Annotated in this window: 39 protein-coding genes, 1 rRNA gene and 3 pseudogenes; 25 read left to right on the top strand and 18 right to left on the bottom strand. The window is 71.6% G+C overall.

The annotated features are described in order from the left end of the window. Positions 1–98: pseudogene (locus tag ACWC2T_RS37375) on the bottom strand (PHP domain-containing protein); the annotation flags it as partial. Between ACWC2T_RS37375 and ACWC2T_RS37370 the strand changes: the two are divergent. The 7 genes and pseudogenes from ACWC2T_RS37370 to ACWC2T_RS37340 all read left to right on the top strand — a co-directional run. Next, positions 93–617, top strand: a pseudogene (locus ACWC2T_RS37370) (hypothetical protein); the annotation flags it as partial. The pseudogenes ACWC2T_RS37375 and ACWC2T_RS37370 sit on opposite strands and share 6 nt — an antisense overlap. Positions 618–782: 165 nt before the next feature. After that, positions 783–2,168 carry an ABC transporter substrate-binding protein gene (locus ACWC2T_RS37365; protein ID WP_450674781.1) on the top strand — a complete coding sequence of 462 codons (1,386 nt, stop codon included), beginning with the start codon at positions 783–785 and terminating at the stop codon, positions 2,166–2,168. A 73-nt stretch (positions 2,169–2,241) separates the two neighbouring features. Then, positions 2,242–3,522 (top strand): carbohydrate ABC transporter permease, encoded by a 1,281-nt coding sequence (locus ACWC2T_RS37360; protein ID WP_450674780.1) that lies wholly within the window; start codon positions 2,242–2,244, stop codon positions 3,520–3,522. Continuing rightward, entirely contained in the window at positions 3,519–4,358 is an 840-nt protein-coding gene (locus tag ACWC2T_RS37355; RefSeq protein WP_450674779.1) for a carbohydrate ABC transporter permease, read from the top strand. Before ACWC2T_RS37360 ends, ACWC2T_RS37355 begins: the two co-directional genes overlap by 4 nt. Positions 4,359–4,518: 160 nt before the next feature. Then, positions 4,519–6,762 (top strand): bifunctional glycosyltransferase/CDP-glycerol:glycerophosphate glycerophosphotransferase, encoded by a 2,244-nt coding sequence (locus ACWC2T_RS37350; RefSeq protein ID WP_450674778.1) that lies wholly within the window; start codon positions 4,519–4,521, stop codon positions 6,760–6,762. A gap of 182 nt (positions 6,763–6,944) precedes the next feature. After that, positions 6,945–9,167, top strand: coding sequence for a bifunctional glycosyltransferase/CDP-glycerol:glycerophosphate glycerophosphotransferase (locus ACWC2T_RS37345; RefSeq protein WP_450674777.1), 2,223 nt, complete (start codon positions 6,945–6,947; stop codon positions 9,165–9,167). A 6-nt stretch (positions 9,168–9,173) separates the two neighbouring features. After that, positions 9,174–11,408: a bifunctional glycosyltransferase/CDP-glycerol:glycerophosphate glycerophosphotransferase gene (locus ACWC2T_RS37340; RefSeq protein WP_450674776.1), complete on the top strand. Its 2,235-nt coding sequence runs from the start codon at positions 9,174–9,176 to the stop codon at positions 11,406–11,408. Positions 11,409–11,507: 99 nt separating this feature from the next. Here the strand turns inward: ACWC2T_RS37340 and ACWC2T_RS37335 are convergent, their stop codons facing one another. After that, on the bottom strand, positions 11,508–11,921 hold the full coding sequence (locus ACWC2T_RS37335) for an organic hydroperoxide resistance protein (protein WP_351207029.1): 414 nt from the start codon (positions 11,919–11,921) through the stop codon (positions 11,508–11,510). Positions 11,922–11,995: 74 nt separating this feature from the next. On the opposite strand from ACWC2T_RS37335, the gene ACWC2T_RS37330 reads away from it, so the two are divergent. Then, on the top strand, positions 11,996–12,487 hold the full coding sequence (locus ACWC2T_RS37330) for a MarR family winged helix-turn-helix transcriptional regulator (protein ID WP_450674775.1): 492 nt from the start codon (positions 11,996–11,998) through the stop codon (positions 12,485–12,487). A gap of 15 nt (positions 12,488–12,502) precedes the next feature. Here ACWC2T_RS37330 and ACWC2T_RS37325 read toward each other — a convergent pair whose 3' ends face one another. After that, positions 12,503–14,062 carry a glycosyltransferase family 39 protein gene (locus ACWC2T_RS37325; RefSeq protein ID WP_450674784.1) on the bottom strand — a complete coding sequence of 520 codons (1,560 nt, stop codon included), beginning with the start codon at positions 14,060–14,062 and terminating at the stop codon, positions 12,503–12,505. A 267-nt stretch (positions 14,063–14,329) separates the two neighbouring features. Here ACWC2T_RS37325 and ACWC2T_RS37320 point away from each other — a divergent pair, with 267 nt between their 5' ends. From ACWC2T_RS37320 to ACWC2T_RS37305, 4 genes and pseudogenes are all read left to right on the top strand, one after another. Continuing rightward, positions 14,330–15,610 (top strand): glycosyltransferase 87 family protein, encoded by a 1,281-nt coding sequence (locus ACWC2T_RS37320; protein ID WP_450674774.1) that lies wholly within the window; start codon positions 14,330–14,332, stop codon positions 15,608–15,610. Positions 15,611–15,654: 44 nt separating this feature from the next. After that, positions 15,655–17,379, top strand: a complete 1,725-nt coding sequence (locus tag ACWC2T_RS37315) for a glycosyltransferase family 2 protein (protein ID WP_450674773.1) — start codon at positions 15,655–15,657, stop codon at positions 17,377–17,379. A gap of 142 nt (positions 17,380–17,521) precedes the next feature. Continuing rightward, positions 17,522–18,502 (top strand): UDP-glucose 4-epimerase GalE, encoded by a 981-nt coding sequence (gene galE / locus ACWC2T_RS37310; RefSeq protein WP_450674772.1) that lies wholly within the window; start codon positions 17,522–17,524, stop codon positions 18,500–18,502. Between the two features lie 15 nt (positions 18,503–18,517). Further along, a pseudogene (locus tag ACWC2T_RS37305) lies at positions 18,518–18,751 on the top strand (ADP-ribosylglycohydrolase family protein); the annotation flags it as partial. Positions 18,752–18,761: 10 nt separating this feature from the next. Here ACWC2T_RS37305 and ACWC2T_RS37300 read toward each other — a convergent pair. Further along, the gene (locus tag ACWC2T_RS37300) at positions 18,762–19,388 is read right to left on the bottom strand and encodes a TetR/AcrR family transcriptional regulator (protein WP_351207015.1); all 627 of its coding nucleotides are present in this window, start codon (positions 19,386–19,388) and stop codon (positions 18,762–18,764) included. 200 nt (positions 19,389–19,588) lie between these two features. Between ACWC2T_RS37300 and ACWC2T_RS37295 the strand changes: the two genes are divergently transcribed. The 4 genes from ACWC2T_RS37295 (at position 19,589) to ACWC2T_RS37280 (ending at position 25,436) form a co-directional block, all read left to right on the top strand. Continuing rightward, a complete protein-coding gene (locus tag ACWC2T_RS37295; protein WP_450674771.1) occupies positions 19,589–20,503 on the top strand; it encodes an ABC transporter permease in 915 nt (304 codons plus the stop codon). 64 nt (positions 20,504–20,567) lie between these two features. Then, positions 20,568–21,404, top strand: a complete 837-nt coding sequence (locus ACWC2T_RS37290; RefSeq protein WP_450674783.1) for an ABC transporter ATP-binding protein — start codon at positions 20,568–20,570, stop codon at positions 21,402–21,404. 148 nt (positions 21,405–21,552) lie between these two features. Continuing rightward, entirely contained in the window at positions 21,553–23,760 is a 2,208-nt protein-coding gene (locus ACWC2T_RS37285; RefSeq protein WP_450674770.1) for a CDP-glycerol glycerophosphotransferase family protein, read from the top strand. Next, a complete protein-coding gene (locus tag ACWC2T_RS37280) occupies positions 23,757–25,436 on the top strand; it encodes a glycosyltransferase family 2 protein (protein WP_450674769.1) in 1,680 nt (559 codons plus the stop codon). Before ACWC2T_RS37285 ends, ACWC2T_RS37280 begins: the two co-directional genes overlap by 4 nt. A 278-nt stretch (positions 25,437–25,714) precedes the next feature. Here ACWC2T_RS37280 and ACWC2T_RS37275 read toward each other — a convergent pair whose 3' ends face one another. The 3 genes from ACWC2T_RS37275 to ACWC2T_RS37265 all read right to left on the bottom strand — a co-directional run bounded on the left by ACWC2T_RS37275 (position 25,715) and on the right by ACWC2T_RS37265 (position 32,776). Next, positions 25,715–27,235 (bottom strand): hypothetical protein, encoded by a 1,521-nt coding sequence (locus ACWC2T_RS37275; RefSeq protein WP_450674768.1) that lies wholly within the window; start codon positions 27,233–27,235, stop codon positions 25,715–25,717. After that, positions 27,216–27,617, bottom strand: coding sequence for a GtrA family protein (locus ACWC2T_RS37270; protein WP_450674767.1), 402 nt, complete (start codon positions 27,615–27,617; stop codon positions 27,216–27,218). Before ACWC2T_RS37270 ends, ACWC2T_RS37275 begins: the two co-directional genes overlap by 20 nt. A gap of 221 nt (positions 27,618–27,838) precedes the next feature. After that, positions 27,839–32,776 carry an NAD-glutamate dehydrogenase gene (locus ACWC2T_RS37265; protein ID WP_450674766.1) on the bottom strand — a complete coding sequence of 1,646 codons (4,938 nt, stop codon included), beginning with the start codon at positions 32,774–32,776 and terminating at the stop codon, positions 27,839–27,841. Between the two features lie 689 nt (positions 32,777–33,465). On the opposite strand from ACWC2T_RS37265, the gene ACWC2T_RS37260 reads away from it, so the two are divergent. After that, positions 33,466–34,032, top strand: a complete 567-nt coding sequence (locus tag ACWC2T_RS37260; RefSeq protein WP_450674765.1) for a DJ-1/PfpI family protein — start codon at positions 33,466–33,468, stop codon at positions 34,030–34,032. Positions 34,033–34,190: 158 nt separating this feature from the next. On the opposite strand, the gene ACWC2T_RS37255 is transcribed toward ACWC2T_RS37260, so the two are convergent. After that, positions 34,191–34,859, bottom strand: a complete 669-nt coding sequence (locus ACWC2T_RS37255) for an HAD family hydrolase (protein ID WP_450674764.1) — start codon at positions 34,857–34,859, stop codon at positions 34,191–34,193. Between the two features lie 67 nt (positions 34,860–34,926). Next, positions 34,927–35,439 (bottom strand): DUF6912 family protein, encoded by a 513-nt coding sequence (locus ACWC2T_RS37250; RefSeq protein ID WP_450674763.1) that lies wholly within the window; start codon positions 35,437–35,439, stop codon positions 34,927–34,929. Positions 35,440–35,770: 331 nt separating this feature from the next. Between ACWC2T_RS37250 and ACWC2T_RS37245 the strand changes: the two genes are divergently transcribed. Next, a complete protein-coding gene (locus ACWC2T_RS37245) occupies positions 35,771–36,295 on the top strand; it encodes an Rv3235 family protein (protein ID WP_450674762.1) in 525 nt (174 codons plus the stop codon). A 99-nt stretch (positions 36,296–36,394) separates the two neighbouring features. Here the strand turns inward: ACWC2T_RS37245 and secA are convergent, their stop codons facing one another. After that, positions 36,395–39,205, bottom strand: a complete 2,811-nt coding sequence (secA, locus tag ACWC2T_RS37240; RefSeq protein WP_450674761.1) for a preprotein translocase subunit SecA — start codon at positions 39,203–39,205, stop codon at positions 36,395–36,397. A gap of 263 nt (positions 39,206–39,468) precedes the next feature. Between secA and ACWC2T_RS37235 the strand changes: the two genes are divergently transcribed. Together ACWC2T_RS37235 and ACWC2T_RS37230 are read left to right on the top strand one after the other, a co-directional pair. After that, a complete protein-coding gene (locus ACWC2T_RS37235; protein ID WP_450674760.1) occupies positions 39,469–40,041 on the top strand; it encodes a GNAT family N-acetyltransferase in 573 nt (190 codons plus the stop codon). A 49-nt stretch (positions 40,042–40,090) separates the two neighbouring features. Further along, a complete protein-coding gene (locus ACWC2T_RS37230) occupies positions 40,091–41,266 on the top strand; it encodes a winged helix-turn-helix domain-containing protein (RefSeq protein WP_450674759.1) in 1,176 nt (391 codons plus the stop codon). Between the two features lie 3 nt (positions 41,267–41,269). Here the strand turns inward: ACWC2T_RS37230 and ACWC2T_RS37225 are convergent, their stop codons facing one another. From ACWC2T_RS37225 to mtnA, 7 genes are all read right to left on the bottom strand, one after another. Further along, positions 41,270–42,022, bottom strand: a complete 753-nt coding sequence (locus ACWC2T_RS37225; RefSeq protein ID WP_351206988.1) for a response regulator transcription factor — start codon at positions 42,020–42,022, stop codon at positions 41,270–41,272. Between the two features lie 204 nt (positions 42,023–42,226). Next, positions 42,227–42,919: a ribosome hibernation-promoting factor, HPF/YfiA family gene (hpf, locus tag ACWC2T_RS37220; RefSeq protein WP_388759058.1), complete on the bottom strand. Its 693-nt coding sequence runs from the start codon at positions 42,917–42,919 to the stop codon at positions 42,227–42,229. Positions 42,920–43,231: 312 nt separating this feature from the next. After that, entirely contained in the window at positions 43,232–44,092 is an 861-nt protein-coding gene (locus ACWC2T_RS37215; RefSeq protein WP_450674758.1) for a ComF family protein, read from the bottom strand. A 143-nt stretch (positions 44,093–44,235) separates the two neighbouring features. Continuing rightward, on the bottom strand, positions 44,236–46,074 hold the full coding sequence (locus ACWC2T_RS37210) for an LpqB family beta-propeller domain-containing protein (protein ID WP_450674757.1): 1,839 nt from the start codon (positions 46,072–46,074) through the stop codon (positions 44,236–44,238). Then, positions 46,064–48,178 (bottom strand): MtrAB system histidine kinase MtrB, encoded by a 2,115-nt coding sequence (gene mtrB, locus ACWC2T_RS37205; RefSeq protein WP_450674756.1) that lies wholly within the window; start codon positions 48,176–48,178, stop codon positions 46,064–46,066. The genes ACWC2T_RS37210 and mtrB overlap by 11 nt, the downstream gene beginning before the upstream one ends. A 1-nt stretch (position 48,179) precedes the next feature. After that, positions 48,180–48,869, bottom strand: a complete 690-nt coding sequence (gene mtrA, locus ACWC2T_RS37200; protein ID WP_351206979.1) for a two-component system response regulator MtrA — start codon at positions 48,867–48,869, stop codon at positions 48,180–48,182. Positions 48,870–49,052: 183 nt separating this feature from the next. Further along, entirely contained in the window at positions 49,053–50,183 is a 1,131-nt protein-coding gene (gene mtnA, locus ACWC2T_RS37195; RefSeq protein WP_450674755.1) for an S-methyl-5-thioribose-1-phosphate isomerase, read from the bottom strand. 140 nt (positions 50,184–50,323) lie between these two features. Here mtnA and ACWC2T_RS37190 point away from each other — a divergent pair, with 140 nt between their 5' ends. The 5 genes from ACWC2T_RS37190 to ACWC2T_RS37170 are packed head-to-tail and all read left to right on the top strand — an operon-like array spanning position 50,324 to position 55,961. Further along, on the top strand, positions 50,324–51,685 hold the full coding sequence (locus ACWC2T_RS37190) for a glycerophosphoryl diester phosphodiesterase membrane domain-containing protein (RefSeq protein WP_450674754.1): 1,362 nt from the start codon (positions 50,324–50,326) through the stop codon (positions 51,683–51,685). A 1-nt stretch (position 51,686) separates the two neighbouring features. Beyond that, positions 51,687–52,469, top strand: a complete 783-nt coding sequence (locus ACWC2T_RS37185; RefSeq protein ID WP_450674753.1) for a DUF4129 domain-containing protein — start codon at positions 51,687–51,689, stop codon at positions 52,467–52,469. After that, complete coding sequence (locus tag ACWC2T_RS37180; RefSeq protein WP_450674752.1) at positions 52,466–53,662, top strand: DUF4350 domain-containing protein; 1,197 nt, start codon at positions 52,466–52,468, stop codon at positions 53,660–53,662. The genes ACWC2T_RS37185 and ACWC2T_RS37180 overlap by 4 nt, the downstream gene beginning before the upstream one ends. Continuing rightward, positions 53,662–54,651: an AAA family ATPase gene (locus ACWC2T_RS37175; RefSeq protein WP_450674782.1), complete on the top strand. Its 990-nt coding sequence runs from the start codon at positions 53,662–53,664 to the stop codon at positions 54,649–54,651. The genes ACWC2T_RS37180 and ACWC2T_RS37175 overlap by 1 nt, the downstream gene beginning before the upstream one ends. Then, positions 54,651–55,961, top strand: coding sequence for a DUF58 domain-containing protein (locus tag ACWC2T_RS37170; protein ID WP_450674751.1), 1,311 nt, complete (start codon positions 54,651–54,653; stop codon positions 55,959–55,961). The genes ACWC2T_RS37175 and ACWC2T_RS37170 overlap by 1 nt, the downstream gene beginning before the upstream one ends. Before the next feature lie 102 nt (positions 55,962–56,063). Here ACWC2T_RS37170 and rrf read toward each other — a convergent pair. Then, positions 56,064–56,154: ribosomal RNA gene (gene rrf / locus ACWC2T_RS37165) — 5S ribosomal RNA — on the bottom strand; the annotation flags it as partial.

Raw genomic sequence — 56,154 nt, 5'->3', positions numbered from 1 at the left:
AGGGCGGGCTCCTCGGGGTCGAAGAGGTAGGCCAGCATGTGCATCGAGATGCCGTCGATCCGGCAGGACAGCTCGGCCCCGGTGACCAGGGCGAGGCCGCGCCGCCGCTGCCGCGGCTCGTGGTCGTCGTGGACGACCTGGACGCGCTGGTCTCGCCCCCGCTCGGCTCGCCGGGCCGGCCGGCCGCCGGTTCGGTGATGCGGGCGTTGGAGGCGGTGGCCCGGGAGGGCGAGCGGCTCGGGGTGCATCTGGTGGCGGCGGCCGGGACCGGCGGTCGTACGGCGGAGACGGAGCCCGCGCGGCGGGCGGCGCTGCGGGTCGTGCTGGACGCTCCTCAGCAGGGGCCGGACGAGCCGGCGCCGGGGCGTGGCCGGCTGGCGTACGCGGACGGGCGGGTCGTCGGCTTCCAGGGCGGCCGGGTGACGGGCCGTATCCCGCGTACCGCGACCCAGCGGCCCACGGTGGTCCCGCTGGACTGGCAGCGCATGGGCGACCCCCCGGCCCGCCGACCCGTGCGGGAGCTGGGCAACGGCCCCACCGACCTGGCCCTGCTGGCGAGCGCGGTGCAGCGTGCGGCGCGGGAGGTGTCCGCGGCTCAGGTGCCCTCGCTGCTCTGACCGGAGCCGGTCGGCACCCCGTGCGCATACGTCCCTGATCACGAGCCGGTCACGATGAGCGGCCGGACGGCGCAGGCGCTCTTGCCGCGCTTGTGCGGCGCGGCGTAGACCGGAGCGCACGGACAGAGTTCTGACGTTCAACGAAGAACGACGAACGGGGAAGTGATGCGCAGCAAGAGCAGCACCATCCGGACCCACAGGACCGTCACCACATTCGCCGCACTGCTCACGGGCGCCCTCGCCCTCAGCGCCTGCTCCGGCGGCAAGGACAACGGGGACAAGAGCAGCGGCGAGCCCACCGGCGGGGCCACCACCGGCTCCACCGTCAGCCTGCCGAAGCTGAACGGCGCGAACCTGGAGATCGCCGCCGTCTGGACCGGTCAGGAGCAGACGAACTTCAAGCAGGTCCTGGCCGAGTTCGAGAAGCGCACCGGCGCGAAGGTCACCTTCGTGCCCGCCCAGGACCCGATCATCAACTTCGTCGGTTCGAAGATCGCGGGTGGCCAGCCGCCGGACGTGGTCATGCTGCCGCAGCCCGGCGCCATCAAGCAGGCCGTGCAGCGGGGCTGGGCCAAGCCGCTCGGGCCGGACGCCCTGAAGGAGCTGCAGAAGAACTACTCCCAGGGCTGGCAGGACATCGGCAAGGTGGGCGGCAAGCAGTACGGCGTCTACTACAAGGCCGCCAACAAGTCGCTGATCTGGTACAACGCCAAGGTCTTCGAGAACGCGGGCGCCAAGGAGCCGAAGACCTGGCAGGACCTGCTGACCACCACCCGGGCGGTGTACGACTCCGGGGTCACGCCGTTCTCGGTGGGCGGGGCGGACGGCTGGACGCTGACGGACTGGTTCGAGAACGTCTATCTGTCCCAGGCGGGCCCGCAGAAGTACGACCAGCTCGCCCAGCACACGATCAAGTGGACGGATCCGTCGGTCAAGCAGGCGCTGACGACCCTCGCGCAGATCTGGGGCAAGAAGGACTACCTCGCGGGCGGCCAGGACGGCGCGCTGCAGACGGAGTTCCCGGCCTCGGTCACGCAGACCTTCACCGGCGGCGACCAGCCGAAGGCCGCGATGGTCTACGAGGGTGACTTCGTGCAGGTCAACATCGGTGAGACCAAGGCGAAGGTGGGCACGGACGCGAAGGTGTTCCCGTTCCCGGCGGTCGGCTCGACCGCGCCGGTGGTCTCCGGCGGTGACGCGGCGGTGATCCTGAAGGACTCCAGGGCGGCCCAGGCCCTGGCCACCTTCCTCGCCTCCCCGGACGCGGCGACGATCCAGGCGAAGCTCGGCGGCTTCCTCTCGCCGAACCGGAACGTGCCGGTCTCGGCGTACCCGAACGCGGTGCAGCAGAAGATCGCCCAGGCGCTGATCGCGTCCGGCGACCACTTCCGCTTCGACATGTCCGACCAGGCCCCGCCGGCCTTCGGCGGCACCCCCGGCAAGGGTGAGTGGAAGGACCTGCAGGACTTCCTGAAGAACCCGACGGACGTGGCGGGCACCCAGGCGAAGCTGGAGAAGGACGCGGCGGCCGCGTACGGAAGCGGGAGCTGATCCGGCGATGGCGTCGGCGGCAACGGCGGCGGGGGCCTCACCCGGCCCCGCCGCTCCCCGCGGTCGTAGGAGCGTGACCGGCACCCGCAAGGCCGTGGCAGCCCTGTTCCTGCTGCCCGCCCTGGTGCTGCTGGGCGCGCTCGTGGTCTACCCGATCGGGTACTCGGTCATCCGCAGCTTCTACAACGCCTCCGGCGACGGTTTCTCCGGCGTCGACAACTACAAGACCCTCTTCACTGACGACAGCGTCCGCACCGCCCTGAAGAACAACGTCATCTGGGTGGTGTTCGCGCCGACGGTGTCCACCGCCCTCGGTCTGGTGTTCGCGGTGCTGACCGAACGGGTGCGCTGGGGAACGGCGTTCAAGCTGGTCGTCTTCATGCCGATGGCGATCTCGATGCTGGCCGCCGGGATCATCTTCCGGCTGGTGTACGACCAGGATCCGCACAAGGGGGTCGCGAACGCGGTGTGGGTGGGTGTGCACGACACCTTCGCGCAGTCGTCGGCGTTCCCGAAGGCCCACCCGGGCCGCGACTCGCCGCTCGTGCCCCAGGGCGGCGGCTTCATCACCAAGGCCACCGTCCACACCGGGGGCACGGTCACCCTCCCCCTCGTCGGCGTGGCCCCGGACCAGATGCCGGACAGCGCGAAGCAGGCCGTGGCCGCGCGGCCGGAGCCGGGGAAGATCACCGGCACCACCTGGCAGGACTTCACGCGCGGCAAGGGTGTGGGACGGCTCGGCGTGCCCGACCCGTCCGAGCTGGGCTACGCCGGGATGCGGATCGAGGCGGTGAAGGACGGCAAGGTGGTCGCCGCCACCCGGGCCGCCGGCGACGGCACGTTCACGCTGCCCGCCGCCGCCGACGGAGCCCGGCTGCGGCTGCCGGCGAGCAACTTCAGGGAGCCGTACAACGGCGTGGAGTGGCTCGGTCCGGCGCTGGTCACCCCGGCGATCATCGGGGCGTACGTGTGGATGTGGGCGGGCTTCGCGATGGTGCTGATCGCGGCCGGGCTCGCGGGCGTACCCCGGGAACTGCTGGAGGCCGCGCGGGTGGACGGCGCGAGCGAGTGGCAGGTGTTCCGCAAGGTCACCGTGCCGCTGCTGGCGCCGGTCCTCGCGGTCGTCACCGTCACGCTGATGATCAACGTGCTGAAGGTGTTCGACCTCGTCTACATCATCGCCCCGGGCTCCTCCCAGGCCGACGCGAACGTGCTCGCCCTGGAGCTGTACCGCAAGGGCTTCGCGGAGAACCAGCCGGGCGTCGCGAGTGCGATCGCGGTGCTGCTGCTGGTGCTGGTGATTCCCGTGATGCTCTTCAATGTGCGTCGGCTGCGGCGGGAGGTGCGGCGATGACCTGGCTGCTGGAGAAGATCAACGGTGGTCTGGTCCGCGTCTTCCTGATCGTCGTGGGCCTGTTCTGGCTGGTGCCGACGATCGGGCTGCTCGCCTCCTCGCTGCGCTCGCCGGAGGACATGAGTGCGAGCGGCTGGTGGAAGGTGTTCACCAAGCCGTCCCAGCTGACCTTCGACAGCTACCGGAAGCTGCTGGAGAACGGCGACATCACCCACTCCCTCTGGAACACCGTGCTGATCACGGTCCCGGCGACGCTCCTGGTCGTCGTGGTCGGCTCCCTCGCGGGTTACGCGTTCGCCTGGATGGAGTTCCCGGGCCGGGACTGGTGGTTCCTGGGCGTGGTGAGCCTGCTGGTGGTGCCGGTGCAGGTGGCGCTGATCCCGATCGCCGAACTGTTCGGGAAGATAGGCCTGTTCGGGACCATCCTCGGCGTGATCCTGTTCCACACCGGCTTCGGCCTGCCGTTCGCGGTGTTCCTGCTGCGGAACTTCTTCGCGGAGATCCCGCGTGAGCTGCTGGAGGCGGCCCGCCTCGACGGCGCCGGTGAACTGCGGCTGTTCACACGGGTGGTGCTGCCGCTCGGCGGGCCCGCGATCGCGAGCCTCGGCATCTTCCAGTTCCTGTGGGTGTGGAACGACATGCTGGTCGCGCTGGTGTTCACCAAGTCGGGCACCCAGCCGATCACGGTCGCGCTGCAGACGCAGGTACGGCAGTTCGGCAACAACATCGACGTGCTGGCACCCGGCGCGTTCATCTCCATGGTGATCCCGCTGGCCGTGTTCTTCGCGTTCCAGCGGCAGTTCGTGTCCGGGGTGATGGCGGGCGCGGTCAAGTAGCGACAGATGCCGAGGGGCGGGCCGTACGGGGGCCCGCCCCTCGGCGTTCACCCGCCGTCCCCCCGCAGTCCCCCACATGCCGTACGAACCGTAACCAATTCACTCCATCGGCCGTTTCCGGTCAGAAACCCCGCGCCGAGCGACGACCCTTGGATGTCCCTTGCCCAGGTTCAGTGTCATTGTCCCCGCGTACAAGGTCCAGGCGTATCTCTCCGAGTGCCTGGACTCGGTGCTCTCGCAGTCGTACCCCGATCTGGAACTGATCGCCGTGGACGACTGCTCGCCGGATGCCTGCGGGGCGATCACCGACGAGTACGCGGCCCGGGACGCGCGGGTACGGCCCGTGCACCTGGCCGAGAACCGGGGGCTCGGGCGGGCCAGGAACGCGGGGATGGCCGAGGCGAGCGGTGACTACCTGGTCTTCCTGGACGGCGACGACACGCTCACCCCGGGCGCGCTCAGGGCGATCGCCGACCGGATCAAGGAGTCCGGGGAGCCGGACGTCCTGGTGTACGACTACGCGCGCACCTACTGGGACGGCCGGGCGGAGCGCAACCAGCTCACCGCCCCGCTCACCGAGCAGGGCCCGGCGCCGTTCCGCCTCCAGGACCGGCCGGGGCTGCTCAGGGTACTGATGGTGGCCTGGAACAAGGCGTACCGGCGGGAGTTCGTCGAGCAGCGCGGCTTCGCCTTCCCGCCGGGCTACTACGAGGACACCCCCTGGACGTTCCCGGTGCTGATGACGGCGGAGTCGATCGCCACCCTGGACCGGGTGTGCGTGCACTACCGGCAGCGCCGGCAGGGCAGCATCCTCGGCACCGCCAGCACCCGGCACTTCGATCTGTTCGAGCAGTACGACCGGGTGTTCGCGTACGTCGAGGACCATCCCGAACTGGCCCGGTGGCGGCCGGAGTTGTTCCGCCGGATGATCGACCACTACGCCACGGTGTTCACCAGGCGGGACCGGCTGCCGCGCGGCAGCCACGGCGAGTTCCTGCGCCGGGCCCGCGCCCACTACCGCCGCTACCGCACCCCCGGCGCCCGGCTGCGGCGCCGGGGCGTCCTGGTCCGCTTCGGTCTGCACCGCACCTTCCGCGCGTTGCAGGTGGTCTCGGCCGTGCGCCGGCGCACGTTCAAGGCGGCGGTGAAGCTGGCCCGCGCCGTGCGGACCGGGGTGCTGCGGCTGCACTACCGGATCCAGTTGCGGCTGCCCGTCCGCGCCGACCGGGCGGTGTTCACCTCCGGGGCGGGCCGGGGCCACGGCGGCGACCCGGGCGCCCTGGAGGAGGCGTTCCGCGCCCATGCCCCGCACATCCGGACCGCCTGGATCGCCCGCCCCGAGCACCAGCACACGGTCCCGCCCGGCCCGTGCCGGCTGCGGCCCGGCACCGCCGCCTACTGGACGGCGCTGGCCCGCGCCAAGTACCTGGTCACCGACGACGTCCTGGACCCGGACCTGCGCAAGCGGCCCGGGCAGGTGCTGGTCCAGACCCGGCAGGGCACGCCGCTCAAGCACATGGGCCTGGACCTGAAGGAACGCCCGGCGGCGGCCCGCGACACCGACTTCGGCCGGCTGCTGCGCGGCGTCGACCAGTGGGACATCGTGCTGTCCGGCAACCGGCACTCGACCCTGACCTGGGAGCGGGTCTTCCCGGGCCGGTACCGCACGCTGGAGTTCGGCGCGCCGCGCAACGACGTCTTCCAGCGGGCGACCTCGGCGGACGTGGCCCGGCTGCGCGGGTTGCTGGGCATCCCGGAAGGCGCGGTCGCGATCCTGTACGCGCCGACCTTCCGCGACCATCAGCGCACCCAGCACCCGCTGCTGGACCTGGAGCGGATCGCGCGCCGCCTCGGCCCGCGCTTCGTGATCCTGGCCCGCCCCCACCCGGTGCACGGCGGCCCCCTCGGCACGGGCGCCCGGGTCATCGACGTCGGCAACCACCCCAGCGTGCAGTCGCTGTGTCTGGCCTCGGACGCCCTCCTCACCGACTACTCGTCGCTCATGTTCGACTACGCCAACCTGGACCGGCCGATCGTGGTGCACGCGGGCGACTGGGAGGCGTACCGGGCGGCCCGCGGCACCTACTTCGACCTGCACGCCGCCTCGCCGGGTGCGGTCGCGCGCAGCGAGGACGAGCTGATCGACATCTTCGCGACCGGGCACTGGCGCGGCTCGCGCTCGGCCCAGCTGCGGGCGGCGTTCCGGCAACGGTTCTGCCCGTACGACGACGGACGCGCCGCCGAGCGGGTCGTACGGCATGTGGTGCGGGGCGCGACGGGCCTGCCGCCGGTGGTGCCGCTGGAGGAGCGCAGGCCGGCGCCGGCGGCCGGTGCGCGTTCCCCGCTGACCACCGCCACCGTGCCGCGGCCTTCCGGTTCCTGTCCCGTCCCCGAGAGGCGCTGAACGGCGTTGGCCCTCCCGGGAGTTCCCGTGCCCCTCGGCTCGACGCGGCCCACCCCGAGCCGGCCGTCCACCTGGCGTCCGGCGGGGCGGCCCGGTCGCGTGGCAGGCCCAGGCCCTGACGGCCTCGTCCACAGGACACGCCTGCGCACCCCACGCGTCCGCAAGACAACAGAAAGAGCAGAATGCCCCGCTTCAGCATCATCGTCCCGTCCCACGGGGTCGCCGCCCGGCTGTCCCAGGCGCTGGACTCGGTTCTCGGCCAGTCGTGCGGCGACCTGCAGCTGATCCCGGTCTGCGACGCCCCCGGCTCCCCGGCCGCGGCCGTGGCCGCCGGTTACGCGGAGCGGGACGCCCGGGTGACCCCGGTCCACTCGCCGCCGTCCGCCGGTCTGAGCGGGGCGCGGAACGCGGGGATCGATGCGGCGACCGGCGCGTATGTGCTGTTCCTCGACGGCGACGACCTGCTGCTGCCGGGCGCGCTCGCGGCCCTGGACGCCCGGCTGGCCGAGACCGCCGGCGTGGACGTGCTCTACGTCGAGCACGAGCGCGCCCCCTGGTGGGAGGGCGAGCCGGTCAACCCGGCCGCCCCGCTGTTCGCCGGGGCCCCGAAGGGCGTCTTCGCCCCCGCCGACCGGCCGGAGCTGACCGGCGTACAGCTCCCGGCGTGGAGCGCGGTCTACCGGCGCGGCTTCCTCACCGAGCACCAACTCGCTTTTCCGGACAGCCACTTCACCGACATCGGCTGGGGCGGTCTGACCACGCTCGCCGCCGGGCGGATCGCGGTGCTGCGCCGGGTCGTCGTACGGCACCGGCTGCGCCGGCAGGGCAGCCGGCTGAATGTGCCGGGGCCGCACCACCACGATCTACTCGACCAGGTGGAGCTCGTGCTGACCCGGGCCGCCGAGCGGGAGCTGCCCGCCGAGCGGACGCGCGCGCTCTTCGAGCAGCTGTTCACCCAGGTCCTGAAGACCGCGTCCCGGCCCGAGCGGCTGCCGTCCGGGCACCGGGCGTTCTTCCGCCGCGCCGCCCGCCTCTACCGGCGCCACCGGCCGGCCGGTTTCCGGGTGCCCGGCGGCAGCCTGGGCGTGCAGCACCGGCTGCTGGCGGCCGGGGCGTACAGCGCGTTCCGGGCGCTGCGCGGCGCCAACCAGCTGGCCGTGCACACCGCCGAGGTCCTGCCGCGTCCGCGCGCGGTGCGCACCCGGCTGCGCTACGCCCGCGACCTGCACCGCCCGCTGGACGAGAACCTGGCCGTGTACTGCGCCTACTGGGGCCGGGGTTACGCCTGCAACCCGGCCGCGATCCACGCCAAGGCCCGTGAACTCGCCCCGCACATCCGCTCGGTGTTCCTCGTCGAGGCCGGTCAGGCGCACGCGATGCCCGAAAACCCCAGGGACCCCGAGGACGTGGAGTACGCGGTGATCGGCTCCCGCCGCTACTGGGAGGTGCTGGCCCGCGCGAAGTACCTGGTCAACAATGCCAACTTCGCCGAGGGGATCGTCAAGCGGCCCGGCAGTGTGCACCTGCAGACCCAGCACGGCACCCCGCTGAAGACGATGGGGGTGGACCAGTCGACGTACCCGGTGGTGGCCGCGCAGTCCGGCAGCTACACGAAACTGCTGGGCCGGGTCGACCGCTGGGACTTCAACCTCTCGTCCAACCGCCACTCCACCCGGATGTGGGAGCGCGCCTTCCCCGGCTCCTGGGAGGCCCTGGAGTACGGCTATCCGCGCAACGACGTCTACTACACGGCGACCGCCGAGGACGTGGCCCGCGTCCGGCGGGAGCTGGGCGTCCCCGAGGGCAGCACGGCCGTCCTGTACGCCCCCACCCACCGCGACCACCACACCGGCTTCGAGCCCGGCCTGGACCTGGCGGCGTTCTGCGAGGCGGCCGGCGAGGACGTGGTCGTGCTGCTGCGCGCCCACTACTTCTACGACCGGGGGCGGCTCGGCCGCGCCGACGGCCGCGTCATCGACGTCACCGCGCACCGCTCGTCGGAGGACGTGTGCCTGGCGGCGGACGCGCTGGTCACCGACTACTCCTCGATCATGTTCGACTACGCCAACCTGGACCGGCCGATCGTCGTGTACGCCGACGACTGGGACGTCTACCGGGAGACGCGGGGCGTCTACTTCGACCTGCCGGCCGAGCCGCCCGGACCGGTCGCGCGCACCCCGGACGAGCTGGCCGCGGTCTTCCGGGACGGCTCGTACGCGGGCGAGGAGGCCGCGGCGCTCAGGGCCGCGTTCCGGGAGCGGTTCTGCGAGTTCGACGACGGCCGGGCCGCCGAGCGCGTCGTACGGCGGGTGCTGCTCGGCGAGCCGCCGGAGGCTCTCCCGCCCGTGATCCCGCTGGCACAGCGCGTCCCCGCCCCCGCCGCCGCGACCCTCGTGAGGAGCTGACCCGCCGTGCCCCGCTTCAGTCTGATCGTGCCCTGTTTCAAGGTGCAGGGCTTTCTGCGCGAGTGCCTGGACTCGGTGCTGCTGCAGTGCTTCGGCGACTTCGAGCTGATCGCCGTGGACGACCGCTCTCCGGACGGCTGCGGCGCCATCCTCGACGAGTACGCCGAGCGCGACCCGCGGGTGAAGGTGCTGCACCTGCCGGAGAACGTGGGCCTCGGCCGGGCCCGCAACGCCGGGCTGCCGCACGCCACCGGCGACTACCTGTTCTTCCTGGACAGCGACGACACCCTCACCCCGGGCGCGCTCAGGGCGATCGCCGACCGGCTGACCGAGGCCGGGGACCCGGACGTGCTGGTCTTCGACTACGCGCGCACCTACTGGTGGGGCGGCACCCGGCGCAACGCCCTGGCCGAGGTGCTCGCCGAGGCCGGGCCGGGCACCTTCACCGCGGCCGAGTACCCGCAGATCCTCGACCTGCTGATGGTGGTGTGGAACAAGGTCTACCGGCGGGAGTTCGTGGCTCAGGAGGGCTTCGCGTTCCCGCCCGGCTACTACGAGGACACGCCCTGGACCTTCCCGGTCATGCTCAGCGCCCGGCGGATCGCCGTGCTGGACCGGATCTGCCTGAACTACCGGCAGCGTCGGCAGGGCAACATCCTCTCCACGACCAGCCGCAAGCACTTCGACATCCACGAGCAGTACGAGCGGGTCTTCGCGTTCGTCGGGCAGCGCCCGGAGCTCGCGTCCTGGCGGCCGTACCTGCACCGCAAGATGGCTGAGCACTGCCTGGACATCCTGGCCAAGCCGGACCGGCTGCCGCCCGCCGACAAGGCCGAGTTCTTCCGGCGCACCCGGGAGATGTTCCGGCGGCACAGGCCGGCGCAGGGCGCCGTGGCCGACGGCGAGGCCGGCCTGATGGAGGGCTCCTGGACGGGATACCGGATCAGGCGGGGGGCGGCGCGGGCCGGGCAGGAGGCGGCACGGCGGGCCGCTCTCGTGCGCGGCGCGGCCGCCGACCGGGCCCGCTCCGGCTGGGCGGCCGTGCACGCGCACCGCCCGCTGGACCCGCACCTGGTCCTCTACTCGGCGTCCTCGCACCGGGGCATGCTCGGCGACCCGGCCGCCGTGTACGCCAAGGCCCGGCAGATCGCCCCGCAGCTGCGCGGGGTGTGGGTGGTGAAGGACGAGGAGACCGCCGAGCATCTGCCGGCCGGTGTGGAGCACGTGGTCCTGGGCTCCCGGCGCTGTCTGGAGGTCGCCGCGCGGGCGAAGTTCTTCGTCAACGACGTCAACTGGCCCGGCACGCTCGCCAAGCGGCCCGGCAGCGTGCACATCCAGACCCACCAGGGGACCCCGCTGAAGTACATGGGCGCCGACCTGCTGGACAAGCCCGGCGCCCGGCTCGGCTTCGACGTGCCGCAGATGCTGCGCCGGGCCGACCGCTGGGACTACAGCCTGGTCGCCAACCGCCACTCCGAGCTGGTCTGGGAGCGGGCCTACCCCTGCCACTTCACCTCGCTGCGCACCGGCAGCCCGCGCAACGACGTACTGGTGAACGGCGGCGACAGCGACTTCCGGCAGCGGTACGGCATCCCGGAGACGGACACGGTCGTGCTGTACGCGCCGACCCGCCGGGACTACCGGCGCGGCGGGCACGTGGACCGGATCGACCTGGCCCGGTTCGCGGCGGACCTGCGCGAGGGCCTGGGGGGCGGGGGCCCGGGCGAGGGGCTCACCCTGGTGGTCCGGCTGCACCCGTCGCTGGCGACCGGTCCGGCGCGCGGCATGGGCCTGGCCGAGCTGGACCGGCGCGGGATCCTGGTCGACGCGACCGACGAGCCGTGCGTGGAGGACGTCCTGCTCGCGGCGGACGTGCTGGTCACCGACTACTCGGCGGTGATGTTCGACTACGCCAACCTGGACCGGCCGATCGTGGTGCACGCCGACGACTGGCCCGCGTACACCGCGAGCCGGGGCACCTACTTCGACATCACCGCCGAACCGCCCGGCCATGTCGCGCGTTCCTACCGCGAGCTGGCCTGGCTGTTCGCCTCGGGTTCCTGGCGGGACGAGGAGTCGGCGCGGCTGCGGGCGGAGTTCCGGGAGCGGTACTGCGAGTTCGACGACGGCCGGGCCGCCGAGCGCGTGGTACGCACGCTGCTGCTGGGCGAGGCCGGGCCGGGCCCCCGGATCCGGCTGCCGGGCCAGGCCACCGGGCAGGACGTGCTGACGCCCGCATAGGGCGGGCACGGGGCAGGAACGGGGCAGGCCCGAGGGTGCCGGCGGCGCGGTGGCCGCCGGCACCCTCGGGATGCGCCGCGTCACTCGTCGACGGCCGCGTTACTCGATGACGAGGTCGACGTCGATGTTGCCGCGGGTGGCGTTGGAGTAGGGGCAGACCTGGTGGGCGGTCTCGACCAGCTTGCGGCCGGTCTCCTGGTCCACGGTGTCGGGCAGCTCGACGCGCAGCGTCACCTTCAGGCCGAAGCCCTCGCCCTGCTTGCCGATGCCGACCTCGGCGGTCACGGCGGCGTCGCTGACGTCGACCTTGGCCTGCCGGCCGACGAGGCCGAGGGCGCTGCCGAAGCAGGCGGCGTAACCGGCTGCGAAGAGCTGCTCGGGGTTGGTGCCCTCGCCGTTGCCGCCCAGCTCCACCGGCGGGGCCAGCTTGAGGTCGATCCTGCCGTCGGAGGAGACGGCACGACCGTCACGGCCGTGGGTGGCGGTGGCGACTGCGGTGTAGAGCGCGTCCATGAAGACCATCCCTCTCGGGTGCGGGGTTCGCTGTGACCACAAGTAGAGCACACAATTAAGTTGTGCACAACTAAATGGCTCACCAGAGCTACCCTGGAGGCATGACCGACACCGAGTGGCTGCGCCTGGACCGCCAGATCTGCTTCTCCCTGCACGCGGCTTCCCGCGCCTTCAACGGCGTCTACCGCGTGATCCTCAAGGACCTCGGGCTCACCTATCCGCAGTACCTGGTGATGCTGGTCCTCTGGGAGCAGGGCGACCTGCCCGTCAAAGCGCTCGGCGAACACCTGCGACTCGACTCGGGCACGCTGTCCCCGCTGGTCAAGCGGCTGGAGGGGGCCGGCCTGGTGCGCCGGGAGCGCAGCGCGCAGGACGAGCGCTCGGTGTGGGTCCGGCTCACCGGGGAGGGCGCGGCGCTGCGGGAGCGGGCGCTTGAGGTGCCGCGCCGCATCGCCCGGGCGACCGGCTTCGACCTGGCGGAGATCAACGAACTGCGCGAACGCCTCGACCGGCTCACGACCGCGCTGGACTCGGCGGCCGTGACAGCGGGGCTCGAGGGGAACTGAGCGCTCCGGACCCGTTCAGCCTGCCCGGACGGGTTTCGTCTCGACGGGTTTCCTCTCGGCCGCCGGGCGCTTCATGGGCTCGCGGACGTACAGCCGTACGGCGATGCCGCCCCGCAGGATCTCCTGCCTGCCGGTGAAGTCCCGCTGCAGCGCGGCGAGTTCGGCCCGCTCGGTGTGGTTGCGGGGGATCCAGTGCCCGGCGAGCAGATCCGGGTCCGCCACGACCCACACCCGGTCCAGCCGCTCGATCCGCCGCCGCACCTTCCGGGCCCCGGCCTCCCGCCCGTACAGCGTCCCCGACCCGGCGGCCCCCTCCGCGAGCGCCACGTCCCGCGCGCCCCGGAACGCGCCCGGATAGGTCAGGGCCACGTTCCGCACCTGCGACGGCAGGAACAGCACGGCGTCACCGGGCGCCAGCTCCCGTGCCGCCACCCGGGAAACAGCACCGAGATCATCGGGCCGGGCACCGGGGTCGCGGTCGGCACGCAGGAGCGGGAGCTGATGGAGAAAGGCGAGCGCGACGGCGAAGACACCGGTGAGGGTGACGAGAGGAGAGTGCGGCAGGGGGCGCCTCTCCAACATGCCGTCGTCGTGTGGGCAGTCGTTCCGCAGGGCGGAACAGGTGGGCACACGACGACCACCGGCGGTCAGCCACCCCACCGCCCCCGCCACCCGCTCGGCCCCCGCCGCGACAAGCAACGGCGCCCCGCTGAGCGCGTACAGCACATACCGGTCCACAAACAGCGGCGAGGCCTGGGAAGCGAGCATCAGCACCGCGGGCGGCACCACGGTCAACGGCAACGCCACCCCCGCAAGGGTGATTTCCCCCCGCCGCCCGAAGAGCCCCGCCAAGGCGACCGACGCAAGGCCCAGACACACCGCGTACACCCCGCCCGAAGGCCCGAGAAACCCCTGCAACAGCTCTTCCGCCGTATCCGCCGTAGGCCTCCGCAGCCACGCCACCTGCGCCGCCTGCCCGCGCGACACCAGGACCATCGGCACCAGCGAGACCACGACCCCGCCCGCCGCACACCCCCACCCCCGCCACACCCGGCCCCCGGCCCGGGCCAGCGCCAGCGACCCCGCGTGGGCACACAGCAGCAGCACCGCGAACTCGTGCAGCCAGCAGGTGAGGCCGAGGACGGCGCCGTATGCCACCCAGGAGGTAGAGGCCCCCTGAACGGCCCGCACGAACAGCAGCGTCGCCCCGGTGGCCCCGGCCGCCACCAGGGCGTACGAGCGGCCCTCCTGCGCATAGTGGCCGGCCATCGGCGCGACGGCGTACAGCAGGCCGGCCCACAGCCCGACGCGCGGCCGGACCAGCCGGGCGCCGAGCGACGCCACCAGCGCGGCCGTCACCGCCGCCGCGCACACCGACGGCAGCCGCAGGACGACCTCGCCGGGGTGGACGGCGAGAACGGCGTGCACGAGGAAGTAGTACAGGCCGTGCACGGCGTCCACGTCGTGCAGCAGCAGCCAGATCTGCGGCACCGTGCGCCGCCCGACCTGGAAGCTGACGGCCTCGTCGCGCCACATGCCGCCGCGGTCCAGCCCCCAGAGCCCGACCGCGAGCATCACCAGCGCGGGCACCCCCACGGCGGTCCGGCGGCGGATCCGGGCCCGGTGTCCGCGGGGTGCCGTCGCCGCGCCGCCGGCCGTCGCCGCGCCGCCGGCCGACGGCGCGCCGACCGCCCTCGCATCCGCTCCGCGCGACTGCCGATCCACAGGAAGCCCGACGTTCACCACGGTCCGCCCGATCTCTTGCGATTAACCAACCCTTTTACAGTCATGACGGCGTATCGGCGGGTATGCACCATCTGCGGCGCTTAGGCTCCCATGCTGATGAACCGTCTCCGTGCCAACTCCGGTCCGGTCCTCGGCGTCACCGCCCTCTGGCTGGCCACCCGCGCCCTGATGCTGTGGCTGCTCACCCATGGCAACGCCCCACTGCTGGGCGGGGGCACGGTGGCCCGCGAGGTGTGGCGGCTGTACGGCGACTGGTACGACGTCCTCGCGCGCGGCTCGTTCCCGACGCACGACACGCTCTGGCAGTACCCGCCGGGCGCCGGCGTGGTACTGCTGGCACCGCGCCTGCTGCCGTGGCTGACGTACTTCCAGGCGTTCGTGGTGCTCACGCTGGCCGTGGACGCGCTGGTCACGGCGGCGCTGACCCGCGCGGGCAGGTGTCCCGGGCGCAGTCTGCTCGGCGCGGCCCTGTGGACGGGCGGCCTGCCGCTGCTGCTGCACCTCCCGCTCGCCCGGTACGACGTCCAGGCCACCGCCCTCGCCGTGCTCTCCCTGCTGGCGGCGGGCCGCTCCCCGCGCGCGGGCGGGGTGTACGGGGCGCTGGGCGCGCTGGTGAAGGTGTGGCCGGCGCTGGTGCTTCTGGGCACGCCCCGGGGCCGGGCGAGCCGTAGGGCGTGGGGGTGGGCGGCGGCCGCCGGGGGCGCCGCGTTCGGGGTCCTCGCCGTGTTGTTCGACCACCCCCTGTCCTTTCTGCGGGAGCAGGGCGGGCGGGGCGTGCAGATCGAGTCGGTCGGCGGCACGGCGCTGAACCTGGCGCGGCACGCGGGCTGGCCGGGCCGCGCCCGCTACCGGTACGGCGCCACCGAGCTGGTCGGCCCGCATGTGCACGCCGTCGCCACCGCCTCCCTGGCGCTGACGGTGATCGCCTTCGCGCTGCTGGTGCTGTGGCGGGTGCGGGCGCGACGGTGGAGCGAGGCCACGCCGTTCGACGCGGCACTGTGCGCGGTGCTGCTGTTCACGGTCACCAGCCGGGTGATCAGCCCGCAGTACATGATCTGGCTGCTCGGTCTCGCCGCGGTGTGCCTCACCTCGCGGCACACCGGTCAGCGGCCGGTCGCGGCGCTGGTCGTGGCGGCGGCCGCGCTGAGCACCCTGGCGTTCCCGATGCACTACGGCGACGTGATCGACGGCACCTGGACCGGCTGCCTGCTGATGCTGGCCCGCAACGGGATCCTGGCGGCCGCGGCGGTGCTGTCCTTCGTCCGGTTGTGGCGTTCGTCACGCCCCCATGGAAATCCCTATGGAAATACTGTGCAAAGCACGGAACCCGGACCCGATTTCGAACGTCTTCCGGACCGAGCGCTAAGCCTCTCTTAACGGGGTATTACCGAACATTCCTACGCTCCCGGCCCGTGGACCCGATGCGATCAGACTCGACCGACACACCCGATACCGCAGGTACCGCCGAGTCGCCGCACCCGGCGCAGGTCGGTGTCGTCGTCATCGGCTACAACGACCGCGCCCATGTGGGTGACGCCGTGCGTTCGGCGCTCGCCCAGGGGCCGGCGGTCGCCGAGGTCGTCGCCGTGGACGACTGCTCCACCGACGGCAGCGCCGACCTGCTCGAGCAGCTGGCCGCCGACGAGCCCCGGCTGCGGGTGGTGCGCCGGGACACGAACAGCGGCGGCTGCGGCAGCCCGCGCAATGCCGGGATCGACACGGTGACCACACCGTACGTGATGTTCCTGGACAGCGACGACGTGCTGCCGCCCGGTGCGGTGGACACGCTGCTGGCCGCGGCCACGGGAGCGCACGCCGAGGTCGCGAGCGGGCTGTGCGTGCGCCGGGAGCTGCCCTCGGGGCGCGAACAATCCTGGCAGGCGCCCCTCTACACGGCGCACACCGTCCTCGCGCGCCCCTCCGAGCACCCGCGCCTGGTCCACGACACGCTGTGCGTCAACAAGCTGTACCGCACGGACTTCCTGCGCGAGCACGACATCCGCTTCCCCGAGGGCCGCTTCCTCTACGAGGACATCGTCTTCACCGCGCGCGTGCTGGCCGCCGGCCCGCGCATGGCGCTCGTACCGGACCGCGTGTACGTGTGGCATGTGCGCCGGGCCGCCGAGCAGCTGTCGCTCTCGCTGGACCGGGAGCACATCGACAACTGGAAGGCGCGCCTGGAGGCGTGCGCGCTGGCGTACGAGATCCTGCTGGGCGCCGGGCAGAAGGAGCTGGCGCGGGCGGCGCGGGCCAAGTTCCTCGACCACGAGGTGCGCATGTACGCGCGCGAGCTGGGGTTGCGCGACGCGCACTACCAGCGCGCGTGGTGGGAGCACACCCGGGAGTACCTCGCGCGCTACGACGCCGCCGACTGGGAGCAGAACCCGGGCGCTCCGGGCCGGCTGCTCGCGCGGGTCGTCCTGGAGTCGCCCGAGCCCCTCGACCTGCCCCGGCTGCGCGAGCTGGCCTCCCGCCCGGCGCGCCTGCTGCCGCCCTACGCCCGCACTCCCGACGGCGTCCCGGTCTGGTCCGCCGACCTCCCCCAGGTCACCCTCACACCGCTCCTGACCCGCCCCACGGAGCTCCTCCCGCTCACGGTCGACGCGGAACTGCAGCCACGCGCGCGTGCCTCGCTGCTCCGTCTGCGGCTGCACGAGCTGTACGGCAGGGTGGCCGAGGCGGGCCCGCGCGAGGTGGACGTGGAGTGGCAGTCCCGGGAGGACGAGAACCGCACGCTGGGGCGCACGACAGTCCCCCTCACGCCCTCGGGCGCAGGGACCGACGGGGCGACCCGCGCGGAGACCGAAGCAGAGACCCGCGCGGAGACCGAAGCAGGGGTCCGGGCGGAGGCCGACGGGGGCAGTTGGTCGGCCGAGCTGCCCGTGGACCTGGGCGCGCTCGGCGCCGGGACCTGGGACCTGCGGCTGACCGTGCGCTTCGCGGACGGCACACAGCGGGACGTGACGGCGCACGCCCTGGCGGGCGCCGGCCGACTGCGCCGGCGCGCCGTCCCGAGCCTCCGGCACGGCATGCTCCTGGTGCAGCCGTACGCCACGCACTCCGGCGCGCTGGCCGTGCGCCTGGCGAGCGGCGTGCGCGGGGTGCTGCAGGTGGCGCGCGGCCGGCTCCGCCGCCTGCTTCACTGAGACACATGCCGAGGCACCGCGACACACCCCGCCGCCTCACCGGGGCCCCCGCTGATCCGGCGGGACGCCCCCTGCTTCACTGAACCACGCTTGCTGCTCCACCGAGCGGCTGAACGGGCCAACTGACGAGGAGACGGCCGCAATGACCTGGCTGATCACCGGCGGTGCCGGATACATCGGGGCACACGTCGTACGGGCGATGACCGAGGCGGGCGAGCGCACGGTCGTCTACGACGACCTGAGCACGGGCGTCGCCGAGCGCGTACCGGCGGAGGTTCCCCTGGTGCGGGGCTCGGTCCTGGACGGGGAGCTGGTGGCCCGCACGCTCGCCGAGCACGAGATCAGCGGGGTCGTGCACCTGGCGGCGAAGAAGCAGGTGGGCGAGTCGGTGGAGCGCCCGCTGCACTACTACCGGGAGAACGTCGAGGGCCTCCGGGTCCTCCTGGACGCGGTGACGCGCGCGGAGGTCCCGTCCTTCGTCTTCTCCTCCTCGGCCGCCGTCTACGGCATGCCGGACGTCGACCTGGTGACGGAGGAGACCCCCTGCCGGCCGATGTCCCCCTACGGCGAGACCAAGCTGGCCGGCGAGTGGCTGGTCCGCGCGACGGGCCGGGCGACCGGCATGTCCACGGCGTCCCTGCGCTACTTCAACGTGGCGGGCGCGGCCGCCCCCGAATACGCCGACACCGGTGTGTTCAATCTCATCCCCATGGTCTTCGAGAAGCTCACCGAGGGCGCCGCGCCGCGCATCTTCGGCGACGACTACCCGACGCCGGACGGCACCTGCGTGCGCGACTACATCCACGTGGTCGACCTGGCCGAGGCCCACGTCACCGTCGCCCGCGCCCTGGCCTCCTCCCCCGGCACCGACCTGACCCTCAACATCGGCCGCGGCGAGGGTGTGTCGGTCCGGGAGATGATCGACCGCATCAACGCGGTCACCGGCTACGACCGCGCGCCGACCGTCACCCCGCGCCGCCCCGGGGACCCCGCACGCGTCGTCGCCTCGGCCACCCGTATCGCCACGGAACTGGGCTGGCAGGCCAAGTACGACGTCCAGGACATGATCACCTCGGCCTGGGAGGGCTGGGTACACCACCACCCGGAGGCGGCGCGCTCGTAGGCTCGGCCGACGGCCGTGCCCGGAGCCCTCGGACGCGCGGTCGGCGCCGTACTCGGCTCCGCCGTGGCCGACGCGCTCGGGGCGCCCTTCGAGTTCGGCCCCGAGGGCGCCTTCTCGGCCCGGTTCCCCCGTCCCGGACACGGCGGCGAGATGTGCGGGGGCGGCGGCTGGGAGCCGGGCAAGGCGACGGCCGACACGCAGAGGGCGGTCCTGACCGCCGAGTCCCTGCTGGACCACGGCGGCCTGGACGCGGCGCCCCTCACAGCGCCTTGAGCGCCCCCGCCGTGGCCCGGGCCAGCATGTCCAGGTAGTCCTTCGGCAGCTTCGGGGAGCGGATGACCACCGCGCGCCAGTACAGCGGGCCGGAGATCAGGTCGAGCGCGAGGTCGGGATCGACACCCGCGCGCACCTCTCCGCGCGCCTCCGCCGCCGCCACGATCTTGCTGGCCACGCCCTCCTGCCCGTCCCGCAGGGCCTTCTGGAAGGCGTCGGCGATGTCGGGATTGCGGGCCGCCTCCGCCTGGAGGTCGGGGATGATCTGCGAGGCGACCGGGTGGCGCAGGGCGCGCGACGTCACCTCGTACAGCAGGCGCAGGTCGCCCTCCAGGGAGCCCGTGTCCGGTACCGGGAGGCCCAGGACCGCCATCGCCGAGACGACGTCCAGCACCAGGTGCAGTTTGGAACGCCACCGCCGGTACACCGCGGTCTTGCCGACGCCCGCCCGCCGCGCGATGCCCTCGATGGACATGCGGGCGTATCCGACGGCCGCGAGTTCCTCGAAGACCGCCGCCCGGATGGCTTCGGTCACATCCTCCCGGAGCACGGCGGCCCCGGCAGGGGTCCGGCGGCGCGGACGCGTCGAGGGTTCGTCGGCGTTCGTCGTCATGATGCACAGCATAGGGCGTGACGACGATACGGTTGCGTTCCGACGTCGATTGGTTCTACTCTCGCCGTTGCGACGATACGGTCCCGTTCCGACGTAAGAGAACGTGAAGAGAAGCGTAAGGAAACGTCGGACCAGTGACCGTGCGCCCCGGCAGCCGGCCGGGCCGCGGCACCCCCTCCCCCCGAGCGAAAGCAGCGGATGTGAGCCAGGTCCTCGACACACCGCCCCCCACCCAGGCCCCGGCCGACGACGATCTCGCGGCGCTGGCCGCCCGGCACGGCCTGACGGTCAGCGGCGCCCGCCCCTCCCTGCCCGAGTACGTCCGCCAGCTGTGGGCCCGGCGCCACTTCATCACCGCCTTCGCCACCGCCAAGCTCACCGCTCAGTACAGCGAGGCGAAGCTCGGCCAGATCTGGCAGGTCATGACCCCGCTGCTGAACGCGGCGGTCTACTACTTCATCTTCGGCGTGCTGCTCGGCACCAAGAAGGGCGTCCCGGACTACATCCCGTTCCTGGTCACCGGCGTGTTCGTGTGGACGTTCACGCAGAGCTCGATCCAGGTCGGCACCCGGGCGATCTCCGGCAACCTCGGCCTGGTGCGCGCCCTGCACTTCCCGCGCGCCGCCCTGCCGATCTCCTTCTGCATCCAGCAGCTCCAGCAGCTGCTGTTCTCGATGGCCGCACTGGTCGTCATCCTGCTCAGCCTGGGCGTGCCGATCTCCTTCTCCTGGCTGCTGGTGATCCCCGCGCTGGTCCTGCAGTTCGTGTTCAACGCGGGGATGTCGCTGATCATGGCGCGGATGGGCGCCAAGACCCCGGACATCGCCCAGCTGATGCCGTTCATCCTGCGCACCTGGATGTACGTGTCCGGCGTGATGTGGAGCATCCACTCGCTCACCAAGAAGGACCACCTGCCGCACATCGTCACGGTCCTGCTGGAGACCAACCCGGCCGCGGTCTACATCGACCTCATGCGCTTCGCCCTGATCAAGAGCTTCCACGCCAAGCAGCTACCCCCACACGTGTGGTCGACGGCGATCGGCTGGGCGCTGGTCGTCGGCGTCGGCGGCTTCATCTACTTCTGGAAGGCGGAGGAGAGGTACGGCCGTGGCTGAGCAGACTCCCCAGAACCCCGAGAACCCCGACGAGGTCGTCGAGGAGTCCCCCGACGAGCGCATGATGCGGGAGCGGCTCGAACGCCTCTCCCAGGCCGAGAAGATCCCCACCGTCGTCTGCGACGGCGTCGACATCGTCTACCGGGTCAACGGCACCGGCTCCGGCCGCGGCTCCGCCACCGCCGCCCTCAACCGCATCCTGCGCCGCAAGCAGGCGGAGAAGGCGGCCGGTGTGCGCCGGGTGCACGCGGTGAAGAACGTGTCGTTCGTCGCCTACAAGGGCGAGGCGATCGGCCTGATCGGCACCAACGGCTCCGGCAAGTCCACGCTGCTCAAGGCCGTCGCCGGCCTGCTGCCGGTGGAGAACGGCCACATCTACACCCATGGCCAGCCCTCCCTGCTCGGTGTCAACGCGGCGCTGATGAACGACCTCACGGGCGAACGCAACGTCTACCTCGGCGGGCTCGCCATGGGCATGTCCCGGGAGCAGGTCAAGGAGCGCTACCAGGACATCGTCGACTTCTCCGGCATCAACGAGAAGGGCGACTTCATCACCCTTCCGATGCGCACGTACTCCTCCGGTATGGCCGCCCGGCTGCGCTTCTCCATCGCCGCAGCCAAGGACCACGACGTCCTGCTGATCGACGAGGCCCTGGCTACCGGTGACCGCAGGTTCCAGATGCGCTCCGAGGAACGGATCCGCGAGCTGCGCGCGACAGCGGGTACGGTCTTCCTCGTCAGCCACAACAACAAGTCGATCCGCGACACCTGCGAGCGGACCATCTGGCTGGAGCGCGGCGAACTCCGCATGGACGGACCGACCGAGGACGTCATGAAGGAGTACGAGGCCTTCACCGGAGACAAGGGCGACAAGAAGGCCGCTGGTAAGAAGGCAGCGTAAAAGTTGCCGGAAGTGAAACCCCAGGCTGCGGAAGTTCATCTTCCATACTGTCGTCCTCTTACCCCGAGCGCGGTTATCCCTTTCATCCGCTTAGTGACAGTATGTTATGAAGACTGGCCCAGCCGACGAACCGAAGGAGTCCACTGCGATGCCCCAACTCAGCGTCATCGTCTACGGACCGAACGCACAGGGGCATCTGACAGAGTTGCTGGACTCTCTGGAGGCCCACCCGCTGACCGACGCCGAGGTGATCGTCGCGGCGGTCGGCGACTGGGCGCGTGAGGCAGCCGAGGGCCACGCCCCCGAGACGGTGGTCGTACCACTGCCGGAGGACACCGGTGACGCGGCGGCCCGGGCCGCCGGCGCCGCCCGCGCGACCGGCCGCTGGCTGCACTTCGTCCACGCCAAGGACAGCCTGCCGGCCGGCGCCCCCCGGCTGATCGCCGAACGGGCCGCCGAACTGGAAGCCACGGACACCGAAGGCGCCGACGTCCTCCTCTTCGACCACGTCACCACCACCTGGCAGACCGCCGGCACGCCCTCCCGCGACGGCCGGCTCCTCGCCGCCGTCGGCCGTGACAGCCTGCCCCTGGACGAGGCCGCGGACCTGCTGCGCCTCACCCCGCTGCTCGGCAACCGCGCCCTGCGCGCCGAGTTCTGGCGGGCGCACGAGGAGCGGCTCACCACGGACGACGAACCGCAGGCCGCCCACGCCGCCCTGCTGCACGCCGACCGCGTCGCCTGCCTGAACCAGGTGGCGTACGAGAGCCGCGAACTGCGCCCCGAGAGCCTGCCGCCGCTCGCCCCGGAGGACCGGTTCGAGCTGATCGAGCGCTACGAGTCGCTGCTCGCCCTCGCCAAGGACCGCCGCGCCGCCCGCGTGGTGCTGTACGACCTGATGATGCGCGACCTGGTGCGCACCTTCGCCGGCGAGAACCTGCCCGACGCGGTGGCCCGCGAGTTCTTCCGTCGCGCCTCCCTCGCCGCGGTCCGCTGGCGCCCCGAGAACCACGAGCGCCCGGCCGGTGTGGAGGGCGTACGGCACGCCCTGCTGGAGGAGGGGGCGTACACCAAGTACCGCGCGTTCCAGGCCGCCAACCGCACCCGCCGCGCCGCCAAGAAGGCCGTGCGCACCCGCAAGAAGCAGGTCGGCGCCAAGCTCCGCGACCAGCAGTACCAGCGCGCCCTGACCCGCCCGGTCGACCCGAACCTCGCCGTGTTCGCCGCCTACTGGGAGCGCGGCGTGGCCTGCAACCCGGCCGCGATCGCCGCGAAACTGCGCGAACTCGCCCCGCACATCCACCCGGTGTGGGTGGTGTCGAAGAGCAACGAGGCCCTGCTGCCCCCCGGCACCGACCATGTCATCCCCGGCACCCGCCGCTACTGGGAGACGCTGGCCACCGCCAAGTACCTCGTCAACAACGTCAACTTCCCCAACGCGGTGGTCAAGCGCCCCGAGGCGATCCACCTCCAGACCCACCACGGCACCCCACTCAAGCGCATGGGCCTGGACCAGATGGAACACCCGGCCGCCGCCAAGGGCCTGGACTTCGACGCCCTGCTGGCCCGCATCGACAAGTGGGACTACAGCGTCAGCGCCAACAGCCACTCCACCCGCATGTGGGAGCGCGCCTACCCGGCCCGCTACACCTCGCTGGACTACGGCTACCCGCGCAACGACGTCTACTACTCGGCCACGGCCGCCGACGTGCGCGCCGCCCGTGAACGCCTCGGCATCCCGCCCGGCAAGACGGCGATCCTGTACGCGCCCACCCACCGCGACTACGAGGCCGGCTTCACCCCGCGCCTGGACCTCGCGGCCCTCGCCGACCGGCTCGGCGAGGACACCGTGCTCCTGGTCCGCGCCCACTACTTCTACGGCGGCGCCGCCTCCCCGCTGACCGGTCTGCGCCGCTCCGGCCGGATCATCGACGTCTCCTCCTACGACCCCGTCGAGGAGCTCTGCCTGGCCGCCGACGCGCTGGTCACGGATTACTCGTCGATCATGTTCGACTACGCCAACCTCGACCGGCCGGTCGTCGTCTACGCCGACGACTGGGAGACCTACCGGACCACCCGGGGCGTCTACTTCGACCTGATGACCGACCATCCCGGCCAGGTCGCCCGCACCCAGGAGGAGCTGACGGAGATCTTCGTCTCCGGCGCCTGGCGCGACGAGAGCGCGGCGAAGGCGCGGGCCGCCTTCCGGCGCCGGTTCTGCGAGTACGACGACGGCCGCGCCGCCGAGCGGGTCGTACGACGGGTCTTCCTGGGCGAACCGGAGGAGGCGCTGCCACCGGTGATCCCGCTGGAGGAACGCACCCCCGCCCCGACCCCCGAGGAGGCCTCGGCATGACGACCACGCCGACCACGACCCCTGACGTCACGGTCACCGTGATCGTCTACAACGACGCGGCACGCCTGCCCCGGGCGGTGGCGTCCCTGCGCGCGCAGACGCACGCGAACATCGAGATCATCATCAGCGACGACCACTCCACGGACGAGACACCGACGGTGGCCCGCCGGCTGGAGGCGCAGGACGACCGCATCCGCTACCTCCGCCTGCCGGAGAACAGCGGCGGCTGCAGCGCCCCGCGCAACCGGGCCATCGACATCGCCCGGGCGCCGTACCTGATGTTCCTCGACAGCGACGACGAACTCCCGCCCCGCGCGGTCGAGTTGCTGCTCGCCGCGCACCGCGAGCGCGAGGTGGACTTCACCATGGGTGCGGTCCGCCGGCACCGGGTGGACACCGGCCGCCGCTCGACGTGGATGCCGCATCTCGTCGCCGAGCGCCGCACGCTGGAGGGCATCGAGGCGGACCCCCGCCTGCTCTTCGAGCACCTCTCCACCAGCAAGATGTACGCCCGTTCCTTCCTGGACCGGCACGACCTCCGCTTCCCGGAGGGCATCCACTACGAGGACCAGCTGTTCTCGGCGCAGTCGTACTGCCTGGCGAAGTCGTTCACGATCATCCCGGACCCGGTGTACATCTGGTACATCGACCCGTACGCGGCGGCGGCGACGGCCTCGATCTCGAACCAGCGGCACAAGGTCACGAACTTCCGCGACCGCGTCCACGTGCAGCGTCTGATCGACGACTTCCTGGTGGAGAGCGGGCACGCGGGGCTGCGCGAGGACAAGGACTTCAAGTTCCTCAAGCACGACTTCCGGATGTACGCGGGCGACCTGCCGTACCGCGACCAGGAGTGGATGACCGCCTTCGCCGACATCATGAACCCGTACCTGGAGACGCTGTCCCCGGGCGCGTTCGCCCGCCTGCCCCGCCCCGAGCGCGTGGTGCTGGAGCTGCTGCGGGAGCGCCGCCTGGAGGACGTCCAGCTCGCGGCCCGCGGTCTCGGGCACGGGGTGGCGCCTCGGCAGGTCACGGCCGACGCGTCCGGTGTCCCGTACTGGGGCGACAGCGTGCCCTCGTCCGACCGCGCCCGCCGCGAACTGGAGGTGTCGGACCTGGAGTTGGACACGCGCCCGTTCCCGAGCGCGCAGTTCCGCCACGAGATCGTCGAGCTGACGCCCGGCCGTGGGGCCCGTCTGACCCTGTCCATCCGCACGTACGACCCAGGCCTGCGCCTCCCCGTCGGCCCGCAGCGGGCCGCCCTCATCGTGTCGCCGGGCAGCCGCCGGATGACGGTCCCCTTCCGCCTGGACCCGGTCCGTCCGGGCCTCTTCGAAGGCACGGTCGAGCTGGACCTCACCGAGGCGCCGCTCCCCCTCCAGGGCTTCGCGGGCGTACGCCACCCGGTGGTCCGTCTCCAGCAGCAGGGCCTGGCCAACTCCGGCGTGCTGCTGGCTCCGCTGACCTTCCCCGCCCTCACGGCCCACATCGAATACCGCTCGGGCGTGACCCCGCACGAGCTCACCATCGAACCGGAGGGCCGCAACCCCGGCCGGCTGCAGCTGCGCTGGCGCCCGGTGGGAGTCACGGCCCGGGTCATCCGCCCGGTCGTCCAGAAGGTGGCCCGCCCGAAGGTCCGCAAGGCGGCGAAGCTGCTGTCCAGCGTGCTTCGGTAAGAGGCGGCCGGTTCGAAGCGCCGTCGGGGTGAGGGCGCGTGGGCGACTGCGGGGCCCGTCGTGGCTGGTCGCGCAGTTCCCCGCGCCCCTTGGGGAACTGCAGCACCGGCGGCTTCAGGTCACCGCCCGCCGCTGCGGGCAGTCGTGCCGCTGGGGCGGCACGGGTGGGCGGTGGAGGTCCCCCCGCTCGAGCGAAGCCGAGAGTGGGGGAGAAGCCGAGAGTGGGGGAGGCACCCCGCGAGCGGGGGCAAGCGGCCCCCCCGTTGGCTGGCCGCAGCTCAGGGCACCACTCGGTACAGGACCTGTGCGGCCGGGCCGGACTTCACCTTCCGCAGGCCCGGTCCCGCGAGGCTCTTCGGCCCCACGACCCACTTCACGCCGTACTCCCGCAGAATCCCGGCCCGGTCGGCAGCGGACGTCCCCGCGGCGAAGTAGCGAGTGACCGCGTCCTCCCGCCGCGCGGCGTCCTTCAGGAACACATCCGGATACCCCGGCGCCACGGTGTACGCCCCGTACGCGGGAATCTGCCGCGCCGGAGTCGTACGGGCCATCACCACGTCCCCGTACTTCACCCACGGCGTGATCCAGTGGTATCCCACCCACGGCGTCCGGTACTTCGACGCGACCACGGACGGCAGAGCGGCCCGCCCGGTCACATACCCGAGCGTCCCCACCTGCGTCCACGCACCGACGACCAGCGCAGCGCCCAGCACGCACGCCCAGCCCACCCGTACGGCCCGTCGCCCGGCCGAGACGACCTCCAGCGCGGCCGCGAGCTGCGCCGGGATCAGCGCGGCGGGCAGGGCGCGGCCCCAGGAGTAGTGGCCCGACAGCCCGCCCGCGGCGAACACCAGCACACCGAGGGCGAAGAACAGGACCAACGGATCCCAGCGGTCCCGGCGGAAGCGGAGCACCAGCGCCGCCACGCCCAGCAGCACCAGGCCGAACCGCGCGGCCAGGTCCTCGTACAGCGGCTTGTGGATGGCCTCCAGGTCCGCGCCGGCGGAGAAGAGGGAGAAGAAGTCGTAGTACGGCCACAGCCACAGCAGGAGCAGGCCCAGGGCGAGCGCGCCGGCCAGGCGCAGCAGTACCGGGCGGGGCGGTCGGGCCGCGATCACCATCGCCAGGGCGCCCAGCGAGGCCACCACGCCGGTGAACTGGTGGCACAGCAGGATCAGCGCCCAGAGGACACCGAGCCACAGCCACCTTCCCCATGCGGCCTGCTCGGCCTGCTCCCGCGTCGCCCGGGTGAGCCAGGCCCAGAAGTGGAAGGTGAGGCCGAGCGCGAGGGCGCTGGGGTACGACTCCGTCAGCGCCAGCGAGTTCAGGCCCAGGAAGCCGGACCAGTTGAACAGCACCGGGCCCCAGAGGAAGAGCAGGCTGAGCAGGGCCAGGGCGGGGGCGGCGCGGTGCGGGGTGAGGGTGCGGACGTAGCGCCAGACCCCGGTGACCAGCAGCGTCAGCCCGACGAGCGCGGCCAGCCGCAGCACCACGAACACCGACAGGCCGGTCAGCTTGGCGACCAGGCCCAGGACCAGCATCCACGGCGAGTAGTAGGGGCTCGGCGTGTCCGCGTCGACCAGTGGGTTGCCGGGATGGAAGAGGTTGTGGCGCAGGCGCTCGATAGTGGCCGCGTGCATGCCGAGGTCGCCCGCCCAGGGCAGGCGGACGATCACCAGGAGCAGCAGCACCACGACGAGCGCGGCGGCGGCCTGCGGCAGCGCACGGCCGGCCCGCGCGGCGCGCGGCGGGGACTGTGTGCGGCTCACCGGCTCGGTGTCAGACGGTACGGTGCGCATCCTGCTGGAACACCCAAGTGCGGTAGACGAGGAACCGGAAGGCGGAGGCGAGCACGATCGACAGGGCCTTCGCCACGTTCGATGCCAGCACGCTGTGCAGGCCGAGACCGTGGTAGCCGACCCAGAACAGCCCGACCTCCATCACGACGCCGAGGCCGCTGAAGACGAAGAACAGGATGATCTGGCGGCGGGTGCGCGAGGACCGGTCCCGATAGGCGAAGAAGCGGAAGCCCAGGTAATTGGTCGCCATGGCGATACAGCTGGCCAGGACGGTCGCGGTCATCGCCTGCCAACCCAGGCCGTGCAGCAGCAGGTTGAAGATCAGGAAATTGACGAGGACACCGCTGCCGCCGACGATCCCGAATTTCACGACCTCCAGCACGACACGCGTGACGGGCCGCCGGGCCGGAGCCGGAGCCACCGCGGGCGCTGGCGCCGGCCGGGTCTCGGTGAGTTGAACAGTCACAGCGCCGACCCTATCCGAAGGCCCTTGGTTAGCAGGAAACGGTAAATTCGTTGATGTTTTTTGCCTAAGGGTCGGCAAGAAACGGAACGCCCCGGACCGGTTCGACGTCGGTCCGGGGCGCCCTCACCGCCGTACGGCTACGAATGCGTGCGCAGCAGCGTCCGCATCGTCCGCATCGCCACCGACAGGTTGGCGAGGTCGAAGGTCTCCGAACCGCGGATCTCCTCCAGGGTGGTGCGCGCCCGGCTCAGGATGGGCGCGTTCTTCTGCTCCCAGGCCTTGAAGCGCTGCTCGGGCGTGGAGGTGCCGTTGCCGACCGCGAGGACGTCCGCGGTGAGCGCCGAGTGCGCCGCGTACAGGTCCTCGCGGATGGAGGCGCGGGCCATGGACTGCCAGCGGTCGTTGCGGGGCAGCTCGATGATGCGGTCCATCAGCTGGGTGATGTCGAGCCGGTCGGCGAGGTCGTAGTACACCTCGGCGACGTCCAGCGGCTCCTTGCCCATGCGGTCGGCCACCGACACGATGTCCAGCGCCGGGAAGGCGGAGGAGAACCCGGCCACCCGCGTGGCGAGTTCGTCCGGGACGCCGGCCGCGGACAGCTCGTCGTACACGTGCTGGTACCACTCCAGGTCCGCGCCCCTGAGCAGCTTCGGCAGTTCCTGCCAGACCCGCTCGACCCGCTCGGCGAAGAACTCGACCGTCTCGGCCAGCTGCAGCGGCTGCGGCCGGTTGTTGAGCAGCCAGCGCGTGCCGCGCTCGACGAGCCGGCGCGAGTGCAGCCGGATCCGGGTCTGGACGGCCGCGTCGACCTTGTTGTCCAGGGCCTCCACCGCGTCCCACACCGGGGCCGAGGAGAAGATCGCGCGGGCCGCGGTCTGGGCCCGGACGATCTCCTCCAGGGAGGCGCCGGTCTCCTCGCGCAGCCGGTGCAGATACGTCGTACCGCCCGTGTTGACCGTGTCGTTGACCAGCACGGTCGTGGTGATCTCGCGGCGCAGCGGGTGGTGGTCGATCGCCTCGGCGAAACGCTCCCGCAGCGCCGTCGGGAAGTACGCGTGCAGCAGGCTGCGCAGATACGGGTCGTCCGGCAGCGAGGTCGCCAGCAGTTCCTCGGCGACCGTGATCTTCGTGTACGCCAGGACGACGGCCGTCTCCGGGCCGGTCAGGCCCAGGCCCTGGCCGAGGCGCTCGCGGATCTGGCGGTCGGCGGGCAGGAACTCCAGCGCCCGGTCCAGGTGGCCCTCGCGCACCAGGTGGCGCAGGAACCGCTGCTGGGCGTGGAGCATGTCCTTGGCCTGGAACAGGGCGTTGGCCAGGGCGGTGTTCTGCGCGTAGTTGTTGCGCAGGACCAGCGCGCCGACCTCGTCGGTCATCTCGGCGAGCAGCTTGTTGCGCTGCTTGACGGTCATGTCGCCGTCCGCGACCAGACCGTTCAGCAGGATCTTGATGTTCACCTCGTGGTCGGAGGTGTCCACGCCGGCGCTGTTGTCGATCGCGTCGGTGTTGATCTTGCCGCCGTGCATGGCGAACTCGATCCGGCCGAGCTGGGTCAGGCCCAGGTTGCCGCCCTCGCCGACGACCTTGACCCTGAGGTCCCTGCCGTCGACGCGGATGGCGTCGTTGGCCTTGTCGCCGACGTCGGCGTTGGACTCCGCCGACGCCTTCACGTACGTGCCGATGCCGCCGTTCCACAGCAGGTCCACCGGCGCCTGCAGGATCGCCTTCATCAGGTCGGCCGGGGTCATCTTGGTGACCTTGCCCTCGATCCCGAGGGCCTCGCGGATGTGGGCGTTGACCGGGATCGACTTGGCGCTGCGCGGGAAGATACCGCCGCCCGCCGACAGCAGCTCGGTGTTGTAGTCGGCCCAGCTGGAGCGGGGCAGCTCGAACAGCCGGCGGCGCTCGGCGTAGCCGGTCGCCGCGTCCGGGGTCGGGTCGATGAAGATGTGCCGGTGGTCGAAGGCGGCGACCAGGCGGATGTGCTCGGAGAGCAGCATGCCGTTGCCGAACACGTCACCGGACATGTCACCGATGCCGACGACCGTGAAGTCCTGGCCTTGCGTGTCCACGCCCAGCTCACGGAAGTGCCGCTTCACGGACTCCCAGGCGCCGCGCGCGGTGATGCCCATGCCCTTGTGGTCGTAGCCCGCGCTTCCACCGGAGGCGAAGGCGTCGCCGAGCCAGAAGTTGTACTTCTCGGCGACCCCGTTGGCGATGTCGGAGAACGTCGCCGTGCCCTTGTCGGCCGCGACCACCAAGTAGGTGTCGTCCTCGTCGTGCCGCACCACGTCCTGCGGCGGCACGACCTCGCCGGCCACCATGTTGTCGGTGATGTCGAGCAGCGCCGAGATGAACGTCTTGTAGCTGGCGATGCCCTCGGCCAGCCACGCGTCCCGGTCCACGCTCGGGTCCGGCAGCTGCTTGGCGACGAAGCCGCCCTTGGCACCGACCGGCACGATGACGGTGTTCTTCACCATCTGCGCCTTGACCAGGCCGAGGATCTCGGTGCGGAAGTCCTCACGGCGGTCGGACCAGCGCAGGCCACCGCGCGCGACCTTGCCGAAGCGCAGGTGCACGCCCTCGACGCGCGGCGAGTACACCCAGATCTCGTACGCCGGGCGGGGCGCCGGCAGGTCCGGGATGGCCTGCGGGTCGAACTTCATGGAGACGTAGTCGTGCGGCTTGCCGCCGAGCGCCTCCTGGAAGAAGTTCGTGCGCAGGGTCGCCTTGATGACGGTGAGGAAGGACCTGAGGATCCGGTCCTCGTCCAGGCTCGCCACCTGGTCCAGGGCCGCGTCCAGCTCCTCCAGCAGGGCGTCGGTGATCTCCAGCCCGGCCTTCTGCCGGTCCGGCGACATCCGCGCCTCGAACAGCGAGACCAGCAGGCGGGTGGTGTGGACGTTGTTGCGGAGGGTGTCCTCCATGTAGTCCTGCGAGAAGGTCGAACCGGCCTGCCGCAGGTACTTGGCGTAGGCGCGCAGCACCATCGCCTGCCGCCAGGTCAGCCCGGCGCGCAGCACCAGGGCGTTGAAGCCGTCGTTCTCCGCCTTGCCGGTCCAGGTGGCGGCGAAGGCCTCCTGGAAGCGCTCGCGGGCGTCGTCCCCGAGATCCCCGCCGGCGCTCGTGGCCTTCGGCATGCGCAGACCGAAGTCGTAGATCCAGGCGGTGGTGCGGTCGGCGCAGCGCAGCTCGTACGGCCGCTCGTCGGTGACCTCGACACCGAGGCGGCTGAGCACCGGCAGCACGTGCGAGAGGGAGACCGTGCCGCCCTTCTGGTAGATCTTGAACCGGCGCTCCTCCGGCGCGGCGCCCACCGGCTCGTACAGGCTCAGGCTGAACGTCTTGTCCTCGCTGAGCTGCTCCAGGTGGACCAGGTCGGCGACCGCGGCGCGCGGGGTGTGGTCGGCCTTGTAGCCCTCGGGGAAGGCGTGGTTGTAGCGGCGCAGCACCTCGGCCGCGCGCTCCTCGCCGCACTCGGCGGTCAGCGCCTCGGCGAACGCGTCGGCCCAGGACCGGGCGGCCTCGACCAGGCGGGCCTCGATGCGGTCCTTGTCGGCGTCCGACAGCTCGGGCAGCACGGTGCCCGGCGGGACGCGGACCACGAAGTGCAGCCGGGAGAGGATCGACTCGGTGTTCCAGGCGGTGAAGTCGACGCTGACGCCGCCGAGCTCCTCCTTGAGGATGTCGATGATCCGCAGCCGGACACCGGTGGTGTAGCGGTCGCGCGGGAGATAGACGAGGGCCGAGTAGTAGCGGCCGTACTCGTCCTGGCGCAGGTAGAGCCTCAGGCGGCGCCGCTCCTGCAGATACAGGACGCTGGTGACGATGGACTGCAGCTCGGCGACGGGTGTCTGGAACAGCTCGTCGCGCGGGTAGGTCTCCAGGATCTGCAGCAGGTCACGGCCGTCGTGGCTGTTGGGCGAGAACCCGGCGCGCTGCAGCACCTCGTCCACCTTGCGGCGGATGACGGGGACCCGGCGCACGGACTCGGTGTAGGCGGCGGAGGAGAACAGCCCGAGGAAGCGCCGCTCACCGACGACATTGCCGTCCGCGTCGAACTTCTTGACGCCGATGTAGTCCAGGTAGGACGGCCGGTGCACGGTGGCGCGGCTGTTGGCCTTGGTCAGCACGAGCAGCTTGTGCTCGCGGGCCTTGGCGCGGGCGTCGGCGGGCAGCCGCTCGAAGGAGGGGCTGACCGGGTGCTGCTCGTCCTCGGCGTGGTGCGGGTCGGAGCGCAGGATGCCGAGGCCGGTGCCGGGCACGGCGGCGAGCGTGTCGTCCTCGCGCAGCTGGTACTCGCGGTAGCCGAGGAAGGTGAAGTGGTCGTCGGCCAGCCAGCGCAGCAGCTCGCGGGCCTCCTCGACCTCGGGCCGGGGCAGATCGCCGGGGACGGGCTCGCTCTCCAGGCCGTCGGCGATCCGGGTCGCCGACTCCCGCATCTTCTCCCAGTCCTCGACGGCCTCGCGCACGTCGGACAGCACGCGCAGCAGATCGGCGGTGATCTGCTTGAGGTCGGCGCGGTCGGTCTCGCGGTCGATCTCGACGTGGATCCAGGACTCGAAGTGCGCGTCGTGCGGCAGGTCGCCGCCCGGCGGGGTCGGCAGGACCTCGATCAGCTTGCCGGTCAGGTCGCGCCGGACCACGAACTGCGGGTGGACGACGACATGGATGCCGCGCCCGCGCCGGGTCAGCTCATTGGTGACCGAGTCGACGAGGAAGGGCATGTCGTCGGTGACGACCTCCACGACCGAGTGGCTGCAGGTCCACCCGTTCTCCTCCACGGTCGGGGTGTGGACCCGCACGTTCGCCGTGCCCTGGGGGCGCATCTCGGCGAGACGGTAGTGGGAGACCGCGGCGCCGAAGACGTCGACCGGGTCGCGGTCGGTGAGGTCTTCCGGGGCGGTGTGCAGGTAGTAGCGCTGGAGGAACGCGAGCACGGACTCGCTGTCCGGGGTGCCCGGAGAGCCCTTGCCCTCGGTCCCGGTCGGTAGGTGCCCCCCGACCGGGCTGTTCTCAGCTACCCGGGCAGCCCTCTCGAGCAGCTCGGCCTTGGCTTCGTCCAGCTTGGTCTGCATTGTCCTCTGACTCCTGTCGCGCGCCGTTGCGTGACGTAGAAGGAAGTACGGTCTCTTTCCCACCGGCTCGACGCCACGGCCCGGGGTGTCCGGTCCGCATCGACGCTATGCCGGGAGGGGAGAAGAGCGGGGGGAATTCGGCCATTCTCGACACGCCCGTCAGGTGTGACGCTGCTCTCGGCGCCGCCGTGTCCAGGGGTGTCCTCGGCGTCCTGGGGGCTCCTGTGGCCCCGTCCCGCCCGCGAAGACCAGCGACCGCCGCCCGGTCACGGAGGTGTTCCGTGCAACCCGGGCGCAGGGCAGGAGCAGGATCGCCCCCGCGAGATATCGCGCTGATCACGCCACAAGGCTATCGCTCCTCACCCGGGGCCCGTCATGAGCCGTATGTGTACAAAACCGAGGGGTGAAGTTTGACGTTCTGCACAGGGGTGGGGCGGGGGGCGGTGGCGTATCCGGCGGGGGTGCCCGGTAGCGCCGGACGGAGCCTGACCGCACTCTGAGAGCAGGACACCCTGCCACCGGGCGGGGTCCCGGCGCTCGGACGTGGGCCGGAACGGCGACGGCCCTCTTGGCAAGCACGCCCGGTGTTGGCACGTTGCCAGGGACAGTGAGTCCCGCTCAGGAGCACACAGCTCAGCCAGGAGCACACAGCCAGTAACAGGAGCACCGGAGTACCCGGAGGAGCCGACATGCCCACGAAGATCCTGATCGTCACCGGCGACGCGGCGGAGTCCCTGGAAGTCCTCTACCCGTACCAGCGCCTGCGCGAGGAAGGCTACGAGGTCCATATCGCGGCCCCCTCCCGCAAGACCCTCCGCTTCGTCGTCCACGACTTCGAACCCGGCTACGACACCTACACCGAGAAGCCCGGCTACACCTGGCCCGCCGACCTGGCCTTCGCCGATGTGGACCCCGGCGAGTACGTGGCCCTCGTCATCCCCGGCGGCCGGGCCCCCGAGTATCTGCGCAACGACCCCGAGCTTCGCAAGATCCTCAAGGCCTTCTTCGACTCCGACCGGCCGGTCGCCCAGATCTGCCACGGTCCGCTGCTCACCGCGGCGATCGACAGCCTGCGCGGCCGCCGGGTCACGGCGTACCCCGCGCTGGAGCCGGACATGCAGGCGGCCGGAGCGAGCTTCCAGGACACCGAAGCGGTGGTCGACGGCACGCTGGTCTCCTCGCGGGCCTGGCCCGACCACCCGGCCTGGATGCGCGAGTTCCTCCGGGTGCTGCGCTCGAAGGCCCCGGTGAGCTGAGGCTGGGCGGCGGGACGGAGTCCCGCCGTGAGGGGTGCGGTCTGGTGCCGGGTGCGGGTGCGTGGTGGCCGATCGCGCCCCCGCGGCGGAGCCGCATATCGACACAGCCCCGCGCCCCGGGGACGGCAGCCGACGTCGGCTTCGAGGCACCGCAGCGGTTACGCCGCTATTCGCTGGGCCTCCTCGACCGCCTCGGCCAAGGTGTCCACCACCGGCACCCCTGTTTCCTCGAGGCTGGCCCGGCTGTGCGACCCCCCGGTGTACAGCACCGCACGCGCCCCCGCACCCCGCGCGGCGACCGCGTCGTCCGCCGCGTCCCCGATCACCACGGTCCGCGCAGGCTCCACAACCCCGTTCAGCGCCTGCAGATGCCGCACCATGTGCTCGGCCTTGCTGCCCCCGGACGGCCCTGTACGCCCGTCGACCCGCAGAAAGTGCACCTCGATCCCGAACCCCCGCACGAGCGGCACCAGTTCGTCGTGCACATACATGCTCAGCAGTGACTGGCTGTGCCCCGCCGACCGCCACCCCGCGAGCAGCTCCTCCGCCCCCTCGGCCAGACCGCACCGCGCCCGGTGCTCGGCGTAGTACCGGTGGAAGACCGCGTCCATCAGCTCCCACTCGGCGTGGGTCGGCAGCCGGCCGAGCAGCCGCTCGTAGAACTTCGGCACCGGCACGCAGTACAGCGACCGGTACTGCTCCAGCGTGACCGGTTCCAGCCCCAGCTCGGCGAACGCCGCGTTCGTCGCCCCGATGATCGCGTCATTGTCGTGGAACAAGGTGCCGTTCCAGTCCCAGACGATGTGCGCGTTGCCCTTCGTCCCCATGCCCAAAACCGTACCCGCCCCCACTGACAACGCGGCCGGCCTGCGAATCCGCGCAGGTCAGGCCGGGTCAGGCGAGTCCGACGAGGTTGGGGATCTCCTGCGTGGCGTACCACAGCAGCTCATGATCGTCCGCGCCGTCCACGACGAACTGCGCATCGTCGTCCCCGCCGTCGGCCGCCTCCAGCGCGTCCGCCGCCGCGGCCACGTCCCGCTCCGCGTCATCGGCGTCGACATGCACCGCGGCCGCCTTGGCGAGCGGCACGGTCGTCGTCACGGTCACCTCGCCGAGGGCGGACGGATCCAGCCCCCGGTCCGGGTCGACGCTCGCGGCGCCGTCGGCCACGTCCACGGCGACCACGACCCGGCGGCGCACCGCACCCGGATCCGCCGCCAGCAGCCGCAGCGAGGCCAGCGCGGCCCGGCCGAGCGCCGCGTACTCCAGCTCCTCGATGTCCTCGGAGAGATACCACTCGCGCAGCGCGGGCGTGACGGCATACGCCCCGAAGGGGCCCCTTCCCAGCTCACCCGTCTTGTGCGCCTCGGCGAGACCGGGGAGGGTCAGGGGGACGTAGACGCGCATGCTGGCCGCTCTTTCCTGCTCAAAGGCTCCGCTTCAGGCCCCGGGAAGGCCGGCTGCCGCGTCTCCCGGAGAGCCTTCAGGATACGTGCGCCCGTCCCCTTTCGGGTCTGTGCCCACACCCCGGGAGCCGTCGACTCCGGATCACGCATTCACCCGGGCAACCCGCCGGACACCGGGGCTCCGCGACGCCCACCTCACTCGGATAGGTGAACATCTCCGCGCTCCCCGGGCGCGGCACGCCTCCCTTGCCACCCCACTCCCCGCCCCCGTACAAGATCCCCACCAGCGAGTTACCGCCCGGTATCCACCGGGCCCGCCGAACGGGGACCCCATGAACAAGGTCATGAGCCGCACCGCGCCCAAGGCGGCAAACCGTACCGCCCACCCGCGCCACCGCCCGCCGACCCGCCACGACACCCGCCGCCCGGGCGGCGCGCCGCCCCGGAAGCCGTCGATCCGGAGCCGGCGTGACATGCCACCGCCCGCGGCGCGAAACGCCGGCACGGCGCTCAGGCCGCCGGAGACCGCCCTGCCCTCGGTACGCCCCACCGACGTCTTCGCCGACCGTCTGCTGGCCGTCCTGAGCGGTCAGCGGCCCGTCCACTGGATGCTCCGGCACACCGCCGGCCGTGCCTACGACGACCTGAGCCGCCTCGCCGAACGCAGCCCCCTGCGCACCCGCGGGGCCCGCCCCATGGTCCACGACATCGGCTACTACGTCCCCAGCGAGGGCACCCTCGAGGTCTTCGCCCGCATCAGCGCCGGCGACCAACTCCGCGCGCTGGCCTTCCGCCTGGAACGCGGCCAGGACCTCCGCTGGCGCTGCACAGCAGTGGAAACGGGCCCCCGCCACTAGCAACCGCCCAGCGGACGACCAGGCGGAACACGCATGGGCCGGGCCCCCGAAAGGAAGCCCGGCCCATGCCGACGGTCGATGCGCCGCAGGCGCCCCGCGTCACTTCTTGCGGCGTCGCCCGCCCTTGGCCTGCCGCCGGCGCTCGGCCCGCGTCAGCCCGTCCGCCTCGGACCGCACCGGCTCGTCCTCCTCGAGGTCGCGCTCCACGATGCCGCCCTCACCGTCCACGGTCGGCGCCGAGAAGTGCAGATCCCGCCGCTGCGGAACGTCCAGCCCCTTCGCGCGGATCTCCGGACGCGCCCCGGCCTGCGCCGGAACCGTCTCCGGCACACCCTCGCCGACCGGCTCCGCAGCCTCGACCGGGACCTCCTCGACCTGCTGCTCGACCTGGACCTCCAGGTTGAACAGGTAGCCGACGGACTCCTCCTTGATGCCGTCCATCATCGCGGTGAACATGTCGAAGCCCTCGCGCTGGTACTCGACCAGCGGGTCCTTCTGCGCCATCGCGCGCAGGCCGATGCCCTCCTGGAGGTAGTCCATCTCGTAGAGGTGCTCACGCCACTTGCGGTCGAGGACGGACAGCACGACCCGGCGCTCCAGCTCACGCATGATCTCGGAGCCGAGCTGCGCCTCCCGGGCCTCGTACTGCTCGTGGATGTCCTCCTTGATGGACTCGGAGATGAACTCCGCGGTCAGACCGGCCCGGTCACCGGCGGCGTCCTCCAGCTCCTCGATGGTGACCTTCACCGGGTAGAGCTGCTTGAAGGCGCCCCACAGCCGGTCCAGGTCCCAGTCCTCGGGGAAGCCCTCGGCGGTTTCCGCCTGGACGTAGGCGTCGATCGTGTCGTCCATGAAGTGCTGGATCTGCTCGTGCAGATCCTCGCCCTCCAGCACGCGCCGGCGCTCGCCGTAGATGACCTCGCGCTGCCGGTTGAGGACCTCGTCGTACTTCAGAACGTTCTTACGGGTCTCGAAGTTCTGCTGCTCGACCTGCGACTGCGCGGACGCGATCGCGCGCGTGACCATCTTGTTCTCGATCGGCACGTCGTCCGGCACGTTGGCCATGGACATCACGCGCTCGACCATCTGGGCCTTGAACAGGCGCATCAGGTCGTCGCCGAGGGAGAGGTAGAAGCGGGACTCGCCCGGGTCGCCCTGTCGGCCGGAACGACCGCGCAGCTGGTTGTCGATGCGCCGCGACTCGTGCCGCTCGGTGCCGAGGACGTAGAGACCGCCGAGTTCCTTGACCTCTTCGAACTCGGCCTTGACGGCCTGCTCGGCCTTCTCCAGGGCGGCGGGCAGGGCCGCGGCCCACTCCTCGATGTGCTCCTCGGGGTCGAGACCGCGCTGGCGCAGCTCGGCCTCGGCGAGGTCGTCGGGGTTGCCGCCGAGCTTGATGTCCGTACCACGACCGGCCATGTTGGTGGCCACCGTCACCGCGCCCTTGCGGCCGGCCTGCGCGACGATCGACGCCTCGCGCTCGTGGTGCTTGGCGTTCAGCACCTCGTGCTGGATGCCGCGCTTGCTGAGCTGCTGCGAGAGGTACTCCGACTTCTCGACGGAGGTCGTGCCGACGAGGATCGGCTGGCCCTTCTCGTGCTTCTCGGCGATGTCGTCGACGACCGCCTCGAACTTGGCGACCTCGGTGCGGTAGATCAGGTCCGACTGGTCCTTGCGGATCATCGGCCTGTTGGTCGGGATCGGGACCACGCCGAGCTTGTAGATCTGGTGGAACTCGGCGGCCTCGGTCATCGCCGTACCGGTCATGCCGGAGAGCTTGCTGTAGAGGCGGAAGAAGTTCTGCAGGGTGATCGTGGCGAGCGTCTGGTTCTCGTCCTTGATGTCCACCCCTTCCTTCGCCTCGATGGCCTGGTGCATGCCCTCGTTGTAGCGGCGGCCGGCGAGGATACGGCCGGTGTGCTCGTCGACGATCATGACCTCGCCGTCGAGGACGACGTAGTCCTTGTCGCGCTTGAAGAGCTCCTTGGCCTTGATGGCGTTGTTCAGGTAGCCCACGAGCGGGGTGTTCACCGACTCGTAGAGGTTGTCGATGCCCAGCCAGTCCTCGACCTTGGTGACGCCGGCCTCGTGGATGGCGACCGTGCGCTTCTTCTCGTCGACGTCGTAGTCGCCGGTCTCCTCGATGCCCTTGAGCGGGTTGCCCGCCTCGCCCCTCTTCAGGCGCGTGACCAGCTTGGCGAAGTCGCCGTACCACTTGGTGGCCTGGTCGGCCGGGCCGGAGATGATCAGCGGGGTACGGGCCTCGTCGACGAGGATGGAGTCGACCTCGTCGACGATGGCGAAGTTGTGTCCGCGCTGGACGAGCTCGTCCTTGGACCACGCCATGTTGTCGCGCAGGTAGTCGAAGCCGAACTCGTTGTTCGTGCCGTAGGTGATGTCGCAGTTGTACTGCTCGCGGCGCTGGGCCGGGGTCATGCTGGCGAGGATGCAGCCGACGTTCAGGCCCAGGAACTTGTGGACGCGGCCCATCATCTCGGAGTCGCGCTCGGCCAGGTAGTCATTGACCGTGACGATGTGGACGCCCTCGCCGGACAGGGCGTTCAGATACGCGGGCAGGGTACCGACGAGGGTCTTGCCCTCACCGGTCTTCATCTCCGCCACATAGCCCAGGTGGAGGGCCGCGCCACCCATCAGCTGCACGTCGTAGTGCCGCTGGCCGAGGACACGCTTGGCGGCCTCGCGGACGGTGGCGAACGCCTCGGGGAGCAGGTCGTCCAGGCTCTCACCGTCTGCGTACCGCTGCTTGTACTCATCGGTGAGGGCCCGCAGCTCGGCGTCGGAGAGGTTCACGAAGTCCTCTTCGATGGAGTTGACCTGGTCCGCGATGCGGTGCAGCTTGCGCAGGATCTTGCCTTCGCCTGCACGCATGATCTTCGAGAGGACGGACACGGGGGTTTGTCTCCTTGCCGGTCGGGCCTGGGACGGTCGGTTTCCATTTGACGTACTGAGCAACGGCCATCGTATGCGAGGACCCGGCTGGGCCGGGAGGCCTGGCGGCCCGACGGCTGCTTCGTCGCTGTTTCATCCCGGACAACGGACGGGGCACACGGATAGTGCCGCATCCGCGCGAGGAATTGCGCGAACTGTGATCACGCGCTCACATATAGCGAAAATCGATGGCCCGGCCGCGGAACGCCGAGCACAATCAGCCGATGGAACCCGTCACACTCACCACCGACCGCCTGCTCCTGCGCACGGTCGGCCCGCACGACACCCAGGCGGTGTACGACGCGGCGCAGGACCCCGACATCCAGCGCTGGACCACGGTGCCCTCGCCCTACCTGCCCGAGCACGCGAGCGGCTTCACCGAGGAGCTGGTCCCCGACGGCTGGGCGCAGGGTTCGATGTTCACCTTCGGTGTGTTCCCCACCGGCGGGGAACTCGCCGGCATGCTCGGTCTCACCATGCGTTCGCTCGGCGTGGCGGAGGTCGGCTTCTGGGCGGCCAAGGAGCACCGCGGCCGCGGTTACGTCACCGAGGCCACGCTCATCGCCTGCCGCTGGGTCTTCACCGAGGTCGGCGTCGACCGGGTCGAATGGCGTGCCGAGGTCGGCAACCATGCTTCCCGTGCCGTGGCCGAAAGGGCCGGTTTCACCATCGAGGGCACCCTGCGCTCCGCGCTCAACAACAAGGGCGTGCGCCGCGACTGCTGGGTCGGCTCCCTGCTCCCCTCGGACCTGGGCCTGCCGTCCACGGCGCCGTACCTGCCCGCGCGCCTGCCGTGAAACCGCAGGTCGCCCCGCGTTGTCAGTGGCACCCCCTATCGTCCGGAGCATGACGACCCTGCCGCGCCCGACCACCACCCTCACCGCGGACGACGCCCGCCGTATGGCCCTGCGGGCCCAGGGCTTCCTCGGCGCGCCCGACCGGCGGGCCGGAGTCCGTGGCGTGCTGCGCCACCTCGGCGCGGTGCAGCTCGACACGATCTCGGTCCTCGCCCGCTCCCATGAACTGGTGCCGTACGCCCGGCTCGGCGCGGTCGGCCGCAAGACGGTCGAGGCCGCCTACTGGAAGGGTGCCCACGCCTTCGAGTACTGGTCGCACGCGGCGTGCATCCTGCCCATCGAGGAGTGGCCGCACTTCGCCTTCCGCCGCCGCGCCTACCGCAACCGCCCGCACTGGAACCACGAGCTGCCCGAGGGTGTCTACGACCAGGTCATCAAGCAGCTGCACGCGGAGGGCCCGCTGACCTCCACGGAGCTGGGCGGTGCGAAGAAGACCAGCGACTGGTGGGACTGGTCGGGCACCAAGGTCGCGGTGGAGCGCGCGCTGATGTACGGCGAGGTGGTGTGCGTCGAGCGGCGCGGCTGGAAGCGGGTGTACGACCTCGCCGAGCGCGCCGTCCCGGACGCGCTGCTGCACGACGAGCTGGACGACAACGAGTGCCTGCGCCGCCTGGTCCGGCTGGCCGGCGAGTCCCTCGGCGTCGGCACGCGCGCGGACATCGCCGACTATCACCGGCTCAAGGGTGAACAGGTCGACGCGGTGATCGCCGACTCGGGCCTGGTGCCGGTCGAGGTGGAGGGCTGGGGGAAGCCGGCCTGGGCCGATCCGGCAGCCCTGGCGACACCGCCACGCGGCCGGCACCGCACCACCCTGCTGTCGCCGTTCGACTCGCTGATCTGGGAGCGGGCGCGCACGGAGCGGATCTTCGGCTTCACCCACCGCCTGGAGGCGTACGTGCCCAGGCCGAAGCGGGTCCATGGCTACTTCGCGATGCCGGTGCTCGCCGGCGGCCGGCTGGTCGGGCGGGTGGACCCGGCGCGCGAGGGCCGCACGCTGGTGGCCAGGCAGGTCACCCTGGATGGCCAGAAGGCGGTCCCGGCGGTCGCCCGGGCCCTGGTGGAGGCGGCGACCTGGGTGGACTGCACGGACATCCGGGTGGAGCGGGTGGACGCGCCCGGCCTGCGCGAGCCCCTGACGAGGGAACTCGCCGGCCTGCTCGGGTAGCGGCTAGCGGATCTCGAGGATCTTCTCCCGCATCGCGTAGACCACGGCTTCCATCCGGGAGTGCAGCTGGAGCTTCTCCAGGATGTTGCGGACGTGGTTCTTCACGGTGTTCTCGGAGATGAACAGTTCCTTGGCGATGTCCCGGTTGTTCATCCCGGTGGCGACGAGCTTGAGGACCTCCAGCTCCCGGTCGGTCAGCCGTGGCGCGGGCACCAGGCGGCGCTCGTCGGTGCGCTGGATCATCGACTTGAACTCGGTGAGGAGCTTGGACGCCATGGACGGGCTGATCTGCGACTGCCCGTCGGCCACCGCACGAATGGCGGTCGCCACCTCGTCCGTGGAGATCTCCTTGAGAAGGTATCCGGTCGCGCCTGCCTTGATCGCCTCGTAGAGGTCGGCCTCCTCGTCGCTGATCGTCAGCATGATGATCTTGGCGCTGGGGGCGACTTCCTTGATGGAGGTGCAGGCCTCGATCCCGCCGCGCCGGGGCATGCGAACGTCCATCAGCACGATGTCGGGCAGCAGGTCGGCGGCCTTGTCCACGGCCTCGGCCCCGTCACCGGCCTCGCCGACGACCTGGATGTCCTCCTCGGCCGCGAGCACGATCTCCAGGCCGCGCCGGAAGAGGGCATGGTCGTCCACGACCAGGACTCTGATCGGCTCCGCGCGTACGGAGCCGGCGTCCGGGCCCGGGCCCATGCCGATGACACCGTCGTCGCCATCCTCGTCCCGCATCGGTCCGAAGGTGTCCGCCATCGTTCCTCCCCCTGAAGGCTGTGGCCTGTGGTCCTGTGCCATCGCCAACCCAAGGCAGCGGCCCACCGGTTGGGCCGGTCCGGCCATGATTTCATGCCCGCGTGGCGCCGGGGTGACGGGCGAGGCGTGAACCGGTCGCACACAGGTGCCCCTGGGGGCGCACACGCGCTTCCAGGGGCACCGGCTCGACACGGGCCGGACGGGTCAGCCGCCGAGCGTGCCACCTGCCGCGGGGGGCTGCGCCTCAGCGACCATCGGGTCCGTGCTGAGGTGGATCACACCGTAGTCGTAGGCGTGCCGCCGGTAGACGACGCTCGGTTCCTTCGTCTCCGCGTCGACGAACAAGTAGAAGTCGTGGCCGACCAGTTCCATCTCGTAGAGGGCCTGGTCCAGGCTCATCGGGGCGGCGACGTGGGTCTTCTCGCGGACGATGAGGGGGCCTTCGCCCTTGACCTCCAGCGAGCCGATCTTCTTCGTCGGCACTCCGTCCGTCTCTTCCTCATGGACGGGGAGGCCGTTGCCGTTCAGCGTCGCTGCGCCCGGGACGTGGTCGGGAACCTCGGCCGCCGAGATCCGGCGTGCGCCCCGGCGCGAGAACCGCTTGTCGTGCTGCTTGCGCAGCCGGGCGTCCAGCTTCTCCGCCGCCAGGTCGAGTGCCGCGTACGGGTCACTGGCCGCTGCTTCCGCCCGGATCACCGGACCGCGGGAGCGGAGGGTGATCTCCACTCGGTCACAGCGGTCGGCCTGTCGGGGGTTGGGCTCCTTGGACACCTCGACGTCGAGGCTGATCACCTTGGCATCGAGCCTCTGGATCTTCTCCAGCTTCAGCTTCTCGGCCACGTGCTTGCGGAACCGCTCGGGCACCTCGGTCTTGCGGCCTTTGACGACGATGTCCACGCAGAACTCCGTTCCCGGATCGCTCCGCTCCATCGGCGGAGCATCTCCCTCTTGCACCAGGTCCGGTGATCACCGGACCTCGGACTCGGTGACTTCCACCTCCTCCTCCCCCAAGGACGAGATCTCCACCCCACCGGCACGGGTGATTGCCGAAAACCCGTGGCACGGCATTCCGATATGAGAGGTGTGGCCTGCGCCTTTCCTCACAACCGAACATATCTCGCCCGGACGGATGTCGTCACCCTCTACTCCGGCGTACCTCCGTTCAGGTGAATTACCCCTCTCACTACCTGCAACGATGCAGGTCGGCGGTCAGTTCCTGTTTATTTCGAAAGAATCCAGCGGAGCGGCGATCACGGCCGCACGGAGCGCATGCCGGAGGGGGTTCGCGGCCGTCTTTTCCGGTGCACCATGCACCCACTTCCCGCTCTCCCACCGCGCTCCGATCCGTCGTTCATCCCTTCCTTCCCGAGTTACGTCCCCGTACACGACTGTTCTCACTCCAGTTCCCTCCTCTGCCACCTCCCGGACAGCACGCGCCGCCTCCGCGAGGCTGGCGCCCGTCGTGATCAGGTCGTCGACGAGCACGACGCGCCCCGCGCCGAGCAGCCGGCCACCGCCCGCCGTCACCTCCAGCGCGCCCGCGAGGTTGGCCAGGCGCCGCCGCGCGTCCAGCCCGGCCTGGTCAGCCACCGGCCGCCGCTGGCACAGCACGGCCGCCACCCTGGCCGGCGTGCCGGTACGCCGCAGCTCTCCGGCCGCCGCGAGCGCCATCCGCCGCACCGGATCGTGCCCACGCGCCCGCACGGCCCACCGGGCGGAGGGCACAGGGACGAGCAGCACGGGCCCGGCACCCCCGGCAACGGCCCCGGCGCCGCTCCCGCCGAGCCCGGCCCGCACGGCTCCCGCCAGAGCCCTGCCCAGGGCCCCCGCGAGGGCCAGCGCGCCGCGCTCCTTGTGCGCGAGAAGCAGCATGCGCACCTCCTCCGCGTAGGGAGCCACCGCATGCACCGCCGGCAGCCCGGCCGGCTCCGGCACCAGTCGTACCCGCCGCGGCGCACGGCCGTACAGCGCGGCCCGGCACCGCGGGCAGAGGGCCGTACGAGGTGCTCCGCAGCCCGCGCAGTCGGTCGGCAGCACCAGGTCGGTGAGGTCCTGCCACCACCCCCGCATGTCCACCACTGTGCCAACCCGGAAGCAGCCCGGCCACCCCTGTGGAAAACGTCCTGTGGACAACCCGGAGAAGCGCACACCGCCCGTCACTCACACGGGTGAAGGGCGATGCGGCCGCCCGGGGCAGGGAACGCGCGCGACACTCAGCCCGGATAGATCGGCGCCGTCCCGTCCTTGTCCACCTTCTGCCACTGCGACCCGGACGGCAGCCGTACGATCCCGTCCTCCGAGCAGGCCACCAGCGGCACCCGCTCGTCCTCGGACGCGGCGATCGACTTCACGCCGGTGAGCGCGCCCGGCGCCGGCCCGTCGAGTGTGGATCCGTCGACCTGGACGTACCGCATCTGCAGCACGCCGCCCTGCTCCCGGCCGACCACGAGCAGCCTGCTGTCCCCGGCCCACGACAGGGCGCTGACCTCTTCCAAGTCGGGCGCCGCCGACCGCAGTTCGACCACCGACGTGCCCTGTCCGGTGCCGTCGTCGCGCTGGATGCGGCCGATGAGCAGGGACTGCCGGCCGTCCTTCCCCTCCACCACCAGAGCGATCCGCACCCCGTCGGCGGCGACCCGCGCGTCCCTGATCCGGCCGGACAGGTCCGGGACCGCGACCGCCTGCGGTTTGGCGGCGCCCTGTTCCAGGACGTACAGCCGCGGACGGAGCGGGTCCCGGTCGGCCACCCACAGGTCGCCGCGGGCGTCCCAGCTCGGTGTCGTCAGCCGCTCGCCCTGGGCCGCACCCTGGCTGGTCACCAGCGCCTGGCCCAGCGAACCGCCCGACGCCAGCGACGTCACGTACAACGACCTGCCCTGGTCGCCGACGCCGGCCCCGCTGTGCTCGTCCCGCGACACCGCAACCGACTCGAACGTCCTGCCGCCCTCGCCCAGCGGACCCGGCACGGGTACGGCGCTGGTGGTGGTACTCCCGGTCGGCATCCGCACCAGCCGGTGCCTGCCGTCGAGGTAGTACAGGTTCTCGGGGCTCTTTGCCGACCCGCGCCAGGCGGTGGCCTCGGCGCGCTCCTCGCTCAGGTCGCACAGCCGGTGGCCGCCGACGCCCTGCAGCTCGACGGACTCCAGCGTCGGCGCCAGGTTCCGCAGCGTGAACAGCACCTGCGTCGCCATCTCGGTGCACCTGGTCGCCGCGACCTGCGAAACCTTCAGGTTCAGCGGCACGGTCAGCTTGTTCTGGTCGTCCGGCGCCAGCCCCGACACGTCCTTCTGCAGGGCCGTACCGGACGGGAAGCTGGACCTGACGACCGGCCCGAGCCAGCGGGTGGGACCGGTCAGCAGCGAGCGGACCACCTGTGTCATCGGGTCCACCTTGCTGCGCACGAACACCGGATCGGCAACCGCCACCGGCTCCCCCGTGGACCGGACCGTCGTGTCGGAGGCGAAGTAGTACTTGTCGACGGAGGTGTAGTTGCGCTGGAAGTCCGACTTGCCCATGACCACACCGTCGGGCAGTGCGTCGATGCGCCACTGCCCGTTCTTGGGATCGCGGGTGAGGTGCAGCTTCTTGCGGTAGGAGTCGCCGACCGGCTCGTACGCCTGCTGCGCGTCCACGGTCGCGACCCTGCTGCCCGCCAGGACACACGTGACGCTGTTGGCCCGCTCCTGGCCGATGCCCGGCCGGCAGTCCGGCTCGATGCTCGGCCCGTTCGCGAGGACCGTGGTCGACTGCTCCGGCCGCCAGGTGCGCGCCGCGTCGGGCGTCAGGTACTTGCGAGCCGTGTCGTACGCCGGGTCGTCGCTGGTCAGCGCCTCCAGGAAGCCCTGCATGATCTCGGCGGGACCGGCGCCCTCGGCCGGTGGCATGGCGAACACCCGGACCCCGGTGTCCTGCCGCGGCGTGGACTCCACGGTCCGCAGGTCCCCGCTGTCCGGCATCGAGGCACACCCTGCCAGCAGTACGGTCCCCAGGGCGGCGTACGCCACCGCGCGTCCCGGCCGGGGCCGGGCGCCCCCCCTGCGGTCAGCGCCCACGAAATGCCTCCCCTGGCTCGGTCGAGTCCTGCGCATCGGCCGCGTCCGGCCGTGTCGCGCCCGCACCGGGTGCCGGACGCATGGTGGGTTTGTCGTCCGCGCGCGGCGCGCCACCGGTGGGCCGGGGCACCACGCGCGCGCCGTTGCCGTTGCCGGGCAGTGCGGCCGGGTCGGCAGCCGGGGCGGCAGGGGCCACCCGCGGTGCGATCGAGGCGCGCGGCGGCAACGCGGACGTCTGGGCGCCGCTCGGCTGCACGGGAACGGTCGCCCGCTTCTCCCCGCCTCCGCCGGGCAGACCGGCCTCGTCGAGGCCGCGGTTGCGGCGCGAGTCCTTGGGCTCCAGCGGTATCGGCGAACCCCGCAGCGGCTCGTCAGCGGTTCTGGGCAGCGTCAGCCGGAACTGGGAGCCACCACCCGGCTCGCCCCAGGCCTGCAGCCAGCCGCCGTGCAACCGCGCGTCCTCCAGGGCGATCGACAGCCCGAGACCCGTACCTCCGGTGGTACGCGCGCGTGCCGGGTCCGCCCGCCAGAAGCGGCTGAAGACCCGCGTCGCCTCGCCCGGCTTGAGTCCCACGCCGTAGTCGCGCACCGCGACGGCGACCGCGCCGCCCGCGGAGGCGAGCTTGACGATGACGTCCTTGCCCTCGCCGTGTTCCACGGCGTTGACGACGAGGTTGCGCAGCACGCGCTCCACACGGCGGGCGTCGGCCTCGGCGACGACGGGCTGCTGGTCGCCGAGCACGCGTATGTGCGTGCCCTTGCGCTCGGCGAGCGGCTCGGCGCCGCTGACCACGCGCCGGACGACCTCCCTGAGATCTATCGGCTCGGCCTCCAGCGCCGCCGCACCCGCGTCGAAGCGGCTGATCTCCAGCAGGTCCGCGAGCAGCGACTCGAACCGGTCCAGCTGGTCGGCGAGCAGTTCGGCCGAGCGCGCGGTCACGGGATCGAAGTCCTCGCGCGCCTCGTGGATCACGTCCGCGGCCATGCGGACGGTGGTCAGCGGGGTGCGCAGCTCGTGCGAGACGTCCGACACGAACCGGCGCTGCATCCGCGACAGGTCCTCCAGCTGCTGGATCTTCACCTGGAGGTTCTGCGCCATCTTGTTGAAGGCCTCGCCCAGGCGCGCGATGTCGTCCTCGCCGGTGACCTTCATCCGCTCCTGCAGCCGCCCGGCGGACAGCCGCTCGGCGATCCCGGCCGCCATCCGCACCGGCGTGACGACCTGGCGCACCACCAGCCAGGCGATCGCGCCGAGCAGGACGACGACGAACAGCCCAGCGGTCGCGAGCGTGCCCTTGACCAGACTCAGGGACTTCTCCTCCTGCGTGAGCGGGAAGAGGTAGTACAGCTCGTACGGCCGCCCGTTGGGGTCGTTGACCTGCTTGCCGATGACCAGCGCCGGCTGTGACTCCTTGCCGTTGGAGTACACGATCCGCGTGTAGCTCTGGGCGGCCATCGTGCCGCCGTTGACCTTCTCGCGCAGGTCGGCGGGCACGCTGGAGGTCGGGTTGACGTTCCCGGAACCGCGCGGACTGCGGCCGCCGCCGCTGTCGTCGCCGACGGGCAGCGTGACGACGTCGAAGGCGCCCGCGCCACCGCTGGACAGCGACTCCACCAGGTCGCTCATCCACTGGATGACGTTCTGGGACTGCCGGCCGTCGGCGGTCGCGGTGCCGTCGGCGGCGCCGCTCCCGGCGGCCGCGCCCGTACCGGAGCCACTGGCCGCCTCGTCGGCCTTCTGCTTGGCCACCGCGAAGCCGCCCGTGGCCTGACTCTGCGAGGCCTTCACCTTCGCGTCCAGCAGGCCGTTGCGCACCTGCCCGATCACGACGAAGCCCAGCAGCAGGACGACACCCAGGGACATCACCAGCGTTGTGGCGACGACCCGCAGCTGGATGTTGCGCCGCCACAGCCGCATCACCGGCAGCAGCGGTCGGCGCACCCAGCGCAGGAACAGCCTGATGACCGGGCTGCCCTGGACCCCGCCCTCGAGCAGGCCGCCCTCGAAGAGATTCCTGAACCGGGCACCCGCCGTCCGGCCGACAGGCCGCCCCGGACGGGCCCCGGACCGACCGGGAGCCGAAGCGGCGCTGTCCCCGGACATGTCAGCTCGGCCCGGCCTTGTAACCGACACCACGGACGGTCACCACGATCTCGGGCCGCTCCGGGTCCTTCTCGACCTTGGAACGCAGCCGCTGGACGTGCACATTGACAAGCCGCGTGTCGGCGGCGTGACGGTAGCCCCACACCTGCTCGAGCAGCACCTCACGGGTGAACACCTGCCACGGCTTGCGGGCGAGCGCGACCAGCAGATCGAACTCCAGCGGAGTCAGCGCAATCGACTGCCCGTCCCGCTTCACCGAGTGCCCGGCCACATCGATCACCAGGTCACCGATGGTCAGCTGCTCCGGAGCCGGCTCCTCCGACCTCCGCAGCCGCGCCCGGATCCGGGCGACCAGCTCCTTCGGCTTGAACGGCTTGACGATGTAGTCGTCGGCGCCCGACTCCAGGCCCACGACCACGTCGACGGTGTCGCTCTTGGCCGTGAGCATCACGATCGGCACGCCGGACTCGGCCCGGATCTGCCGGCACACCTCGATGCCGTCCCGACCGGGCAGCATCAGGTCGAGCAGGACCAGATCGGGCTTGGTCTCCCGGAAAGCGGCCAGCGCCTTGTCACCGTCGGCTACGAAAGACGGCTCAAAACCTTCACCACGCAGCACGATGCCGAGCATCTCGGCCAGTGCGGTGTCGTCGTCGACGACAAGGACTCGTCCCTTCATAAACGACATCATCCCATTCTCGTAACAGTGACAGAGGCGCTGGTGAGCGAGGTCACTGGCCGGTGACGATAGTCGTACGAGGCCGTCACTGTCTGCCCCTGTCCGCCGTCGCCGGCCATAGACCGGGGAAGCGGAGGGGGCAGAGCGCTTCTTCGCCGGGTGTGGTCGAGCCGGCGCCGGCCCATCGGCCGGTCGTTACCCGGCGGCCCTGGCGCACAGCTCCGCAAGCCCCTCGGCCGTCACGGGTGAGACCACCCCCTCCTCGGTGACGATGGCCGTCACCAGCTCCGGCGGCGTCACGTCGAACGCCGGGTTGTACGCCTGGGTCCCCAGGGGTGCCACCGGAACACCGCCTCCCGCTCCCGTCACCGGCACCTGAGGCGCGGCGATCTCGGTCACCTCGAAGCCGGGTCGCTGCTCGACCTCGATGGACGCCCCGTCGGGAGTGTCCGGATCGACCGTCGTCACCGGCGCCACCACGATGAACGGCACATGGTGGTACCGCGCCAGTACGGCGAGCGGATAGCTCCCCACCTTGTTCGCCACCGAGCCGTCGGCCGCAATCCGGTCCGCCCCCACCAGCACCGCGTCCACCTCACCGGCCGCGAGCAGCGAACCCGCCGCGTTGTCGGTGAGCAGGGTGTACGCCATGCCGGTGCGGGCCGCTTCGTACGCCGTGAGGCGCGCACCTTGCAGCAACGGACGCGTTTCGTCCACCCACAGCCGCCGCAGCCGCCCCTCACGATGCGCCGCCAGGGCCACCGCGAAAGCCGTGCCCTCCCCTCCCGACACCAGCGAACCGCTGTTGCAGTGGGTGAGGATCCGGTGCCCGCCGCCGGGCAGCAACTCGTTCAGCAGCGCCAGTCCGTGAGCCGCCATCCGGGCACTGGCCTCGGCGTCCTCCCGGTGCAGCGCCCGCGCCGCGGCCAGTGCCGCCGTCGCCGCCTCGGTGGGATCGCCGCTCTTCGCCAGCCCGGCCTGATACGCGGCGTGCGCCCGGCGCACGCCGACGGACAGGTTCACCGCGGTGGGCCGGGCACCCTCGAGGCCCCGCGCCGCCTCGGCCACGTCGAAGCCACGCGCGGCGGCGAGCGCGACGCCGTACGCCCCCGCGATCCCGAGAAGCGGCGCCCCGCGCACGGCGAGCGAACGGATCGCGTCCACCAGCGCCGGCGCATCCGTGCACACCAGCTCGACCTCCTCGGTCGGCAGCCGCGTCTGGTCGAGAAGGACCAGCACAGGGCCTTCGGGTGGTTCCTCCCATCGGATCGCAGGTATCTCGGTCGGCCGCTTGTCCCCGTCGGTTCGCACCTGCTGATCATCCATGCGGTCAGTCTGCCCCGGATCCGGCGGACAATTGAAGGCATCCCGCGCCCACCGCGGCCGGTCCCTCGATGACCACCCCATGGCACGATGGCTGCCAACCTGCCGCCGCGACCGCGGACGGGCACCGAGAAGGAGCTTCGATGACAGACACTCCGGGCTGGGCCTCGCCCGGAACCGCCCCGTCGAACGAGGGACGGGAACCGGGCGCGTCCGGTCCCGCCGAGCCTGCCGACCGCCCCGGCGACACCGCACCCACGCCGCAGCCGGGTGCCGACACGCAGGGCCCAGGCGTGAAGTGGTCCAAGGAGCAGCCGCCACCCGGCCAGTGGTCCGCGCCCACCGGTGCCCCCAGCCCCCACCAGCCCCCGCCACCCCCGCCGCCCGGCCCGGGCTGGACCCAGCCGCCGGGTGGCCCCGGCGGCCACGGAGGCGGGTACGACGGCCCTCCCGGCGGGTACGCCGGCCCTGGCGGTTACGGCGCCTGGGGCGGCGGCTGGGGCGGTCCCCCGCCCGCGGCCAAGCCCGGTGTCATCCCGCTGCGCCCGCTCGGCGTCGGCGAGATCCTCGACGGCGCCGTCTCCACCATGCGCACCCACTGGCGCACGGTCCTCGGCATCTCGCTGGCGGTCTCCCTGCTCCTGAACACCAGCATGGTTCTGCTGCAGGGCTTCGTCCTGAACGACACCGCCGTCCAGTCGACGATCAACGACCCGAACAACGCCAGCCCCGGCGAAGCGCTCCACGCCCTGCGCGAGACCATGATCGGCACCGGCATCGTCTCGGTGATCCGCACGGTCGCCATCATCCTCCTGACCGCCCTGCTCACGACCATCACCAGCCGGGCCGTCCTCGGCAGGTCGATCACCGCCGGCGAGGCCTGGCGCGAATCCCGCCCGCAGATCCTGAAACTCTTCGGACTGCTGATCCTGCTGGGCCTGATCTTCGCCGGTGTCGTACTCGTCGGTGGACTGCCCGGCCTCCTCGTCGCGCTCGCCGGCAACAGCGACGGCGGCGCCGCACTGCTCGTCCTCGGCCTCCTCGCGGCCACCGTCGTCGGCGTATGGCTGGGGATCCGCTTCTACCTGGCCGCGCCCGCCCTGATGCTGGAACGACAGGGCATCGTGAAGTCCCTGAAGCGCTCCGCGAAGCTCGTCCGCGGCTCCTGGTGGCGCACCTTCGGCATTGTGCTGCTCACCCTGCTCATCACCGTCATCGTCGCATCGGTCATCTCCATCCCCTTCACCCTCATCGGGGCCGCCGTCAGCGGCGACAGCACCGGCGACGTACTCGGCACCACCGGCGGACCCATCGGCTGGCCCGCCCTGATCATCCGGGGCATCGGCGCACTGATCGGCACCACACTCACCCTGCCGATCAGCGCGGGCGTCACCGTGCTCCTCTACATCGACCAGCGCATCCGCCGTGAGGCCCTCGACCTCGAACTGGCCCGCGCCGCCGGCGTCCAGAGCACCGGCGGCCCCGGTCCCGTCCCAGGGAGCTGACGTGGGTCTCACGGGGGGAGTACTCACGGCGGCGGCACCGGCCTGCGTCGGTGGCACGGTCGTACGAGGCCTGCTGCGCACGGCGGACACGGCCGCCCGCGCAGCGGGCGGCTCGGGAGACGGGCCGCCCGTGACCACCCCGCGCGATCCCGCGCGGGAGGCGGCTCGCCGAGAGCTGTCCAAGCGGCTGTACCACGAGAACGACCCCGGGCTGTTCCAGCGCGCACTGAACGCGTTCTGGGACTGGCTCGACCGGCTGTTCAACTCGGCCGCCTCGGCGACACCCGGCGGCACGACGGGCCTGGTCGTCGTCATCCTGTTCATCCTCGCCGTCCTGGGCGCCCTGTGGTGGCGCCTGGGCACCCCGCGCAGGCAGCCCTTCTCCACCGCCGCCGCCCTGTTCGACGACGGCCCCCGCAGCGCCGCCCAACACCGCGCGGCCGCCGAGGCACACGCGGCCCAGGGCCACTGGAACCAGGCCGTGCAGGAACGCATGCGGGCCATCGTCCGCTCCCTGGAAGAACGCACCCTGCTCGACGTCCGCCCGGGCCGCACCGCCGACGAAGCGGCAGCCGAGGCCGGCCGGACCCTGCCCGGACACACCGACCGACTACGGTCCGCGGCCCGCGAGTTCGACGACGTGACATACGGCGGACGCAGGGCGACCGAGCAGTCGTACCACCGCATCGCCGAACTCGACCGCGACCTGGAACGCGCAAGGCCCGCCCTTGCCCACAGCACCACCAGCACGGCCCACGCCACCCACCAGGGGGCCACCGAGTGACCGCCGAGGCCACGCTGCCGACGACCTCCACCGCGCCCACCGTCCGCCAGGTGTGGACCCGCACGCGAGGCATCGCGCTCGCCGCCGTGCTCATCCTGGTGGCGGCAGTCGCCATGGCGGCCGTACGGTCCACCGACCGGCACGGCGAACTGGACCCGCGCTCCGCCGACCCCTACGGCAGCCGTGCCGTCGCCCAACTCCTCGCCGACCGGGGCGTCTCCACGCGCGTGGTCACCACGCTCGGGGCCGCGCGGGACGCCGCCCGGTCGGACACCACTCTCCTGGTCGCCGTACCCGACCTGCTGACGACCCGTCAACAGACCGAATTGCGCAGGGCCACCGCGGCCTCCGGCGGACGCACCGTCCTGGTCGCGGCCGGCAGCCCCTCCGTCGAACGACTCGCCCCCGGAGTCACCGCAGACCCCGCCACCAGCAGCACCACCACACTCGCCCCCGGCTGCACCCTGCCCGAGGCCCTGCGCGCGGGCAGCGCCGACACCGGCGGCATCCGCTACACCACCACCCGACTCGACGCCGCCCGCTGCTACCCCAGCGCGCGTCTCGCCACCCTGCTGCGCATCCCCGAGGCATCCGGGGGCGGCGACACCGTCGTACTCGGCGCGCCCGACATCCTCTACAACGACCGCCTCGACAAGCAGGGCAACGCCTCGCTCGCCCTCCAACTCCTCGGCTCCCGCCCCCATCTGACCTGGTACCTCCCCTCACTCTCCGACACCTCGGCCACCGGCACCGGCGACCACAACAACTTCCTCGACCTGCTCCCCTCGGGCTGGCTCTGGGGCACCCTGCAGCTCTTCGTCGCAGCGGCCCTCGCCGCCTTCTGGCGGGCACGCCGCTTCGGTCCCCTCGTACCCGAAAAACTCCCCGTCGCGATCCGCGCCTCCGAGACCACCGAAGGCCGCGCCCGCCTCTACCGCAGGGCCGACGCCCGCGACCGCGCGGCCGCCGCTCTTCGCTCCACCACCCGCACCCGCCTCGCCCCCCTCGTCGGCGTCCCCGTCACCCAGGCGCACACGCCCGAGGCCCTGCTCCCCGTCCTGTCCGCCCACCTCACCGGCGACCAACAGGCCCTGCACTCCCTCCTCTTCGGACCGCCGCCCGGCGACGACGCGGCCCTCATCGCACTCACCGACCAACTCGACGCCCTCGAGAGAGAGGTACGCCGTTCATGATGGACCCGACCACTGACAACGCCGGGAACACCGGGGACGCGGGCACCGCCCGAGCCTCCCTGGAAGCCCTGCGCGCCGAGATCGCCAAAGCCGTGGTCGGCCAGGACCCCGCCGTGACCGGCCTCGTCGTCGCCCTCCTGTGCCGCGGACACGTTCTGCTCGAAGGAGTCCCCGGAGTCGCCAAAACGTTGCTCGTCCGCGCCCTGGCCTCCGCACTCGAACTCGACACCAAACGCGTCCAGTTCACCCCCGACCTGATGCCGAGCGACGTCACCGGCTCCCTCGTCTACGACACCCGCACCGCCGAGTTCTCCTTCCAGGAGGGCCCGGTCTTCACCAACCTCCTGCTCGCGGACGAGATCAACCGCACCCCGCCCAAGACCCAGTCGTCCCTTCTCGAAGCCATGGAAGAGCGCCAGGTCACGGTCGACGGCACCCCGCGCCCGCTCCCCGAACCGTTCCTCGTCGCAGCGACACAGAACCCGGTCGAATACGAGGGCACCTATCCCCTCCCTGAAGCCCAACTGGACCGGTTCCTCCTCAAACTGACGGTCCCTCTGCCCTCCCGTCAGGACGAGATCGACGTACTGACCCGCCACGCCTCGGGCTTCAACCCACGGGACCTGCGTGCCGCCGGCCTCCGCCCCGTCGCCGGACCCGCCGACCTGGAGGCGGCACGCGCCGCCGTGGCCAAGACGACGGTGTCCCCCGAGATCACCGCATACGTCGTGGACGTCTGCCGCGCCACCCGCGAGTCGCCCTCCCTCACCCTCGGCGTCTCCCCGCGCGGCGCCACCGCTCTCCTGGCCACGTCACGCGCCTGGGCCTGGCTGACGGGGCGCGACTACGTCACCCCCGACGACGTCAAGGCACTCGCCCTGCCCACCCTGCGCCACCGGGTCCAGCTGCGTCCCGAGGCCGAGATGGAAGGCGTGACGGCCGACTCCGTCATCAACGCGATCCTCGCCCACGTCCCGGTGCCCCGCTGATGGCACTCACCGGACGCGCCGCCCTTCTCGCCGCCCTGGGCTCGATCCCCGTCGGCATCCTGGAACCCGGCTGGACGGGCATCCTCGCCGTCAACGGCCCCCTGGCCCTCGTCTGCGCCTGCGACTACGCGCTCGCCGCCCCCGTACGACGACTCGTCCTGTCCCGGTCCGGCGACACCTCCACCCGTCTCGGGGAAACCGCCGACATCACGCTCACGATCACCAACCCGTCCCGCCGCCCCCTGCGGGCACAGATGCGGGACGCCTGGCCACCCAGCAGCTGGCAGCCGGGCACCGAGATCGAGGCCTCCCGCCACCGCCTGACCGTCCCCCCGGGCGAGCGCCGACGCGTGACAACCCGACTGCGCCCCACCCGCCGCGGTGACCGCCAAGCCGACCGCGTGACGATCCGCTCCTACGGCCCCCTCGGACTGTTCTCCCGCCAGGGCACCCACAAGCTGCCCTGGTCCGTACGGGTTCTACCCCCGTTCACCAGCCGAAAGCACCTGCCGTCGAAACTCGCCCGATTGCGTGAACTCGACGGCCGCACCAGCGTGCTGACCCGCGGCGAGGGAACGGAGTTCGACAGCCTGCGCGAGTACGTCCCCGGAGACGACACCCGCTCGATCGACTGGCGAGCCACGGCCCGCCAGTCCGCTGTCGCCGTCCGCACCTGGCGCCCGGAACGCGACCGTCACATCCTCCTCGTCCTGGACACCGGCCGTACCTCGGCCGGCCGCGTGGGCGACGCACCACGCCTCGACGCCTCCATGGACGCCGCACTCCTCCTCGCGGCGCTGGCCTCCCGAGCCGGCGACCGCGTGGCGCTCCTGGCGTACGACCGCCGGGTACGGGCCCTGGTCCAGGGCCGCTCGGCAGGAGACGTACTGCCGGGCCTGGTGAACGCGATGGCCCCGCTGGAACCGGAACTCGTCGAGACCGACGCCCGGGGTCTGACCGCGGCCGCTCTGCGTACGGCACCTCGCCGATCCCTGCTCGTGCTGCTCACGACGCTCGACGCGGCCCCCGTGGAGCAGGGTCTGCTCCCCGTGCTGACGCAGCTCACTCAACGACACACCCTTCTTGTCGCCTCGGTGGCCGACCCGCACATCGCACGAATGGCAGAGTCCCGAGGCAGCGCTGAGGCGGTGTACGAGGCAGCGGCGGCGGCACAGGCACAGAGCGAGCGCCAGCGCACCGCTGAGCAGCTACGACGACATGGCGTGACGGTGGTGGACGCGACGCCGGAGGATCTGGCGCCGGCGCTGGCGGATGCGTACCTGGCTCTGAAGGCGGCGGGCCGACTCTGACTCCACACTGGCTCCGCCGCCTCTTCGGGGTACGGCGGAGTACTGCGGGTCCTGAAATGCAGAAAGGCCCACGCCAGTTGGCGTGGGCCTTTCCCAAGGATTGTTCGGCGGCGTCCTACTCTCCCACAGGGTCCCCCCTGCAGTACCATCGGCGCTGTGAGGCTTAGCTTCCGGGTTCGGAATGTAACCGGGC

The sequence above is a fragment of the Streptomyces sp. NPDC001393 genome (assembly GCF_053597455.1).
Note: the sequence above shows the minus strand (reverse complement) of the source record. Positions and strands in the feature narration are given on the sequence as shown.

Coding starts and splice junctions, on each gene's coding strand:
- ACWC2T_RS37285 (WP_450674770.1), top strand. CDS start 21,553: ATGCCCCAACTCAGCGTCATCGTCTACGGACCGAACGCACAGGGGCAT.
- ACWC2T_RS37170 (WP_450674751.1), top strand. CDS start 54,651: ATGGCACTCACCGGACGCGCCGCCCTTCTCGCCGCCCTGGGCTCGATC.
- ACWC2T_RS37175 (WP_450674782.1), top strand. CDS start 53,662: ATGGACCCGACCACTGACAACGCCGGGAACACCGGGGACGCGGGCACC.
- galE (WP_450674772.1), top strand. CDS start 17,522: ATGACCTGGCTGATCACCGGCGGTGCCGGATACATCGGGGCACACGTC.
- ACWC2T_RS37280 (WP_450674769.1), top strand. CDS start 23,757: ATGACGACCACGCCGACCACGACCCCTGACGTCACGGTCACCGTGATC.
- ACWC2T_RS37320 (WP_450674774.1), top strand. CDS start 14,330: ATGAACCGTCTCCGTGCCAACTCCGGTCCGGTCCTCGGCGTCACCGCC.
- ACWC2T_RS37335 (WP_351207029.1), bottom strand. CDS start 11,921: ATGGACGCGCTCTACACCGCAGTCGCCACCGCCACCCACGGCCGTGAC.
- ACWC2T_RS37300 (WP_351207015.1), bottom strand. CDS start 19,388: ATGACGACGAACGCCGACGAACCCTCGACGCGTCCGCGCCGCCGGACC.
- mtrB (WP_450674756.1), bottom strand. CDS start 48,178: ATGTCCGGGGACAGCGCCGCTTCGGCTCCCGGTCGGTCCGGGGCCCGT.
- ACWC2T_RS37235 (WP_450674760.1), top strand. CDS start 39,469: ATGGAACCCGTCACACTCACCACCGACCGCCTGCTCCTGCGCACGGTC.
- ACWC2T_RS37250 (WP_450674763.1), bottom strand. CDS start 35,439: ATGCGCGTCTACGTCCCCCTGACCCTCCCCGGTCTCGCCGAGGCGCAC.
- ACWC2T_RS37215 (WP_450674758.1), bottom strand. CDS start 44,092: ATGCGGGGGTGGTGGCAGGACCTCACCGACCTGGTGCTGCCGACCGAC.
- ACWC2T_RS37225 (WP_351206988.1), bottom strand. CDS start 42,022: ATGGCGGACACCTTCGGACCGATGCGGGACGAGGATGGCGACGACGGT.
- ACWC2T_RS37255 (WP_450674764.1), bottom strand. CDS start 34,859: ATGGGGACGAAGGGCAACGCGCACATCGTCTGGGACTGGAACGGCACC.
- ACWC2T_RS37190 (WP_450674754.1), top strand. CDS start 50,324: ATGACAGACACTCCGGGCTGGGCCTCGCCCGGAACCGCCCCGTCGAAC.
- ACWC2T_RS37275 (WP_450674768.1), bottom strand. CDS start 27,235: ATGCGCACCGTACCGTCTGACACCGAGCCGGTGAGCCGCACACAGTCC.
- ACWC2T_RS37260 (WP_450674765.1), top strand. CDS start 33,466: ATGCCCACGAAGATCCTGATCGTCACCGGCGACGCGGCGGAGTCCCTG.
- ACWC2T_RS37345 (WP_450674777.1), top strand. CDS start 6,945: ATGCCCCGCTTCAGCATCATCGTCCCGTCCCACGGGGTCGCCGCCCGG.
- ACWC2T_RS37325 (WP_450674784.1), bottom strand. CDS start 14,062: ATGCTCGCGGTCGGGCTCTGGGGGCTGGACCGCGGCGGCATGTGGCGC.
- ACWC2T_RS37355 (WP_450674779.1), top strand. CDS start 3,519: ATGACCTGGCTGCTGGAGAAGATCAACGGTGGTCTGGTCCGCGTCTTC.
- ACWC2T_RS37290 (WP_450674783.1), top strand. CDS start 20,568: ATGCGGGAGCGGCTCGAACGCCTCTCCCAGGCCGAGAAGATCCCCACC.
- ACWC2T_RS37315 (WP_450674773.1), top strand. CDS start 15,655: ATGCGATCAGACTCGACCGACACACCCGATACCGCAGGTACCGCCGAG.
- mtrA (WP_351206979.1), bottom strand. CDS start 48,869: ATGATGTCGTTTATGAAGGGACGAGTCCTTGTCGTCGACGACGACACC.
- ACWC2T_RS37365 (WP_450674781.1), top strand. CDS start 783: ATGCGCAGCAAGAGCAGCACCATCCGGACCCACAGGACCGTCACCACA.
- ACWC2T_RS37330 (WP_450674775.1), top strand. CDS start 11,996: ATGGCTCACCAGAGCTACCCTGGAGGCATGACCGACACCGAGTGGCTG.
- ACWC2T_RS37265 (WP_450674766.1), bottom strand. CDS start 32,776: ATGCAGACCAAGCTGGACGAAGCCAAGGCCGAGCTGCTCGAGAGGGCT.
- ACWC2T_RS37245 (WP_450674762.1), top strand. CDS start 35,771: ATGAACAAGGTCATGAGCCGCACCGCGCCCAAGGCGGCAAACCGTACC.
- mtnA (WP_450674755.1), bottom strand. CDS start 50,183: ATGGATGATCAGCAGGTGCGAACCGACGGGGACAAGCGGCCGACCGAG.
- ACWC2T_RS37230 (WP_450674759.1), top strand. CDS start 40,091: ATGACGACCCTGCCGCGCCCGACCACCACCCTCACCGCGGACGACGCC.